34 protein-coding genes (2 of these 34 cut by a window edge) are annotated in these 57,671 nt (G+C 40.7%); 13 read left to right on the forward strand and 21 right to left on the reverse strand.

Features of this window, described 5'->3' with window-relative positions; all coding sequences use genetic code 11:
• The 12 genes from QZL88_RS07725 to QZL88_RS07780 all read right to left on the reverse strand — a co-directional run.
• Positions 1-642, reverse strand: the start of a protein-coding gene (locus QZL88_RS07725; RefSeq protein WP_296939836.1) for a glycoside hydrolase family 97 protein. The gene continues 1,293 nt to the left of window position 1, outside the view; 642 of the gene's 1,935 nt are visible here — the first part of the coding sequence; the start codon lies at positions 640-642; its stop codon lies off the left edge, out of view.
• A gap of 17 nt (positions 643-659) precedes the next feature.
• The gene (locus tag QZL88_RS07730; protein WP_296939840.1) at positions 660-1,214 is read right to left on the reverse strand and encodes a sugar O-acetyltransferase; all 555 of its coding nucleotides are present in this window, start codon (positions 1,212-1,214) and stop codon (positions 660-662) included.
• 214 nt (positions 1,215-1,428) lie between these two features.
• Entirely contained in the window at positions 1,429-3,318 is a 1,890-nt protein-coding gene (locus QZL88_RS07735) for an arabinan endo-1,5-alpha-L-arabinosidase (protein WP_296939842.1), read from the reverse strand.
• Between the two features lie 41 nt (positions 3,319-3,359).
• Positions 3,360-5,153 (reverse strand): RagB/SusD family nutrient uptake outer membrane protein, encoded by a 1,794-nt coding sequence (locus QZL88_RS07740; RefSeq protein WP_296939844.1) that lies wholly within the window; start codon positions 5,151-5,153, stop codon positions 3,360-3,362.
• A gap of 115 nt (positions 5,154-5,268) precedes the next feature.
• Positions 5,269-8,502, reverse strand: coding sequence for a TonB-dependent receptor (locus tag QZL88_RS07745; protein ID WP_296939845.1), 3,234 nt, complete (start codon positions 8,500-8,502; stop codon positions 5,269-5,271).
• Between the two features lie 18 nt (positions 8,503-8,520).
• On the reverse strand, positions 8,521-10,296 hold the full coding sequence (locus tag QZL88_RS07750; protein ID WP_296939847.1) for a RagB/SusD family nutrient uptake outer membrane protein: 1,776 nt from the start codon (positions 10,294-10,296) through the stop codon (positions 8,521-8,523).
• A 6-nt stretch (positions 10,297-10,302) separates the two neighbouring features.
• Positions 10,303-13,374 (reverse strand): TonB-dependent receptor, encoded by a 3,072-nt coding sequence (locus QZL88_RS07755; protein WP_363927919.1) that lies wholly within the window; start codon positions 13,372-13,374, stop codon positions 10,303-10,305.
• A gap of 96 nt (positions 13,375-13,470) precedes the next feature.
• Positions 13,471-15,264: a LamG-like jellyroll fold domain-containing protein gene (locus QZL88_RS07760; protein ID WP_296939849.1), complete on the reverse strand. Its 1,794-nt coding sequence runs from the start codon at positions 15,262-15,264 to the stop codon at positions 13,471-13,473.
• A gap of 190 nt (positions 15,265-15,454) precedes the next feature.
• A complete protein-coding gene (locus QZL88_RS07765) occupies positions 15,455-15,628 on the reverse strand; it encodes a hypothetical protein (RefSeq protein ID WP_296939850.1) in 174 nt (57 codons plus the stop codon).
• A 112-nt stretch (positions 15,629-15,740) separates the two neighbouring features.
• Positions 15,741-17,225 (reverse strand): arabinan endo-1,5-alpha-L-arabinosidase, encoded by a 1,485-nt coding sequence (locus tag QZL88_RS07770; protein ID WP_296939851.1) that lies wholly within the window; start codon positions 17,223-17,225, stop codon positions 15,741-15,743.
• A 27-nt stretch (positions 17,226-17,252) separates the two neighbouring features.
• A complete protein-coding gene (locus tag QZL88_RS07775) occupies positions 17,253-18,797 on the reverse strand; it encodes an alpha-N-arabinofuranosidase (protein ID WP_296939852.1) in 1,545 nt (514 codons plus the stop codon).
• A gap of 91 nt (positions 18,798-18,888) precedes the next feature.
• On the reverse strand, positions 18,889-19,860 hold the full coding sequence (locus tag QZL88_RS07780; RefSeq protein WP_296939853.1) for a glycoside hydrolase family 43 protein: 972 nt from the start codon (positions 19,858-19,860) through the stop codon (positions 18,889-18,891).
• 306 nt (positions 19,861-20,166) lie between these two features.
• Between QZL88_RS07780 and QZL88_RS07785 the strand changes: the two genes are divergently transcribed.
• Positions 20,167-24,396 (forward strand): two-component regulator propeller domain-containing protein, encoded by a 4,230-nt coding sequence (locus QZL88_RS07785; RefSeq protein WP_296939854.1) that lies wholly within the window; start codon positions 20,167-20,169, stop codon positions 24,394-24,396.
• A gap of 424 nt (positions 24,397-24,820) precedes the next feature.
• The gene (glyA, locus tag QZL88_RS07790) at positions 24,821-26,101 is read left to right on the forward strand and encodes a serine hydroxymethyltransferase (RefSeq protein ID WP_296939855.1); all 1,281 of its coding nucleotides are present in this window, start codon (positions 24,821-24,823) and stop codon (positions 26,099-26,101) included.
• Positions 26,102-26,180: 79 nt separating this feature from the next.
• Here glyA and QZL88_RS07795 read toward each other — a convergent pair whose 3' ends face one another.
• A complete protein-coding gene (locus tag QZL88_RS07795) occupies positions 26,181-27,368 on the reverse strand; it encodes a class I SAM-dependent rRNA methyltransferase (protein ID WP_296939856.1) in 1,188 nt (395 codons plus the stop codon).
• Positions 27,369-27,833: 465 nt separating this feature from the next.
• Here QZL88_RS07795 and QZL88_RS07800 point away from each other — a divergent pair, with 465 nt between their 5' ends.
• From QZL88_RS07800 to QZL88_RS07820, 5 genes are all read left to right on the forward strand, one after another.
• Positions 27,834-28,415, forward strand: a complete 582-nt coding sequence (locus tag QZL88_RS07800) for a DUF3575 domain-containing protein (protein WP_296939857.1) — start codon at positions 27,834-27,836, stop codon at positions 28,413-28,415.
• 16 nt (positions 28,416-28,431) lie between these two features.
• Positions 28,432-29,880 carry a DUF3868 domain-containing protein gene (locus QZL88_RS07805; protein WP_296939858.1) on the forward strand — a complete coding sequence of 483 codons (1,449 nt, stop codon included), beginning with the start codon at positions 28,432-28,434 and terminating at the stop codon, positions 29,878-29,880.
• A 72-nt stretch (positions 29,881-29,952) separates the two neighbouring features.
• Positions 29,953-31,065 (forward strand): fimbrial protein, encoded by a 1,113-nt coding sequence (locus QZL88_RS07810; protein WP_296939859.1) that lies wholly within the window; start codon positions 29,953-29,955, stop codon positions 31,063-31,065.
• 92 nt (positions 31,066-31,157) lie between these two features.
• Positions 31,158-32,087 (forward strand): FimB/Mfa2 family fimbrial subunit, encoded by a 930-nt coding sequence (locus tag QZL88_RS07815; protein WP_296939861.1) that lies wholly within the window; start codon positions 31,158-31,160, stop codon positions 32,085-32,087.
• Between the two features lie 36 nt (positions 32,088-32,123).
• Complete coding sequence (locus tag QZL88_RS07820; protein WP_296939863.1) at positions 32,124-34,181, forward strand: hypothetical protein; 2,058 nt, start codon at positions 32,124-32,126, stop codon at positions 34,179-34,181.
• Positions 34,182-34,235: 54 nt separating this feature from the next.
• Here the strand turns inward: QZL88_RS07820 and QZL88_RS07825 are convergent, their stop codons facing one another.
• Positions 34,236-35,204 carry a LuxR C-terminal-related transcriptional regulator gene (locus tag QZL88_RS07825; RefSeq protein WP_296939865.1) on the reverse strand — a complete coding sequence of 323 codons (969 nt, stop codon included), beginning with the start codon at positions 35,202-35,204 and terminating at the stop codon, positions 34,236-34,238.
• 377 nt (positions 35,205-35,581) lie between these two features.
• Here QZL88_RS07825 and QZL88_RS07830 point away from each other — a divergent pair, with 377 nt between their 5' ends.
• Both QZL88_RS07830 and QZL88_RS07835 read left to right on the forward strand, forming a co-directional pair.
• Complete coding sequence (locus QZL88_RS07830) at positions 35,582-37,273, forward strand: response regulator transcription factor (protein ID WP_296939868.1); 1,692 nt, start codon at positions 35,582-35,584, stop codon at positions 37,271-37,273.
• A gap of 61 nt (positions 37,274-37,334) precedes the next feature.
• Positions 37,335-37,808 carry a PaaI family thioesterase gene (locus tag QZL88_RS07835; RefSeq protein WP_296939869.1) on the forward strand — a complete coding sequence of 158 codons (474 nt, stop codon included), beginning with the start codon at positions 37,335-37,337 and terminating at the stop codon, positions 37,806-37,808.
• A 14-nt stretch (positions 37,809-37,822) separates the two neighbouring features.
• Here QZL88_RS07835 and QZL88_RS07840 read toward each other — a convergent pair whose 3' ends face one another.
• Positions 37,823-39,031, reverse strand: a complete 1,209-nt coding sequence (locus QZL88_RS07840) for a hypothetical protein (protein ID WP_296939871.1) — start codon at positions 39,029-39,031, stop codon at positions 37,823-37,825.
• A gap of 1 nt (position 39,032) precedes the next feature.
• The gene (locus QZL88_RS07845) at positions 39,033-40,844 is read right to left on the reverse strand and encodes a carboxypeptidase regulatory-like domain-containing protein (protein WP_296939872.1); all 1,812 of its coding nucleotides are present in this window, start codon (positions 40,842-40,844) and stop codon (positions 39,033-39,035) included.
• A gap of 283 nt (positions 40,845-41,127) precedes the next feature.
• Here QZL88_RS07845 and QZL88_RS07850 point away from each other — a divergent pair, with 283 nt between their 5' ends.
• Entirely contained in the window at positions 41,128-42,975 is a 1,848-nt protein-coding gene (locus QZL88_RS07850) for a 4-hydroxy-3-methylbut-2-en-1-yl diphosphate synthase (protein WP_296939873.1), read from the forward strand.
• A 193-nt stretch (positions 42,976-43,168) separates the two neighbouring features.
• Positions 43,169-46,087 (forward strand): calcium-translocating P-type ATPase, PMCA-type, encoded by a 2,919-nt coding sequence (locus QZL88_RS07855; protein ID WP_296939875.1) that lies wholly within the window; start codon positions 43,169-43,171, stop codon positions 46,085-46,087.
• 628 nt (positions 46,088-46,715) lie between these two features.
• Here the strand turns inward: QZL88_RS07855 and QZL88_RS07860 are convergent.
• From QZL88_RS07860 to QZL88_RS07880, 5 genes are all read right to left on the reverse strand, one after another.
• Positions 46,716-48,461, reverse strand: coding sequence for a sodium:solute symporter (locus QZL88_RS07860; RefSeq protein WP_296939878.1), 1,746 nt, complete (start codon positions 48,459-48,461; stop codon positions 46,716-46,718).
• Positions 48,462-48,563: 102 nt separating this feature from the next.
• Positions 48,564-50,231: a ribulokinase gene (locus QZL88_RS07865; protein ID WP_296939880.1), complete on the reverse strand. Its 1,668-nt coding sequence runs from the start codon at positions 50,229-50,231 to the stop codon at positions 48,564-48,566.
• Positions 50,232-50,400: 169 nt separating this feature from the next.
• The gene (gene araA / locus QZL88_RS07870) at positions 50,401-51,903 is read right to left on the reverse strand and encodes an L-arabinose isomerase (RefSeq protein WP_296939882.1); all 1,503 of its coding nucleotides are present in this window, start codon (positions 51,901-51,903) and stop codon (positions 50,401-50,403) included.
• Between the two features lie 33 nt (positions 51,904-51,936).
• On the reverse strand, positions 51,937-52,620 hold the full coding sequence (araD, locus tag QZL88_RS07875) for an L-ribulose-5-phosphate 4-epimerase (RefSeq protein ID WP_296939883.1): 684 nt from the start codon (positions 52,618-52,620) through the stop codon (positions 51,937-51,939).
• A gap of 276 nt (positions 52,621-52,896) precedes the next feature.
• A complete protein-coding gene (locus QZL88_RS07880; RefSeq protein WP_296939885.1) occupies positions 52,897-53,589 on the reverse strand; it encodes an NUDIX domain-containing protein in 693 nt (230 codons plus the stop codon).
• A 275-nt stretch (positions 53,590-53,864) separates the two neighbouring features.
• On the opposite strand from QZL88_RS07880, the gene QZL88_RS07885 reads away from it, so the two are divergent.
• Together QZL88_RS07885 and QZL88_RS07890 are read left to right on the forward strand one after the other, a co-directional pair.
• Positions 53,865-54,998 carry a glycoside hydrolase family 43 protein gene (locus tag QZL88_RS07885; protein WP_296939887.1) on the forward strand — a complete coding sequence of 378 codons (1,134 nt, stop codon included), beginning with the start codon at positions 53,865-53,867 and terminating at the stop codon, positions 54,996-54,998.
• A 114-nt stretch (positions 54,999-55,112) separates the two neighbouring features.
• On the forward strand, positions 55,113-57,671 hold the 5' portion of the coding sequence (locus QZL88_RS07890) for a two-component regulator propeller domain-containing protein (RefSeq protein ID WP_296939888.1). 1,419 nt of this gene lie beyond the right edge of the window; only the first 2,559 of its 3,978 coding nucleotides appear in the window; the start codon lies at positions 55,113-55,115; its stop codon lies off the right edge, out of view.

Here is a 57,671-nt window from a genome sequence, read left to right on the forward strand (position 1 = left end):
CAATACCCATGTTTCGCCCGTATTATATAAAGCGGGGAAACTCCATCCTGCTTTTTTAGGGGCTTCTGTTCCTACAGGAATATCTGTAATATAATTATCTTCATAGCTTGGACATGTTTGCGCCCAGCAGTTTTTCACATCGTCGTGCGGATGCAACCATGCCTTAGTTGTTGTTGCAAAGCGGAACGATGTATTCTCTTTCTCTATGGTCTTTTCATCGGTAGATGTTTCATCAAAGGCATAGCGGAAAGCAACACCATTGTCTCCGATATGGAAAGTGATAGTCATTTCTTTTCCTTCCGGATTTTTCACTTTCACATCCCATTCATTTGCCTTAAAGCTATTGCTTTGTCTTTTCTCGGCAGGAGTAACATAAGTCTCCTGAACACTACGTTTAGCCCCGACACTTACAATCTCCAGAGAAGAAAAATCTGCATCGCTTCTTACCAATCCTAAGACTGACGGTTCGATTGCAGTTACGCCATCTTTCTTTATGGTATATTTCAACACTTTTGCAGAATCCTGATTCAATTCTACAGTTATCTTTCCATCAGGACTAGTTAATGCATCTTGCGTTGAAGAACATGACACCAACAATCCGATAATAAAGAGAGAAAACAATCCCCCTAATACTTTTTTCATGGTAATTAATTTATTATTTATTGATTCAGCTTTTTTATAACTCTGGCAGGGTTGCCTACAGCCAAACTGTCGGCGGGAATATCTTTAGTCACTACAGCTCCTGCTCCTATCACCGAACGATCACCGATTGTTACACCGGGACAAATAGTAGAATGTCCGCCTATCCAACAATCTTTTCCTATAACTATAGGTTTACATACTTCCCATTGTTTGCGATCTTCAATATCGAGTGGATGACAGGCCGTGTATATATGTACTCCGGGCGCGATTAACGTATTGGCTCCTATCTTCACTGTTCCACCATCAAGAATGACGGCGCCGGTGTTGATGAAAACATTCTCTTCGGCATATATAAATTCACCATAGTCACAGAAGAAAGGAGGTTCAAGATGGAGGTCTTTTGCCGAATTAGGACACAGTTCGTTTATCACCTCCTGAAATTTATCGGTATAATATTCCGTCACATTCAACTTGTGAAGTATCGGCTTTATCTTCGCTCGATGCCCGATCATCTCTTCTCCATGAGCCCAATAAGGCTCTCCGGCAGCCATTTTCTCCTTCTCTGTTTTCATTTATATATCAGCGATTAGTTTAGATCTCCTTGAAACACTATATAAGTGTACCAAATACACTTGCAAGATAGAAAATAAGTGTTATCAAATACACTTATTTAGACATGTTATAAAACATATTATTTCTTACAAATCTGGTTATCAGCTATGCTTAAAAGCCAAAACTGCTTTATTACTAATTAGCAATAAAGCAGTTTTGCCATAAGATTGAGAATTACTTGGTCTTTTTACCCCAGTAAGTTTTAAAATTACCTCCATAAGCAGCATAAACTATAGTATGCGTTCTGGGATTGGCTTCCCAATCCACTTCACGTTGCAGATATAATTCTACACCATTCACTGTCAGTACCTGTTTATCGGCATCGTAGCTCCATGAAGCATCTTTCCATGTACCTTCCGAAACGGTATGTTCTGCCGTCAAGGTCATTACAGACGATTCCTTTTGTTTTCCGTAACTATATGACAAATCGATATGTTCCCAGTTACCGACCAATTCTTCTTCAGTAATAGCGACTTGCGGTACAGCCCCATAACGTTCCGGCATAACTAAAGGCCACCCGTCTTTTGTCCAGCGAATACTGCGGACATGTCCCATCATAATATAATTATCTACACTTTCAGGTAAACGTCCCTGTGAGGAGTAGAACCAGTTGCCACTTCCATCGTTAAATATAGCACAGTGTGCAATACCAACCCAACCGTTGCTGTTAGCAAACTTATACGGATGAGTAACCACAGGAAGCATGTCTCCGCCCGTAGTTACATTCGTACCATCAATGCCTAGATATGGTCCTGTAATACTCTTCGAACGCGCTACGCGGGTATTATAAGGAACGCCTAATGCATCATAGGCTACAAACAGATAATAATAACCTGTTTCGGGATTGTAAACCACTTCCGGGCCTTCACTCGCCTGCCAGCGATTTCCGGCCTGACGTGTAAATATCAATTGTCCGTATTCGGCAGGGGCACTGGTACCTGCCCACGGAACGCCCAAACTTTGTTTTGGCATGCCATCTGCCGCATTCAGTTCCATAGCTACAATACCACTGTGCCACGAACCGTAGATAAGCCAGTGTGCTCCCTCAGGAGTAACTATATATGAAGGGTCGATAGCGTTCCATTTGTAGTAACAGTTAGCCCAGTCGTCTGCCCGCACATTAAAGTTAAGTCCTTTATCCGAAGCATTGGTAACTACATATCCTTTGTCTACCCAGCCATCATTATTCGCCGGATCGGTGTTTTCCATCATACCGATAAAGGCGCGTTCGCCCCAAGTACCTTCGCCGTTAAGCAGCCCCGGGCAAATAATCGAGTAATACATGCGATACAAATCGTCATTCACCTTATGTACACTAGGCGCCCAATATCCGAACTCACTCTCGCTGGTACTGGTAGTTTCTCCCAACCCCATCTCTTTACGGATTTCATTCAATTCAGGAATAACCCACTGCGGTAGTTCTTTCATCGTTCCGCCGAGATATTCCCAATACACAAGGTCTTTGGAACGGCGGGCATGAAAATGTCCATGTCCGGCATGCGCATTTCCGTATGAAGCGTCTGTCTGGTACATATAATAATAACCGTCTTTGGCCAACACCACCGAAGGATCATGTACATTGGCCAGATTCCACTGGCTACGGCTGTCCCAGGCGGCGATACTTGCATAATTATCTGCATAGGCAGGTGCCTTATATTGAGCCAATTGTTCTTCTAAAGAGCCTTCGCCAGTCAACACCTCTATTTCGGACGAATAAGCTACTCCCCCGTTATAAATACTTACAAAGGCGCGTACATAATAGGTAGTATTTCCTTGTAAACCTGTAAGTGTAGCGGTAAAAGATTCATTGCCCGTAGCAACAACCGTTGCATCATAAATATTCGGATTGGCTTTAGTACTATAGCAAAAACCACGCTTAGATAATATTACCCCTTTTGCAGAAGACAATGTAGCCTGCAACTGTGCCGACGAATAGGTTATTTCCGAAACAACAGGTGTTTCTATAATTACGCCTTGTTCTCCAAAATCCTTATCATCGTCGCTGCACGCCCCAAGAAGGAGCGAGCAGATAACTAATAAGCTAAACCATTTATAGTGTTTCATACATTTTTCATTTTTAAAGTTCTTAACCTCAACATATCCTTCTATTCAGATGCCACAGATAGTTCCCAACCCGGATTTTGTCTAAGATTCGGAGCCTTCTTCACTTCTGCATCAGGCAACGGGAAGTAATAATTTTTGGGGCTGTTGAATGCGCGGGTAGGATGTTTCTGAGCTCCTCCGTATGTGTAAACGGTTGAAAGTTCAGGAGTAACTGTTACACCATAAATATTATACACCTGCTTGTAACGAGGTAAACTTTTTTCGCTACTGATAGTCTGATTTGCAAACAACTTCCAGCGACGTTCGTCAAAGAAACGGTGATCTTCGAAACAAAATTCTACACGGCGTTCATTACGGATACGTTCGCGAAGCTGTTCCTTTGTCATGCCCTTATAAGGCGGCATACCTACACGGGCACGCACCTGATTTACATACTGGTAAGCCTGATCGGGACCAGAAGCCTCATTAATCGCTTCGGCTGCATTCAACAAAATTTCAGCATAACGGAAGATAGGACAGGCATGGTTGTATGTAGAAGGGCTTTTGAACGACATATTGTTCAGGAACTTCTTTGTATAATATCCGGTCAGTGTGCCCCCATGCAACTGCTGATAGTCTTTTCCGTCAGGGTATGATACATCTACAGCGCGTTGCTCTTCCTGCAAAGGATCGCCCCAGATGGACCCGTTGTGCAGAATGGTCTGCTCCAGACGCGGGTCACGGTTCGCATACGGATTCTGGTCATTATAAGTAGGGTCCTGGTCGATTGGCAGGCCATTGATGGTTTCATAGCTATCTACCAGATTCTGGGTCGGATTGGTGCGCCCTGTAGAACTTGCTGTACCGCTGAAACCGCAAGGAGCAAGAAACAACTCTATCTGATAGGTATTCCATACCGAACGAGTCAGCATATACTCGTCATTATAGTATGGAGTAGTTACAAAGCACTCATAATAATTCTTATTGGGATTATTATCACTTGTAGTATACAATTTGTAACGATTGCTATGTTTTGCATTTTCTGTAATTAAATCCAATGCCGCTGTCGCAGCTTCCTGCCAGTATTCAGTCTTGTTATCGGGATTGTGGAGTGCAGAAGCCCTGTACAATAAAGCTCTTGATTTTAAAGCATAAGCGGCAGCTCCATTTACACGCCCCCAGTTTTCATCTTCGTTGCTATAACGGTATGGCAACTGATTTTTCACAGCATCACACTCATCGGCAATCCATTTCAAAGCATCAGCACTACTTGTGCGCGGACGGTTCATGGCCTCTGTGTCACTTGGGTCAAATACGATAGGTATTCCATTCTCATCATTACCGATAACCGGCACATCGCCAAACCAGCAGGCGATGTCGAAATGGAAGATAGCACGAAGCAGGCGGGCCTCAGCGATATTACGATCGTACAGATGATTATCGTCTCCTGTTTTTTCCGAATTGCCAATCACTGACGAGCGGGCATTCTTCATAAACTGGTTTGCCGCGCGGATACCTTTAAAATTCTTCGGCCAGAAATCCTTGGCAAACGGGTGATCTGCCGCCGAGTAACTGTCGGTAAGCACACTATGATAATAATGTACATCCCAGAAAGACAACGAATTATCCGTCATGCAGTCACGTGACGCAGCCAGAAATTGTCCATTATTATATCCGGCAAAGGCATCGGGCAAATAAGTATAAATATTTGCCAGGAAACCCCGCGTATTCTCAAAGCTACTGAATACCTGTTCGTCCGATAAGGACAAATCCACTTCTTTGCTCAGATAATCACTACATGAATGATTACTTAATAGCAACAGTACTGTGGTTATATATATTGCAATCTTTTTCATTTTATATTCCTTGTTTATTCTTGAATTAAGGTCTCAGACCTTTTTATTGCTTTTGCATGTATAATAGCAACAATATAGTATGTCTGAAAACAATGCTTTAAATATTTCACCTTACTTAGAAGCCAATGTTTATACCAAATGAGAACGAACGGGTTTTCGGATACCACCAGCAATAGCTCATCGGCTTTTCCGGATCCAGGCCTTTTGGCAAATGGCTCCAGGTATATAGATTGTACCCGCTAAAATAGATACGGCATTTAGTAAGGTTAGCCTTGGCTATAAGCTTCTTAGGGAGGGAATAGCCAACTTCGATATTCCGTAACGATAAGTAGTCTCCATTCACGATCCAGATATCATTCTGATATGTGCCTGTACTACGGTCGCTGTCAATAGCATTGAAACCTCCATAAGTAGGACGCGGGTAAGTAGCATTGATGTTACGGGAATCGGTAGGATCATCGTTATAATACCCCCAAGCCTTGGTTACTTCGTGAGTACCCATGTTACTCCATCCCGAATAGCTGACAGCAGGAGACAGGAATACTGAACGATTCAGGTAAGCAGTGAGTATGGCACGGGCATCGAATCCGGCATATTCAAACCCGAAAGTCATAGATGGGGTCAGTTCGGGAATGATAGTATAAGTATCGGGCACCATATCATTAGAGTCAATCTGACGGTCGCCGTTCAAATCCTTAAACACTGCCGTACCTAATTGTTGAGAACCATTCGAAGCTGTATTGTACGGATATTTATGCGGATTATCTATAGCATCCTGCTGACTGGTTGCAATCAGATTAGGATCGCTAGCCCAACTATCGAATTTATAAATATTCCAACCTCCGACACTTCCGTTGAATGGTATTTCGTAGAGGTCGGCAACCGATGTATAATCACGGATACGGTCACCTGTTTTGCGCTGCCAAGCCACATTCGGTTCTGTTTCATCCATTTCGGTAATCTTATTGGTATTGTAGGACAACATACCTTCGATAAAGTAATTCACCTTACCTATATTACCACGATGACCGAGGGACAATTCCAGACCTTTAGATTCAACTTTTCCGTAAGAATCCTGAGCCACTGCCACTCCCACTATACTAGGAATAGTAGAACGGTCTATCAGTATATTCGAACGCCACTCTTTGAATGCATCAAACGACCCGTAAAGCTTCTTATTCCAGAAGTCGAAGTCTAAACCCACATTTAGCATTTCCGAAAGTTCCCACTTGTTGTTATTGCTACCTGCCAGACTTTCATAAATACCACTGATGCTAGAACTGGAAGTACCAAAGTTATAACCTGTACCTGAACCATAAGTGCTCTGATATGGATAACGATTGGCTCCTGTAGTAGACTGGCCGGATGTACCATATGACGCACGAAGTTTGAGTAAATTAATATTCTTGTTTTTCAGCCATGATTCTTCCGAGGCTACCCAACCGATGGATGTTCCCCAGAAAGTACCCCAACGGTCGTCAGGAGCAAAATTGTCACAACCCATATAGGAAAGGTTACCTGAGAAAATATACCTGCTGTCATACACATAAGTAGCCTGTCCGTTGTACGACATGAAACGATTGGAGGACTGATTGGCATAGTTGGTACTCTCGATCCGGTTCACTGCATTCTGATAGGTACGGAAGAATGCCCGGGCTCCCACATTGTGTTTACCAAAAGTCTTATCGTAAGAGAACCCTGCATTGAAATTGAGATTGTAATAGTTGCCGCGTTCGTTAGCCGTCGGATCTGACAATGCCGAGTAAGAGGTCATTTGAGACAATTTAAATTCAGACGGGTCGGTAACCAAAGGATTTGAATAATCATAATAATAAGAGTTGATACTATTGTGCTGCGTAGATTCAAATACATCGTAAGCATCGAAACTCACCATTGCATTTGCTTTCAGACCGGGAACCAATTCTCCCAGGTCGCCTGTCACATTCACGGTCGAATACAGGTTACGGCGACGGTTCTTTTCCTGACCTGATGAAGCTAATAATCGCGCCGGGTTATTAGCCGTATTAGATGAATATATTTGTCCGCCCGGAGTATATACCGGCTCCATCGGATTGGCTTCCACCGCACCGAAGGTCACCAGGCTGAATACACCTGTTGTCGGTTGCGTAATATTATCGATACGTCCCCCTAAATCCAATGATACGTTCAAATACTTGTTCACATCAATGTCCAGATTCGAACGGAGGTTATAACGGTTCAATGTATGAGACGTATTGTAACCTTCGTTATAATTCGTCCATTTGTCATTCCACATTCCCTCCTGACGAAGGTAAGAGAATGAAACGTAATAACGCGCACGGGCGTTACCGCCACTGATCTGCATATTGGTCTTATACAGCGGGGCTGTTTCACGATATAGTTCTTCAAACCAGTTTGTATTGAAATACTTATACTGGTCGACACCTGTCAGCTTTTCACCTGATGATACACGGCGATACATCTCTACCTGAGCATCTGTATACATAGGGTCAAGACCATCGAGGTATCTCACCTGATTGCGGGTGAGCGCCATATTATAAGAATTCTGAGTTTCAAATTTATTGCTCAGCATCTGAAATCCTATTTCCTGTGTAAAGTCGATCTTTGTCTTTCCGGCAGCACCACGTTTGGTAGTTACCATAATCACACCATTAGCTCCACGCATACCGTAAATGGCTGTCGCTGCCGCATCTTTCAAGACGGTGATATTCTCGATAGGGAATGCATCCAGAAACGAAAGGTCACGTTCCACATTATCTACAATTACCAGCGGACTGCGGGCATTCTTATTCATCGTACGCAAACCACGGACATACATAGTGGTTTCTGTCCATCCCGGCTCACTGGACCATTCGTAGGTTTGCACTCCGGAAAGAGTAGAAGTAAAAGCATTCTGAAGTACTGAAATAGGGTGCTTCTGTAACTCTTCTCCGGTCACTACCGAGGTGGCTTCTGTCATAAATTTCTTCGGTTTACGTCCGAAAGGAACCGGCATGGTATGCAAAAATTCATCTAAATCAGGTTCCATCATGATTTGGAAAGCACCGCTAAATTCGGCTGTACCGGTAGCATTCTTATAACCGACACTGCTAACACACAACTCGTCGTCCAGTTTTACATTCTTCAGACTGAAATACCCATCTTCATCGGAAAGTGCTATGCGGCTCTGCTCCGCCACATTTACCACAGCTCCGGCAATAGGTTTGCCTTCGGAATCCACAATACGGCCTTTCAATACTTGTTCTTCTTGTGCCCAAATGTTGCAGGTTACGAATATGAAGACTCCCATCAACAGGAATTTACTTATCCCTGCCAACTTGTTTTTTATATTATTTATGCTTGTATACATATGTATTCAATTTAAGGATTACCAACCCGGATTATTTTCAATGCCTGTTTTCCAAACTTCCCCTTCCGGTATAGGATAGAGATACATCTTGTTCTCAAACACCCGGCTCTGGGCCACCTTACGCGTAATGGTTCCGTCTGCACTTACATTTACGCCATAGATAGGACGCGATAGTGCTTCTACAGCAACATTCCAGCGACGGACATCCCATGCGCGATGTTCTTCGAAAGCAAGTTCCACAGTACGTTCCTTATGAATGAAGTTACGCATATTATCTTTAGAAGACGTCAAATCGCTACGGTCTGCTATCTTACCGCTGATACCCGCACGGTGACGTATTTTATCAAGCATATTATACACTTCCGTACCGGGGCCTTGCGCCTCGTTCAATGCTTCTGCATAGTTGAGCAGGATTTCCGCGTATCGCATGATAGTCCACAAGCGGTATGCGCTCTGAGAATGTTCTGCACTCAGGATAGTTTCAGGAATATACTTGCGTACATAGTAACCTGTCGGAGTTGCATTGGTATTACCTATAGGGTTGTCCCTCTGACCTAATACTACGTTGATATTGCCATTACCCCATTTCACTCCATTGTAGAGGACGGTTGCAGCCAGACGAGGGTCACGGTTTGTCCAAGGTTTGGCATCATTATATCCGCTGGCGGCATTTACAGCCGGAGCATTGTTACTATATACCGGAGCGCCGGTAAGATCGTACTGGGCAAAAGGTGAAGAACCATCTGCCATATCGTACATATCCACTAAGTTCTGCGACGGACAAAGCCCTCCGTTACCACCTTCGCCTACAGGTGTATCATTCTTGATCGCATCCCACTTTATAACTACATCATTGCGATAAAAAATCACTTCCTTGTTATTTCCGGAATACGCAGTCCTCAACAATGCATTAGTATAAGACTCTACCCCCAAAGCATTCCCATCGGCATCCGTAGTCGTAAACAGACTGAAATTTGCGCTGTAATCATCAATAAAACTTTTTGCTGCATCAGCAGCTTGCTGCCATGTGATACCGGATTCGGCGCTGAAACGCGGACTAGCCATATAAAGCATTATGCGTGAATACAGGGCCCGTGCCATAGGCTGCCCGATACGTCCGGCCTGACTCGAATCCCAAGCTTCGTCATAGGTCAGTAATCCGGCTTCGCATTCTTTCAATTCTTTCAGGATAAAATCTACGACGTACTCCTTCACTGTCGGGCGATTAATATAATTACTCAGCAAATCGCCATTCGGATCGAGCACTTCGGTCACAATCGGAATTGCCCCATAACGCAGGAATAATTCCCAATAAAAATAGGCGCGAAGGAAACGGGCTTCCGATGTATAATGCAATTTATCCTCCTTGTATTTTGTATCGCTCAGAGAAGGCTCTTTTGGTACACTCTCTATACGGGTAATGATCATGTTGCATTTACGGATAGCACGATAATGATGTTCCCATGTAGCCGTAAGTTCCGCTTCACCTGCCGAACCATAATAGTTTCCGATATTGAAAGTAGTTCTCACCCCACCTGTAGAATAACTGGTCTCTGCCAAATCCGTAGCCGAATCTAACCAGGAATCTTTTATACGGCTAGCTCCGTGGCGTAAGAAATTATAAGTATCATAGTGAAATTCCACCATCAGGTTCCAGTCGCTAAACACTTCTTCTTCCGTTAGTTCATTACTGGGCTGTTTGTCCAGAAAACCGCCGAAAGCGTCTTCGCATGAAGTCAGTGTGAAAGTAGCGATGCACACAGCAAATAAGCTATATATAATTGTTTTCTTCATGTTCTATCAGAATTTAATATTTACACCAAAATTCAGAGTCTTCATTATCGGGTAACGGTTAGATCCATTACTTTCAGGATCTGTCAAGCCATCCAGATCATCCCAGGTTATCAGGTTGTTTGCATTAATAAACAGCCGACAGTCACTCATTCCTACTTTACCTGCCCAGTTGGTTGGCAAAGTATAGCTTAATTCTATATTTTTCAAACGGACAAAAGCTCCGTTTTTCAAGAAGAATGAGTTTTGACGCTGATTATGATCGCCATAATTATTATAGTGCAACAATGGATATTTGGCATTTGCCAGATTATAAGCTTCGCTTTGTGACGGATTCCAGCGATCGAGATGATGCTCCTTCACCTTTCCTCCGTTTACAAAAGCAAACATAGCTTCTGCATCGTAATAACGGCTCACATTATCAACCCCCTGGAACATCACACTAAATCCCCAGTTTTTCCAGTTGAGTCCTAATGTCAGTGCATATATATTTTCAGGAATATCGCTTCTGCCGATAAAGGTTTCGTCCCTCTCGTCAATAAAGCCGTCTCCATTCATATCACGGTATTTGAGATCACCCACCTGTACATCGCCGAAAGTAGAAACCGGAAGATTGCCTCTGTCAATATCGGCTTGTGTAACGAATCCATCGCACATCAGCCCAAAGTATTGGTTGATAGGGTGGCCTTCACGCTTACGATATTCGGTTTTCAATTCAGGTTCGTCCATATCCAGAATTTCGTTGCGGGCATGAGAGTATGTCAGGCCGACAGAATAATGAAGGTCTTTACCTATACGGTCATTGTATTTCAACTCTATTTCGTAACCGCTATTTTTTGTCTTACCCAGATTCCCGGCAGCCATGGCAACACCTACCCACTGCGGGCGGGTAAGGTATTCGGTCAATATATCGTTACGTTTTTCATAAAAGACATCGATATTACCGTTGAGTCTGCTACCAAACAAACCGAACTCAAGTCCAAGATTATATTTATGAGCGCGTTCCCATGTAACTCCATAATTAGGATACTGAGCTTCGTAGATACCACTCTTTCCTGTGGTTCCTAAGTAATAGTCATTCGCGATCTGCGACCATTTTTGTTCATATAAGAAACGCTGTCTTACACCGTTGATCTGATATATATCGTTACCTACCTGCCCGTAAGAAGCACGAAGTTTCAGATTATCCAACCAGTTTTCGGTACCCTTCATAAATTCTTCGTTTGCAATACGCCATCCCAATGAGAATGAAGGAAAAAAGCCAAAGCGTTTGCCGCGCATAAAGTTTTCGGAACCATTATATCCGGCATTGAACTCGGCAAGATAACGGTCGTCATACCCATACGTAACACGCCCCACTAAACCTTGGTAACGCTGTGCCAGATCCGACTTATAACGATAGTCATTCTGCATATACAACATCATGGCAGTAACATCATGCTTGCCGAACTTGCGGGCATAATTCACCTGAGCCTCCATATAGAGTTTATAGATAGATTTAAATTTTTGTGAATCCCTCAAACTCGTTTCCTCCGTGAATGCCAATTCGGTATCTTTATTAAACTGATTATAAGCATCGATAGACGTATAGTTATCGCGGTCATTCAATTCGTAAGTAGCAAAACCTGCTGAATAAAGATTGGTATGATAATTTTCATAGTCGAACGAAAGCATTGCTTTGGCACTTAATCCTTCGGTCAGCCATCCCAGTTTATAGTCTACAATAAAATTTGTTTCATTGATGGTATTCACCGCACGGTAGTAACCACCCTCGGCCAGTGCGGCTACTATGTTGTTCTGGTACTGTGAACTCCCTCCATAAAGGGTTTTGGTATCTTCACCGTTCTGTACCGTATATGATACAGGGAAGAGCCAGCCCGGAGTATGATTCAGTTCATAAAATGTTTGACTATAATCATTTCGTTCTTCGGTATTGGAACCTTTACGTTCTTCGAAACGGGTACCGAAGTTTACCGAGAAAGTTAAATCCTTAGTCAGGAAAAAGTCTGTATTGGCCCGGAAAGAGTAACGACGGTAATGAGGGCTTGAACCATTACCATATACATTGTTACTTAAATTCTTAACCAACGATGACTGATCGTAAAATTCACCTGAGGCATAGTAACGCATGCGTTTGGTCCCCCCGCGTACACTTACATTGTAACGCTGCGCGGGAGCTGTACTTTTCAATACTTCATCATACCAATCCACGTTTGGATAAAGCATAGCGTCCAATCCGCTCAATTGGCCGGCACTCGATTTGCGATACATCTCAATATCACTGGCAGAGAACTGGGAAGGTAACCCATCATTCGCTAATGCTTCTTCGAGCAATGTCACCGACTCATAAGAGTTCAGATAAGTATTTTTGCGTGTAGGACTTTGTATCTGCCAGTTAGCCGTCAGACTCACTTCCGGTTTTTGTTCCTTGCCTCTCTTGGTGGTGATCAGCATAACACCATTTGCACCACGCACACCATATACTGCTGTGGCAGAAGCATCTTTCAATACGGAAATAGTTTCGATATCGTCCGGCGCAATCTGAGAGAACGGACGCTCGATACCATCTACAAGGATAAGAGGCTGAGCATCGCCCGCAAAGGTAGCGCGTCCACGGATATAGATCTGTGTATCATCTGCACCCGGTGCACCTGAAGTCTGAGATGTGACAACACCGCTAATCTTACCTGCAATAGCTTGTGATACGTTAGCTGCCGGAGATTGTAGTATGTCTTTAGTATTCAGCTGTGAAATAGCACCTATGACACTCTCCTTTTTCTGTGCGCCATAGCCGACTACGACTACTTCACTCAACAATTCGGAGTCTTCTCTCATTGTCACATTTATTATAGTCTTTCCTTTCACACTTATTTCCTGTGGCTGAAAGCCTATGAATGAAAACAGCAATATAGCGTTGTCATTGCTGACTGTCAATCTGAAGCCACCGTCGTCATCTGTAATAGTGCCGTTGGTAGTCCCTTTTTCAACGACACTGGCACCGATAACGGTCTCTCCGGTAATATCTTTTACGATACCTGTTACCTGCCTGGACTGGGCCCATACGTTTTGTCCAATCAGCATCAAAACAACTATTGGCAGCAGCCGCAGGAGCAAATTGCTCCACGGTGCTTTTCCATTTGTTCGTTTATTTTTCATATATAGCATTTTATTGATTTATTATTCGGCAGCATTCAAGAACGGATAGTATCCTACCGTACGCATATTCAGACTGGCTAATTCTACTGTAAGAAATGCGCCTATGTCAGTCGTTATTCCTTCATAGAAGAATGTGTAGTCGCCCAGTTTCACACCATCGGCTGTTGTTACTTTAGCTGTCATATCCAGACGATTACCGTTGCGTTCCAAGATTATCATACAGTGTGCGCCTTTCATTTGTGTAGCAAAACTGTCCCAATCATAACTTGCGGATATATTTGCTGCATTGTAGTTAGATCCCTCAGGTCCCCATCCGAAAGCATCGGCGCGCACCACGAAATACTCGGCATACCCTGCTTCTCCCCGATCTTTACCATTGGTTACAACTAGCAACCAATTGTTCCAGTTTGCAGTAGCATTAGAGTTATTAATGAAAGTGTAAACGAAAGGGGTTGTATTAACAATCGAGAAATTAGAGAAATACGACCACCAACCTGCACTCATGTCTGCCGGACCGACCAGATAGGTATCCGGAGCATATTGCTGACCTACATATACAGTTTCGGGATCAATTTCAAGATACGATCCTTCGCAAGTAAGGATTGCACCGATAGTTCCGGACAATGTTCCTTCGATAAAATTGTTCATTGTGTATACTGTACCTTCGGCTGTAGTTGTCACGGCAGTAATTTGTATACGGTTACCAGTACGTTTGATAGTCAAATCTACATAAGCACCTTTCATATCGGATGTAAAAGTATCCATGTTGTAATTACTGGTCACATTATCGGCAGAATAGAGTGTACCCCATCCGAAAGCATCGGCGCGCAATGCGAGATATTCTACGCGGCTATCATTAGTTTGGTCTTTTCCATCTGTAAGAATCAATACCCAGTTATTATAAACCGTAGCACCATTAGTATGATTATAGAAACCATAGTGTATAGTCTGGTCGCCCTGCATTGTTACAAGATCGGAGAAAGCCGACCACCAAGGGGTAGACATATCTTCGTTACCAACAATGATGTAATTATTTTCTTCCTCTTCACCACCTGTTCCCGGCACTTTTATCTGACTGTCGGTAATCTGATTACGGTAGATAGTGAGATCGTCAAGCATCCATTCCTGAGTTTCACTGCCAGAACCATAACCCAGATATAAAGAAGGTACGGAAGCCATGAACTGAACAATTTTTGAGAAATCAAACTCGGTAACTTCCTTATCTATTTTTTTCTGTCCATCTACATATACAACATATCCGTTGTCACGGATTGTCATTGCTACATAGTGCCATTCACCGGCTGTAAGCAATCCGGTTTTATAGTCTGAAGGGTTGTTGTCCTCGTATTTTCCGTCAACACCATCATAACTCAGCCAGCCATTAGCTGTGAAAAAGAATTTCTGTGTACCATTCTCGTTTTGGAAAGAGAATAATGCCCCATCCAAATCCTGTTCGGAGTTTTCTCCTGTTTGAACTACTTGTTTCATCCAGAAAGTGAGTGAAACTCCATTTTGAGCTTTCACGCTATTGAGCGGATTATCGATATGTGCATATCCACCATTCAGATGGAGCACACTACTTTTGCGCTCGTCATCATTTACCAGTGTGGGGATATTGCCATCACTATAGGCATAGAGTTGGATAATTGCAGGGTCGATTTCCTCCTCGAAGGAATAAGTAACTATCTTTTCCAGTTTAGGATACACCTGGTTGCCTGAAGGGGAATCTGTTTCTCCCCAGTCCTGACATGAAGCACACAAAAGGATTGTAAATGCTGCCATGATCAATGGCGCCCATTTTTTAACTTTTTGCATATAACTTAGATTAATGATTAATAATTCTTTTTTGTGCAGTGTGCACTGCTCAGAAAAACATTTCGGTTAACACAGTATATTACTGTTCTTCAATAGATTTAGAATTTAGAAAGTATGAGGTAGTTCCTATAGTTTTATACGCTTACTGATTTTTTTTTAAAACAAAAAATCTTTGCTTCAAAAAGGCTTGTTATGCTTTTTTGAAGTAAAGATTAAATTCGATAAAGAAGTTTGTGTTACTTCTCTCTCTCTCTCTCTCTCTCTCTCTCTCTCTCTCTCTCTCTAACAAAATACATATAACATACAAGTTTTCAGCAAAAAAACTTATATTAATCCTGTTATTATTTTGTATTTTATTGAGCATAATTCTATTTTTTCCTTATTAAAATCAGTAAGCGCACAAAATTAGATAAAAATCAACACTACTCTATAAATTCAGCATTTTTGCCTGTAAGTATTTTTATAATTTTCATTTATTATTTTACTCTTTTTCCCCAAATGGAATATCCTTTAGAATTAAGGCCTGTAAACAATATAGTTTGCGTCTGGTTTTCCCAGTCCTGTCCCATAAATACCTGTACATTGCTGACAGTTTCCGAAATATTCAGGCTTAAAATACCACTTTTATCGAAAGCCCACTTGCCTGATAAACCGCCACTAAACGACAAGTCTTTGCTCAGAGTGATTATTTCCGATTTGTTTTCTTCCCCTTCTTTCAGGTGATTTTCGCCCCATAATATCTGTCCGGCAAACAGGTCACGAGCAGGCGCATCACCCTGTACAACAAGCACTTCCCAGTCTCCCATAAGGTCACCTTCCTGTATTTTCTGCTGCGGGGTGGCTGCATATCTTTCCGGAGATACTACTGGCCAACCGTCGGCAGTCCAGTACATGTCTCTTACATGCAGATCCATCATATGATTTTCGGGGCGCAAGCGTGCCTGATGAGCCATATAGTATTTGCCGCCTTTGTCTGCAAATACACAGCAGTGTGCCACTCCTGCCCAACCGATATGGTTGCGGAACTGGTACGGATAAGTCAGTATAGGGAAGTTATCCGTTTCTTCGCGCATATCTGTTCCAAAGAAATCTGTGAAAGGGCCTTCCGGCTTATCGGAACGTCCTACCCTCACATTGTAAGTAGTCATTAGCGGATCGTAAGAAACAAACAGAAAGTATTTCTTCAAATCGGGGTTATAGATTATCTCAGGAGCTTCTATATTGTTTTTCTTTCCGTCGAAACGGCGGGCGGTAAGATGTCCCTGATCCCCGTCGTTAAGCGTAAGTCCTGTTTCGGGATTCAGTTGCACACAATGCAGCCCGCCGAAATAAGAGCCATAATGCATCCATTGCTCCCCATTTTCAGGATTGGTAACAATACTAGGGTCAATGGCATTCATTACATCGCCTGTCTTTGTTTTCACCACACAGCCTTTTAGTTCCCAAGGGCCTTCGGGCGATGCAGACTCTGCCATACCAATATAAGACACCTGTTTGGCAAAAGCCGAGACGCTGTAATACAAGCGGTATTTCCCTTTATATTCTACAATGTATGGCGCCCATATATTCGTCGCACCTTTACCGTTGTTATTATTTAAAACCCAGTCTTTGGCTTCCTGAGGTATTTCCTTAAAGGCCCATCCGATAAATTCCCAGTTGACAAGGTCTTTCGATTTACGGACTTGTATATAGCCAAAAGGCAGATCATCTTTCTTCATTGCCGCGCTGTCTTCTTTATAAATAGCATCGGTAGAATACATATAATATGTATCTCCTATCAGCAGGCACGACGGATCGTGTACATTGTAGGTACCCCATTGCTTATAATCCTTCATTTCGGAAATGCCGGAATAATCGTCAGCCCACGGATTTACGTTGGCTTTGGGTTCAAACGGTTTCTGAGCACAGGATACAATGAAAGTACAGCATCCTAAAAACAGGATATTGATAATCGTTTTCATAGTTAATTTAACCGCAAGTTTGTGAGTTTAATTCAATTCTATCGTTACTACCGATTTAGCCGGAATTTTCGCCGTCAATACATCATTTTTCACTGCTGCATCTTTAAAATCCTTCAATTGCACTTCATTCGGTTTTTCGAATGTATTGTGTGAGTCTGTTTTAGGAGCAGTAATTATATTACCGGATGCGAAACGGCCGTTTTTCAGGTCTTTAATAGTGCATGTTATATCCACCGATTGGCTAGGATCGATATTCACAATTGACACATGTATTTTTCCATTGACGTCTTTCGACGCCGAAGCCGATACCGAATTGATTTCCTTACCCAGACGGCTGTATGAAGGACTTATAATATCGAGCGGCAGCATGGTTGCGTCCTGATGTACTTTGTACATATCAAACACATGATAGGTAGGGGTCAGCAGCATTTTGTCACCTTCTGTAAGAAACAAGGCCTGTAGCACATTGACCAATTGCGCAATATTAGCGATACGGACCCTGTCGGCATGTTTGTGAAAAATATTCAGAATAGTTCCCGCCAGTAAAGCGTCTCTCAGTGTATTTTGCTGATACAGGAATCCCGGATTGGTCCCCGGCTCCACATTGTACCATGCACCCCATTCGTCTACTATCATGGCTATTTTCTTCTCAGGATCGTACTTATCCATTATGGCGGCATGTTTTGTCACTATCTCATCCATACGCATACCATGCTCAAGCAACGAGAAGTACTCATCTTCATTGAAACCCAGCGCATTTCCTTTATCTTCCCATCTGTAAGTAAATGTATAATTGTGAACCGATACACCCGACATCATGTGATGCGGTATGTTTTTCATCATCACTTCCATCCAGCGGTAATCGTCTACATTAGGGCCTCCGGCAACTTTGTACAGTCTGTTTTCGCCATAGTTGCGGCAATAAGTAGCATAACGGCGGTAGTTTTCGGCATAGCCTTCCGGAGTCATGTTTCCTCCACAACCCCAATTCTCATTACCAACGCCCCACAGAGTTACTTTCCATGGTTTCTCGCGTCCGTTCTTCTTACGAAGATTAGACATCGGACTCTCCCCGTCAAAAGTGATATACTCCACCCATTTCGACATTTCTTCTACCGTGCCGCTTCCCATATTCCCACAGATATATGGTTCTGTTCCCAGTGCTTCACACAGATTAAGGAATTCGTGCGTACCAAAACTATTGTCTTCTACTACCCCACCCCAGTGAGTATTCACCATTTTAGGGCGGTCTGCTCTTGCACCTATTCCGTCCATCCAGTGATACTCGTCAGCAAAGCAGCCCCCCGGCCAACGAAGATTCGGTATTTTAATATGTTTTAACGCATCGATAATATCCTTACGCACACCGTTCACATTAGGTATATGAGAATCCTCGCCAACCCAAAGCCCGTCATAGATGCAACGTCCGAGGTGCTCGGAAAAATGACCGTATATATGTTTGTCGATCTTGTATTTTCCGGCATTCGATTTAACGACTATCTCCGCCTTTTGCTGAGAGAATGCCGTTATGCAAACAAAAAAAGATAAATAAAACAGTAGATTTTTTTTCATGATAAGTTATAAGTTGTGAATTATTAGTTATTAAGAAAGGAGAGGTATCCAAAAGTGAGGACAAACCTATACAGGCTTTATCCTCACTACCTTATTTAATGCCTAAAACCCCTTCTGATGTCATTTGTATCCGTTTTATAGTATTGTCTTCATTATAATACAGGCGGTCGATACAGACCGAACGGCGGAAGCTCCCCCCTTGTGTCGGTATTGCACCATTGTGATATATAAAATACCACTGTCCTTTGAATTCGACTATTGCCTGATGATTGGTGTTGGAATTGCCTGCGATCTCATTCAGTATACCTTTGTATTCCCAAGGTCCGTTTATATTCCGGCTCATGGCATATCCCAGTTTTTCGGGAAAATACTGAGCATATGACAGGTAATACCATCCGTTGTATTTGTGTATCCATGGTGCTTCTGTAAAGTTTGGCAAATCGACAGCCATTATCGGGCTATCCAGTTCAATCATATTATCCTTCAGTTTTGCATAGTAGCATTGCGTATTTCCCCAGAACAAGTATGCCTGACCATCATCATCGATCCATACCGTCGGGTCTATATCGTCCCATCCTATCGAGGTGTAGGCTGTAGTCATATCATTAGTTATCAGAGCTGAACCTCTGGCGTCCTTAAATGGCCCTAGCGGATTGTCAGCGACCGCCACACCTATAGACTTGCCGGGTATAGTTCCATGTTCTACAGTTACATACCAATAGAATTTTCCATCACGTTCGATAACCTGCGAAGCCCATGCTTCACCCTTTGCCCATGTAAAATTTTTTGCCCGTAGCGGAACTGCGTGCTCTGCCCAGTTTACCATATCATCCGACGAGAATACAAGCCACTCGTTCAGTGTATAATGATTATGAGGAGGAGGACATTCGTCATGTCCCGCATATATGTATAGCCTGTCGTTGTGTACCAGCGCTGCAGGATCAGCTGTATATTTATATGTAAAAACAGGGTTGCCTGCTATACGGAAAATCGTATCCTGCACCGAACCGTGTAAATTACACACAATAATACAAAAAAGAAAGATAAGTTTCAATATTTTCATGGTTTTTAATACTTTTAAGGTCATATACCTTTGTTATTTTAGTAAGCAATACAACGTTATTAAGTCATGATGCGAAAACAATCATTAAAATCGGTCTATTACTTAGTTATTTAAAAGCAAGATTCTTTGGTTGGAATCAGGTTAACTTTTGATTGTTCTTTTTTTATTTCTTTGACAAATATATACATATGAAAGCCTTAGGATGGTGGACAATTAAATATAAAAGGTGGACAAAATAGTATTTAAGTGTAAAAAATACATTTTTAATTTTTTATTACTAACTTTACTCAACCAAAATCATTTTACATGAAAAATACACTTATAATAATAAGCAGTATCATTATATCTCTATTGTCCATATCGAAGGCTACAGGACAAAATAATATTTCATCAAAATATATATTCAGTACCATCAGCATAGATGAAGGACTTCCTGTAAATTTTGTAGATGACATATTCAAGGACAGTCACGGATTTATCTGGGTGGCTACTCAGGGAGGAGGCTTGTCTCGATATGATGGTTATGAATTTATAAATTTCAATGTAAACAGTTCACCTCTCTTTCTTAAGAGTAATTTTATACGGAAGGTCGTGGAAGACAATTTCAACCGATTGTGGACAACATCGAATAATGGTATAGACATCATAGATCTCAAGACCATGCAGAAATCGACCATATCGTATAAAGATAATTTACTTAATACAGTATTAAACACTCCGGCTATTACAATATTCAAAGACAGGAAAGGCTGTATATGGGTGGTTTCGACGGAAAACATGTACAAACTGGAATTCGATGCCAAAGGAAATATACAGCGCATATACACAACCGTGCAAAAAGGCTCTCCTTATAGATTTACCTGCATCAGTGAAATAGACAATGAAATATGGGCCGGAAACGACGGTGCTGTCTATAAAATAACGGAAGGACAAAGTGGAAAGCTGAATTTACAACTCGTCTCAACACATTTCAGCATATCATCCAATCTCTTTATCTCAAGTATTCTGAAAAAAGATAACACAATATGGATGGCTACAGAAGACGGGCTGTTCAGATACAATGATATAAATCAGCCTCCTTCACATTACCTACACAATCCTCTGAACCCATATTCCATTTCCCAGAATATGGTTACAGATCTAAACATTGTAAACGGGTCTATCATAGCAGGAACACTTCGGGGATTAAACATTTACAATCCCGTTACCGATGGATTCGAACATATCACTCATAATAGTGCTGCAGAATCGCTAAACAGTGACTTTATAAATTGTTTGCTGGCTGATGGCGATAATCTCTGGATAGGAACAGAATCGGGAGGTATCAATAAAATGACTTTACGCAAATTGGCCGTAAAAAATTATATCCATAGCAATTCCGACAAGGGCAGTATATCGCCTAACCCTGTCAATGCTATTCTGGAAACACGTAATGGCAACTTATGGGTAGGAAGTGTGGAAGGCGGACTGAACCTGATGAAAAAAGGGGAGTCTTCCTTTACTCATTATATGGCCGGTCCGGGATTACTCAGTCATAATAGCGTAAGTGTACTGGAAGAAGATTATGACGGAAATTTATGGATAGGCACATGGGGTGGAGCAATAAGCATACTGAATGAAAGTAAACTCCCTGCCATTTCCTATAAATATATAAATCCCAATTCCAGTTTTATTGGAATCCTCAAATATGACCCTGTGAATAATGGTATGTGGATAGGGACCAACAGGGCGGTTTACTGGTATGATATACAGAATAACAGCCTCGAAATTCCTTTACCCGAAAATATGAACCAAAACATATGGGGTACACTGGGCAGTGCCATAGATACAAAAAACAGGCTTTGGCTGGGCTGCTCTGAAGGTTTGATACAGATAGACCTCAATGCATATGATGAGCCTGCAAAAAAATTCGCAGCCCGATTTGTTTCCCTGAACGAACAGGAAGTCAATAAACTGTTTCTGAAAAATATCACATGTATCTTTCAGGCGCACGACAATACAATATGGGTAGGCAGTAACGGATATGGAATATGCAAGATAGAGGAAATAAACGGGAAGTATGTCTCACGTACATATACGATGGTACAAGGCTTGGTAAACAATGCCGTATTCGGGATACTGGAAGACGAGCAGGGACTACTCTGGATAAGTACAGGACGGGGCATGTCATCGTTCAACCCCCAGACAGACAGGTTTGTAAACTATACTAAAGATGACGGGCTTGCCAATCATCAGTTTTACTGGAATGCTTCTTTCAAGTCGCCTGTCAGCAAGAACCTGTATTTCGGGAGTATGACAGGGCTTACAGAACTACAAGGCAATTCCCGGTATGCATCGAAAGAGCAGAGAGGGGTAACATTTACCAAACTTCAAATACTAAATCAGACTGTGTGGCACAATAGCGGCAATTACATAAAAGAGGATATCAGCTACGCAAAAAAACTTGACCTGCATGAACAGGATAAATCTTTTTCTATTGAATTTTCGGCTCTCGATTATGACAATCCATCGACAGTTGCCTATTCATACAGGCTTTTAGGGTTTGACGATAAATGGATAGACGTACCTTCTAACCGCCGCTTTGTAAGTTATACAAATCTCAGCCCCGGCACTTACCGGCTTCAGGTAAGGTGCATGACCAAGGCCTCGGACTGGTCCGAAAACATAACAGAGCTGGAAATAGAAATACATCCGTTTTTCTATAAGACTGTATGGTTTATCAGTTTATGTATTATATTACTACTGGTATTGGGTATCCAATTATATAAATGGCGGATAAATTCGTTGAAAAAACAACGCGAAATATTGCATAAAAAGGTAGAGGAACGGACACATGCACTCGAAGAGCAGAAAAAACTGCTGGAAGAACAGGCGGTAGAGCTAAAACTGCAAAATACCATTCTTGTAGACCAGAATGAAAAGATTTCTTATCAACGGAAACAATTGATAGGAATGTCGAAAAAAGTGCAGGAAGCCATGGCCGACAGAATGTCTTTCTTTACGAATATCACCCATGAATTCCGCACGCCGATCACCCTCATTATAGGGCCTATAGAAAGGGCTTTAAAGTTAAGCACCAACCCTAAAGTGGTGGAACAATTACAATATGTGTCCCGCAATTCAAAACATCTCCTGTCACTGGTCAATCAACTGATGGACTTCAGGAAAGTAGAATCGGACAGTATGAGTGTAAATCCGACGGCGGGGAATCTCATCAATTTCCTGGATGAACTTCTGATACCGTTCGAATCATTTGCAAATGAGCGAAGTATAAAAATAAGAAGGATATACAGGATGTCACATCCCCGCATAATGTTTGATGAAGAAGCTATACGAAAGCTGATAACCAACCTGCTGGCCAATTCCATCAAGTTTACACCCGATGGAGGAAGTGTAACTCTGTATGTAAGTACCATCACAGGAAGTGACGGAGAGGATAAATTGTATATCTGCGTACGAGATTCGGGCATAGGTATCAAGGATGAAGACCTCAACCGTATTTTCAACCGCTTCTACCAGTCGGACACACGCACTAAATACCCTGTTTACGGACAAAGTGGTACAGGCATCGGGCTCTATCTGTGCAAAAACATCGTCAACTTGCTCGAAGGCAGTATTACAGCCAAAAACAACCATACAAAGGGAGCTTCGTTCCGTATATTGTTACCTCTCATTGCCGCATCTGCGTCTGAGCAACAGTCATTCACGGAAAACTATATCCCTCCCGTAGCCGGCAACAGAGAATATATTCCTGCAACAGAGCAAAAAGAACAACGATTAACAATACTTGTTGTAGAGGATAATATGGATATGCGTAAATATATCTGTTCTATATTATCCGATTATTATAAAGTGGTGGAGGCCGAAAACGGAGAAGAAGCATTAAAGGTATTGAAAGCAACATCTATAGATTTCATCATCAGCGACCTGATGATGCCTGTTATGGATGGGCTCGAATTATCTCAGAAGGTTAAGTCCGACCTGTCTACTTCCCATATACCATTTTTGATGTTAACAGCAAAGACGTCGATCGAAACGCAGATCGGCAGTTATAAAATGGGCGCAGACGAGTTCCTTACCAAACCCTTCGATGAAGAACTGCTACTTACGAGAATCAATAATATCCTGGAAATCCGCAAACTATATCAACGCAAATTTAGTCTGTATATGAATGTAGAGGAACTGAACATCACGGAAGACTCGAACGATGAAAAATTCCTCAAAAAAGCAATGGAAATCATAAAAGAGAATTATACAAATACAGAGTATGATGTGAGCAACTTTGTTAATGATATGGGTGTAAGCCAGAGCCTGCTTAACAAAAAGATGCAAATACTTACGGGGCAACCCCCGAGCCACTTTATCCGTGATTTCCGGCTATCCATAGCCAGAGAACTGATACTGAAAAGTAAAGGCAATAAGACCATTTCGGAAATAGCTTATGAAGTAGGCTTTAATGATCCGAAATATTTTACCCGTTGTTTTACCAAACACTTTGGTATTGCTCCCAGCGCCATGTCGAAAGATACGGACTAGGATGTGATTATCTATTAATAAGTTTATCTATATCAAAATAGTATATAAATGTTAGCTCTTTGAAAGATTGATGGCTCCTCCATTGACTACACTTCGTTCCGCCGAACGTTGTTTCTCCCCGAGGGGAGGCTACAGAGAGGGTAAAAGCTAATTATTAATTTTTCATTCTTAATTATTAATTGCTCTTTGTGTTACCTTTGTTACTTTTTAACAAGTTGTAAGTAATAAGTAATAAGACATGGTCTCTGTTAATTGATAAAAGCTAATTATTAATTTTTCATTCTTAATTATTAATTGTTTTTTGTGTTACCTTTGTGGTCGTAAAAAACTATAAACAATAATTGCAGGTGTAATTCCCGCATTTACAAAATATAAACAGGTCTGCGACCTTAATTTTTTCACCTCATAAAAATTTCATTTGCTTATGAAAAGAGACACAGCCATTTTTGATATTATCGAAAGAGAGTATCAACGACAACTGAAAGGAATCGAATTGATCGCATCGGAAAACTTTGTCAGCCAACAGGTAATGGAGGCAATGGGTTCATGCCTAACCAACAAATATGCAGAAGGCTATCCGGGGAAAAGATATTATGGGGGATGTGAAATAGTAGACCTTAGTGAACAACTGGCCATCGACCGTTTGAAAGAAATATTCGGCGCGGAATGGGCTAATGTACAGCCTCATTCGGGTGCACAGGCTAACGCTGCTGTTTTCCTCGCCTGTATGCAGGCCGGAGATAAGTTCCTGGGTTTAAACCTGTCACATGGAGGTCACCTTTCACATGGTTCACCCGTAAACTTCTCAGGACTTATGTTTCACGCTCTTGAATACAATGTGCGTCAGGATACGGAACAAGTGGACTACGAACAAATGGAGCAGGTTGCACGTACAGAAAAACCAAAAGTAATCATCGCCGGAGCTTCGGCTTATTCCCGCGACTGGGACTATGCACGAATCCGTAAGATAGCTGACGAAATAGGTGCGATCTTTATGGTAGATATGGCACATCCTGCCGGGCTTGTTGCTGCCGGATTACTAAACAACCCGCTACCTCATGCGCATATAGTAACGACTACCACACACAAGACTCTTCGTGGGCCTCGTGGTGGCGCAATTCTACTGGGTAAAGATTTTGAAAATCCATGGGGTAAGAAAACGCCTAAAGGCGAAGTGCGTATGATGTCTGCATTGCTCGACTCGGCTGTATTCCCGGGAATACAGGGAGGTCCACTGGAGCATGTGATTGCTGCTAAAGCCGTTTCGTTTGCAGAAGCACTCGACCCTTCATATAAAGTATATCAGACACAGGTAAAGAAAAATGCAGCAGCTATGGCTCAGGCATTTATAGATAAAGGTTATAAGGTAGTTTCGGGCGGTACGGACAATCACTCTATGCTAATAGACCTTCGTCCTAAATTCCCCGAGCTGACCGGTAAGCTGGCTGAAAAAGCGCTTGTAGAAGCGGATATCACAACGAATAAGAACATGGTTCCATTCGATAGCCGTAGTCCTTTCCTTACTTCAGGGCTTCGTTTCGGAACACCTGCCATCACTACACGTGGGGCGAAAGAACCGCTGATGGCTGAGATCGTGGAAATGATAGATACCGTTCTTTCAAATCCTGAAAATGAGCAGACAGTAAAGGCTGTTCGTGAGAAAGTAAATTCAATTATGAAAGAATATCCATTATTCGCCTGGTAATCAAAAAACCACCTCATACAAAAAGGAGCCTGCTATAATAACAGGCTCCTTTATATTTCTCATATCGTGTCGTCATCATTTATTCCACGTACAATACTAACCCTTTGAGATATTCCCCTTCCGGATGATATATATTGATAGGATGGTCGGCCGGTTGACTCAACTGGTGTAGTATCCGCACTTTCCTGCCGGACATGGCAGCCGCACTGAATACAGCCAGACGGAATGCCTCTTTGCTTATTACCTGCGAGCAGGAAAAGGTAAAGACAATTCCCCCCCGGGCAATTTTATCAAAGGCTACAGCATTCAATCGTTTATATCCCTGCAATGCGTTCTTGATCGCTCCACGGTGTTTTGCAAAGGCTGGAGGATCGAGTATTATCAGGTCGTAATCGCCTTTATTTATGCTGCCGAGATATTTGAATGCATCTTCGGCAAAAGCCTCGTGCCGCTTATCATCAGGGAAGTTAATCTCTACATTCTTATTCGTCAGCATCACCGCTTTTGACGAACTATCGACTGAATGTACCAGTTTTGCACCTCCACGCATGGCATAGAATGAAAATCCACCAGTATAACAAAACATATTCAGTACCGAACGGTCTTTGGCATAGCACTCCAGTAATGACCTGTTATCACGCTGATCGACGAAGAAGCCGGTCTTTTGTCCCTTTACCCAGTCGGGATAGAACTTCAGACCGTTTTCAGAAGCAATCTCATTGACATCCTTTCCTCCGAACAGATATTCATTTTCCGCTCCCAGATTGGCTTTATATGGCAATGTCGTTTCAGACTTATAGTATATGTTCTTCAGCGTAGCTCCCATTACAACCTTTAGCGCGTCACAGATCATCATCCGCGATTCGTGCATACCCACAGAGTGCGATTGTATGACAGCAGTTTCGGCATATACATCGATAATCAGTCCGGGAAGGCCATCACCCTCGCCATGAACAAGACGATACGAATCATTATCAGCAGACAGCAATCCTATCGACTTCCTCAGTTCTAAAGCAGACTTCAAACGCTTTTGCCAAAAATCAGGATCGATCTCCTCTTCTTCGAAAGACAGGACGCGAACCTCAATGCTTCCGATCTGATAATGCCCTACGGCAATGAATTCGTTACTGGCTGTATAGACGGAAACCACCTCTCCTTCGGTGAGATCATTATCTTTTTGCTGTACTGCTCCCGAAAATATCCATGGGTGAAAGCGTCTCAGAGATTCTTCTTTCTTAGGTTTTAGCTTTATTATCTTATAATTCATATTATGATGCTTCAGCGATGAGTTGAAGTGGCACAAAATTACAACTTTATTTTCAAAGACAATGTTTATCTGTATTGCATATATCAAAAGACAAATATACTATAGAGTACGGCAGTATTTCCAATATTGGCAAAAAGCAGCATTTCTCAGCATCATTTTTTATCCGGATTTCTTGCATGGGACATTTCTCAGTATATACATTCAGAATAAGAAACTGAATTTCAGTATAAATAAGCATCAGATTAATCTTAATTTACTTTAAAACATATATATGATCCTTTAATTTTGACATCTGAATATTATCATAGCAGCACGACGATAATATCTCTGCTTCTCTATCCGAATACTCTCAAATCTACAAAATCTTGCCCGGAACATAATTTAATTCCTTGATATGAGAATTAAATACAACAGCATGTAGAGGTCGAAAAGAAACTATATAATGAATATACAATGAAGTGCAAGATGAGTAGAATGTTAGTGGTATTTACATTTATGGCTCTGTCCATTACTCCGGCTTACGCCCAAAAGCTGGCCATCAAGTCAAACTTATTTTCGGATATAACGACAACTATCAATCTGGGCGTGGAAGGAGGTATAGCCGACAAATGGTCTTTAGAACTTTCAGGAAATTATAATCCTTGGACCTTCTCTGATAATATGAAGTGGAAACACTGGATTATACAACCAGAGGCGAAATACTGGTTTTGTGAAAAATTTAATGGTCATTTCCTCGGACTTCATTTTCATGGTGGAGAATATAATGTGGGAAATATAGATACATCTCTGAAATTTCTGGGAAGTGATTTATCTATATTTAAAGACAACCGTTATGAAGGATGGCTTCTGGGAGGAGGTCTTTCTTACGGTTATTCGTGGATACTCAGCAACCACTGGAATCTGGAAGCCAATATCGGAGTAGGATATGCCCATATCAAATATGATGAGTATGATTGTGAAACCTGTGGAAAATGGAAAAAATCAGGCTCGCATAACTATTTCGGTGTCACAAAATTTGCATTAAGCATTGTCTATATAATCAAATAAAGCAAGGATAACGATTATGGAAAAGAAATATCTATATATGCTTGTACTTCTTCTTATCGCATCCGTTACAACAGCCCAAACGGAGTATGGGAAACAAATTACAGTACATGAAGTTGCTGAAAAAAGAGATAACAGGTTATACATCAATCTGGAACTTATATTGGATAAACTCCAATTAAAATCGGAACATATGTTAATCCTTAGCCCTGTGATAGAATCGGCAAGCAAGGATATAACAAAAAAACTAGCTCCGATAGTCGTATCCGGAAATAACAGATATAAATCCTTAAGCCGGACATTAGCCTTAAAAGACAAACATATCTTCGAAACTAAACCAGATACCGTTGTCAGGAGAAATAACGGAGAACCTCAGAAAATAACATATAACATGAGTACCCCTTTCGAAAAATGGATGGAGAAAGGAACCCTGACATTACAGGAAGAAGTTCAGGGTTGTGCATTTTGCGATCTGAACAAAGTTGAACGTTTATTAATTTCATCTATCACAGAGAACCCTTTGGAACCTATATATCAAACCAACTATGTAGAACCTAAAGCTGAACCGATTAAAAACAGGAAGGAAGTAATAGAGCTTTATCTCAGCCATAAGGCAGATTGTTCTATTATCCATCCCGACTTTGAAAATAATTCTTCCGAACTCGAAAAATTCACATCCATATTCCGAAAAGTTGTTAACAGTGACGACTTCAGCTTTACAGGTATAAACATTACCGGTTATGCTTCGCCTGAAGGCACTTACCAATATAATAAGGAGCTCTCCGAAGCCAGGACAAAGTCTCTGATCGAATATCTACGGAAAAATTATATACTGGATGAAAACCTATTCACGCTGGACTGGAAAGGTGAAGATTGGGATGGCTTAGTGAAAATACTGGAGACATATCAGATAGAAAATAAAGATAAAATATTAGATATTATACGCACTGTAGATGTTCACCAAGGCCGCGAAGGACAAATAATGAAGATAAACAGCGGAACAATTTATAACACATTATTAAAAGAAATATTCCCCCAGTTGAGAAGAAATGTATGTACTGTAGAATATACAGTTAGCCCATTCGATATAAATAAAGCACAACAGATAATAAAAACAAATCCGAAGGCATTGAGTATCGAAGAGATGTATTTGGTAGCAAATACATTCCCGAAAGGATCGGAAGCCTATAATGAGATATTCATCATAGCAGCCAGCACATTCCCCGATAATGTAGAAGCCGTAACCAATGCCGCTGCAATAAACATAAGCCGGGGAAATATAACAAAAGCATCCCAAATGCTTGAAAAGGTGAAGCATCATCCAACCGCATGGAACAATATGGGCATAGTAAAGAGCCTTCAAACGAAATATAACGAAGCAAAAGAATATTTTATAAAAGCGGCAAACAACGGTGTTAAGCAGTCTGCCAATAACTTGGTACAGCTTAATGAGTTTCTCGAACATTAAACCAGATACAAAATTAATAGATAACCTATTGATTTGAACAAATAAACTATTTCTAACTAATTTTTTATGATTATGAAAGTATTTAATTATTTATTCATCGCCATGCTAAGTATGGGATTTATTGCTTGTAGCAGCGAAGACGACACTTCCGGAGGTGTAGAAGAAGGTGTAAAAACCAAAGTACAGCTTAAAATTGTTCCGGCAGCCAGTTCAAAATCCATAACCGGCGATTTTGATGCTCTGGCATTGGAAGAATCAACAATTAATGACGTCACTGTACTCGTTTTTAAAACAAGTGACGGTACAATGGACGGCCAAGTGATTAAAGGTGATTTGACCGATACGGAAGGTGTAAAATCAATCACAATTGATAATACCACTTCCGGAGAGAGGGATTTCCTTGTTATAGCAAATGCCCCTGAAGGAGTTTTCTATAAAGGGATGAGCCGGGCAGAAGCTCTGGCAAAAGTGATGACATTATCACCAACTGAGGCTAGCGATAATCTTGTGATGGCTAATCAGACAGTTGTTACACAAACATTATCTGCTACAAATAATGCCAGTAAAAATCCGGTTAGTGTAACAATAAGGCGTTTGGCAGCGAGAGTTAACCTAGCAAAAGTGGATATTAAATTTACAGAAGGCTCTACTCCTAATGCAGACTTTACTATACAGGAAGTATTTTTGATGAATGTAAACACAAACTATAATATTCCGGGTACCGCTACTCCCGAATATAAAAATCCATTTGAAGTTGGACAGGGAGATTATACATTTACAGACGGATGGGGACATAAGTTTACCGCAGAAGAACCTTATCCGACAGATGAGAAACTATACTTCTATGCTGGGCCAAATGTGATTGCAGAAGAAACAGAAGGTACAGAGACCTTACTTGTAATCAAAGGCTTATTTGTATCGAACAAAATAACTCTTGCCCCAGCAGAAGAAACTGTTTATTATACAGTTAAAGTAAACCGTAAAGGCTTGGGCATTAGCTTCACTGATCCTGAAGGGTCTCCATCCATCGGCACAGGTATAAATTCCAATACGATATATAATCTTACTGTAACAATAACACGAAAGGGTGGAACAGATCCCGGAGATATGCCGGAACCTGCCCCATGTGAGGTAACAGTTACAGCAGAAGACTGGAAATACGTAAATCAGAATGTAGAATTCTAAATTATCCTGTAATAATATATCAATCCGGATAACTGTTTTGTCCGGATTGATATTCCTTAGTGAAAAGTATCAGAATAGAAAAATAAATACAGATGAACACATTATTCAAATACAAATCAATCATATGCATGATTTCCCTGCTGATATTGACTGCCGGATGCGTTAGGGATGATGACGCGGATTGTAATAATAGGGGTGAAATCATAATCAGGGTACTGGATGGTCAAAATAACGACATTACAGAAACAGATGCTATAAAAGATGTCATTCTGTATTTATTCGGCAGTAAAAATACATTTATCGACAGCATCCCTATTCCTATAAGCATTGTAAAATCGCGTAAGCCCATCATACTCGAATATCCCAGACAAAGCCATCTTACAGCCGTAGTATGGTGTAATACGATAGCATGCGAAAGCACAGAAGTAGATGATCTGGATGAAAATAAGCATAACATAGAGTCTCCATTAAAGGTATGGCTAAAACCCAATGGAGGCAAAACCAAAACAACAAACTTATATAATAGCCCTGAAGAATTGTTTCATGGCAAAGGAAAAATAGGACTCGACTCCAGTACCGGAGTACAAAGCATCACCTTCCCCGTAAAGCGCAAGGTATCGAGTATCATAGTAATAGCCAAACGCCTTAGACAATGGGCCGGAGGAGGTACCGATGAAGATTTCTCCATACAGGTACGTGGTACAAGCGACACATATTCACTTGTAGATGGTGAGCTAGAAGGTGGCGATGCAACTTATGCGCCGGATATATCTTTCGACGAAAATGACTATTTGGTATCACCATTATTCAATACATTTCCGTCTGACAGAACTCAACGGGTAGAAGTCGAAATTTATAAAGGAGAAAACTGCATATATCGTGCATCATTAGATAATGAGGGAAATCCTCTCGTCGCAGAAGAAGGGCGCACTCTTCAGGTAGTAATTGATTTTCAGGCATCTATTTCCGTAGATGTATCTATTAACCCGTGGCATGTAGTTAATCAGTATACAGACCTGTAATAAAACAAGAATATATTAATTAAGAATATAGCTATCATGGTAACGATTAATAGGATAATATTATTTTCACTTACTATTTTAATGTTTGCATCATGTAGGAATGATGAGTTTGAAAATGAGCCTGTAAAAGCTGGAGATGCTAAAGTCCGTGTAAGTTTCTACATACGAAACCCCGAAAGGATAGAGACCAAAACAGCACCCAGCCAACCTGGCTCTGATGATGAAAACGAAGTCGACAACTTCCATGTTTTTTTGTTTGAGAACAACGAAAGCGGCAAGCTTGCTGCACATGGAGGCAATGATGGTAAGGATTTTGTAGAAATGAATCCGTCGTCAGGAACATATAAAATATGTATCATAACAAACTTTTCATATAATTGGAATCTGATATCTCAATATAGTGACCTGAAACAGATTGTTTTAGGAAAGGATTATCTTCCTGTATCCGGTGATGAGGAAGGAGAATTAACTGAAAATAGCCCAAAGGTAGTAATGTATAAAGAGGACATAATAAAACTTGAGGCATCGGAAATAGCTCAGCCAATAGAATTGGGCGTAGAGCGGATTGTTGCTAAGTTGAAATTTGAAATCTACAATAGTCTCCCTGAGGGACAAACTTATGAGATAAAGAAAGTCTCCGTGTGTAATACATTCGATAAATCGGCTTTACTTCCGACAGAAAGGAATAAAGCAACAGAACCTCAGGAAGAAATTATAATATTTCAGGAAGTAAACGGAATACAACCATCCGAAGGACAACGATTAATACCCAAAATACAATATATATATGATAATCTGGCCGGAGAAGTAAGTAAAGGAGGTAGCGATCAAAAGAATAAAGGAGAAAAGACCTTCCAGTTGGAACGAAAACCTGCCTACTTATCTATTGAAGGAACTTATAGTTATCCGAACGGAGACAGGAAAGCCGTAAAGCAAAAAGTATATCTAGGAAGCGACAACCATAGCGATTTTAATGTCGGGCGTAACGAATTCCATAAATACACAATAAAAATAACCAAAGAAGATGAAAATGACACCCGCGTAGAATCACGATTACTATCAGACCTGTCTTTCACATCGGCGACAGAAAAACAAGATGCGCACTTTGTAATATATCCGATCAAAATAAAAGCACGGAATGTATCAAACTGGACTGTGTCTGTTCCTGATGACTGTGACTGGCTCTGGCTAAAAACCGACCTGTCGGAACATCAGCAATTAGGGTATTGGATAGAATCGGAAGCCGGCACTAAATCCATCAGCAGCAGTGAAACAGGCGAAGATATAACCATCTACGCATGCCTTTATGAAAATGCGCAACAAGCACAAGAACGTGATATCTGGCTGACTTTGCAGGAAACAGGAAACGACGAAGAAAAAGTACAATTTCAAGTAAAACAGCTTCCTGTAAACTGGAATGGAAGTATTGGTAATGAAAGACTGGAAGAATATGGGGCTGATAGCCCTAATGGATACCAATGGGGGTTTGACTGGAACAGAAAAATAACATATTATACATGGGGACTTTTTAATCCTACTTTTTATGCATTCGTAGGTTGGCTTTATGAAGATGAATACGATGCTGTTAAAACAGTTTATTGGGTTGTATATACAGATATAACTATAGACTATTCTAAAATTACCGGTACAAAAGGAGCTGAAAGCCAAAGTGACGGACTGGCTAATACATGGAACCTCTATAATAACAGTGGAGGTACAGTATCCGATCTGGAGGCGTATCTACGTTCGCGACTAAAAAGTAAAGATGAGTCCGGCACATGGAACAGCGTCAAAGACTATGCGGCCCGAATATGCCTGTTAAAGAATAAGTTCTATCTGAAAGGTGCCTACGACCCCGAAAGTGGAGAAACATACTTTGTTCCTACAATTGATCAGAAAGATATTAAATGGTATCTGCCCGCCATAGGGGAAATAGACGATATTAACGACTCGGATTATCCGATGGCTGATGATTCTTATTGGTCCTCCACTGCAGTAGTAAATAAAAATCATTCTTATTTTTACAGACAAGGTCGTACACACGAGGATAGCAGAGAAAAAGTTTATAAGGTACGTGCTGTACGCCAGCGCTAGGCAATTCATAGTTTATCCTGTGCAAGTGCCTGTATACTTATATATGGGCACTTACTAATTACCCCCAACTAGGCTTCTCAGATAACGTTTGAGATTATCTTTTTTCGCTAATCCCATCTTTGTTCTTAGCCGACTGCGTACAGATGTTACAGTAGAAGGACTTACATTGCGAATGTTACAGATTTCATTTACTGTTTTTCCGTTTACTATATGGCAGCAGATTTCAAGTTCCGAGGCAGTTAAATCATCATGTACCCTAGTTATAGCTTCTATTATAGCTTCATCGTTATATACCAATACTTTTGCTTCGTTGATAATCTTTTCTCTCATTTGCTTACCCATGTTCTCCAACAATTCATGAGTATCTTCACTACTCATTTTTGTGTTTTTCAAAATCTGCCATTGTTCTGGTTCCAGTTCAAAATAGCTCAGGATTTCTTCTTGTTGGTTCTTTACTTTTTTCCTTTCCAGTTCGGATCGATATGTACGTTCCGTATACCAGAAAAAAACAGATATCCCAACCATTATAATAAACAACAGTATGACATAGCCACAAATTACAAAGTTGTCAAACAAAACACATGCAATCAGGCAGGAACAGATAGAACCCGTTGACACAAAAAGCGATACATAGTTATAATGGGTAATACCACAAAGAATAACAGGAACAATGCATAAAGTGACATAAAACAATATTACCCGCTCCGATTCACGATCAGGGTTCATACTCTCATAAATAATAGTTACATAGAAATTAATAGATATTGTAAGCAAAAGCATTAGCAAGCCAAAAGAGACCTTGATCTTTTTCATCAAAAGAAGCGAGGCTATACATCCTATTGTCATTAGATTGACAATCTTAAGCAAAGCACCTGTATAATTGCATTCATCCAAATATAAATAGCTGCTGATCAAGGTTGCAACCGAAAATAATATGGCAAAACCTTTAAAGGTTAAAATCAAATATCCATCGTCTTCTCTGTCATGTTCCGTAGAACATATAAACTCCATTAGGGCACTCATATAAAATGTCATTAAAAGAAATTACCCGATTGAAACATGCAGGCAAATCTTATATGTTAAAGTTCTGTTACAATTAATTTATTGCTCTCATTGATCAATGAAAGCAATAAATCATTAGGCAAGTCAAATGTAGTTTGAAAAGTATGTCAAGCTTGGGGCGTCTACTGCTTGTCAATAGTTATAAATTACATTTACAACTATTGCAAATGTAGAAAAAAGTATTTCAGCCTTACTCCCAAATAGTCAGAAATAAGTCTCAAATTGTCACCAATTCGCCATTTTCAAGAAAAAAAGCGATGGACATCAGTACAAAAGGGCGGGCTAAAGTAAAGAGAAAAATAATTATTTGTATATATTTGTTTTTAGAAAAATATCTCATGAAAAACCTTATCACAGTTATCTTTAGCTTATTTCTACTTTGTTTACATCCTCAATTGTATGGGCAAGATATATTACCCGATAGCCTCTTAACAAAAGACCATGTATATAAACTTACATATACTGACACCCAAAAAGCAAAACAAATATTGGATTTAATGCGGCAGAAAGAGACTATCCCTCAGTTTTTAGCCGACATTGTAGAAGGTGATCTGTATTTTAATACAGGCAAATACAGGCAAGCCTTGATATACTATAAAAAAGCTATGGATAGTGATTCTGTACGAAATAACAGTCTTCATTATATGGACCAACTTCAACGGTTGATATCATGCTACGATGTACTCAATAATGTTCAAGAGAAAACAGTTTGCATCAATCTGCTGATGGAGAAGGCCAATGAGTGCAACGATGAAGGCATGGAATCTATCGCAAATTTCAATATGGGAAAAACTCTTTATTACCAAGAAGATAAAGAGCGGGCATATGAATATATAAATAAAGCAATTGCATCGATGAAACGATCAACCTATAAAAACAAGTACGATCACATCCGCTATGAATACAATTCATTGCTCATTATGCAAAAGCGGGATAAGTTATATGAACAGGCCTTGCAAACAATAGATTCATTACAGGCTTATTTATTATCGGAAGGAGATGTACCCTTTATAGAGGGGCTCAACAAACTGGAAGAAAAAAACCTCTATGCACACAAAGCTGTAGTTCTTTTCAGATTGAAAAGGGAAAGTGAAGCTGCTCAATATTATCGAAAATGGAAATCTATGGGCGTAGAATCCGATAAAGATAATTACCTCATAATGCCATATTTGTTCGGGAATGAGATGTATGACGATATTATAGAGCTTAATTCCAAACAAGAACAATTTATAACTCAATATCAGGATACCATCAGCTACTATATGGTTGCTGTAAAAAGGCAACTAGCCAAAGCCTATTGGGAGAAAGGTAATTTTAAGAAGTCAGCTTTTTACTTTGAACAATTGGCAACCCTTGGAGATAGTATAAATGTACGCAAACAACGTAATGCCGCCATTGAGTATGCTACAATATATGAAACACAGGAAAAAGAGAATCAAATACAAATACAAAAGAGCACTCTCCAAAGACGAAACATCCTATTACTCAGCACCACATTTATCGTTATCTTATTATTATTTATTGTATTTGCAACATACAGCAATATGCAAAAGGCAAGGAAACAGAATCAGGCAATGATCCGTCAGATAAAAGAAATGCAGTCAATCAAAAATGAATGTATATATACAGAAAATAATTCCGAAAACATAAATAAGAAGTTAGAGGAACAGAGTGTGATAAAACCAATAACCAGAGATTTGCATATGGAACTTTGCCGGTTGATGAATGAAGAAAAAATATATCTGAACCCCAAACTTACCCGTGACGAACTGGTTTTGCGCCTCAACACGAATAAAAATACACTAACCGACCTTTTGAAAAAGAATACAGGATTAGGTTTTTCTGAGTACATAAATTCTTTACGGCTTAACGATTCGCTCCGGCTACTCGATAATATGTCTCCTAATGATAATATAGAATATATCGCTGAGCAAGTGGGATTCAGTAAAAGTACGTTTTATCGGTTGTTCAAGGACAGATACGGCATGACACCATCCGAATACCGGAATCTATCACAAAACAACAAATAAGCCCTTGATTATATGCATCATTTTCTTGTTATATAAATCATGAATTATTTTCTTTGCATCTATGAAAAAGATAATAAACCCTTGGGTAGGGCTGGATGGCTATATGTGTTTTGCCTGTTCGCCCGCTAATCCGTCGGGGCTCCACATGGAGTTCTACGAAGACGGTGATGATATAGTTGCATACTGGAAGCCAAACGAGTACATGCAAGGATGGTTAAAAACTCTGCATGGGGGAATACAAAGTACCTTGATGGATGAAATCGGAGGATGGATCATTATCCGCAAATTACAAACTACAGGTGTAACCTCACGGCTCGAAGCAAAGTTTATTAAGAGTATTTCTACAGACGAACCCTTACTGACAATCCGGGGACGGATAAAAGACCGGAAACGAAACGCAGTCTTTCTCGAAGCTGAAATATACAATTCACAAGACAAACTATGTGCACGTGCCGATATGGTTTATTTTGTCGTGAGCAAGGAACGTGCAACAGAAGAATTCCATTTCTGCGGTTGCAAGACAGAGGATGAGTAATAAGGTGCTACTTACTAAAATGTATATCCTATTTTGATCTGGAATACTTTAATATTACCTCTTCCATTATTCTCTTCGCACTGCTCATATTGTATCCGCCCGAAAAAATATTTTTCATTTCCAGTTAGATAGTTTAGTCCTACAGCCGCATTAAAACCCAGATACGAGGACTGTGGCAGTATATAATCTTCTTGTATCTGAGTATAAACAATATCTCCTGATACTCTGTCCTCAGTATAGAGAGTACTTGAAGTATTAAACAATTTGATACAACTCACACCTCCTTCTATAGTGGTTCTGAATTTATTATTCACGGGGATAGTATATTTTAATCCCAGCCGTCCGGTAGCCATCATCGCGTCAAATTCATATTTACCATAACGATAAGTACCTACTATATAGTCATTTTTCCCTTTCAACCCGGATAGAGACAAATCCACTTGCAGGCTGAACCATCTTGACCATCGTGGATTAGAAACATTAATCTGCCCTCCTATTACAGGATATAGTGACTTCATAGACTCTGACAGATTTTTCTCTTCTTGGAAAGAATAGCTGGAGTACTGCATTCCGGCATATGCAGAGAATTCGAATTTTATAAATTGCTTTCTGTAGTCATTTTCAAATATGATACAAGACTCCCCTGATGTACAAACCTGATCGTGATATTCTTTTGTTATTTCTATCATGTATTTTCGGTCAAATGATATTTTATTCACATCCTTTATTACACCCGGATAAGCTCCGAAAAGATATGAAATAACCCCTTTATACTTTTGATCCGATTTAATTTTCAGATCTTCTATCCTATCCGGTTTCTTAGTTATTGCAATCATTCTGCCATCGGTATTCTGAAAAAAATAGTAATCCTGATCTGTAGCCGGATCTATATAATAGTACAAATTCATCATGCCCTGAAGCAGATATTCCAGAAATACATTTCTGAAAATACCATTAATCTCTATCTCATGAGAGATATAGTACTTTCCTTCATTTACAAACTTATACCTTTTAATGTCTCCCGGATAGAATAATTCTTCTTCTGCCTTTTCAGCCTTTTTGAAACGGCAGAATTCATGATTCATTTTATCAGTTCTGAAATCAATCAGTCCATGTATGCTATCATTATCATTTGTAATAATATACCCTTGGCTATAATTTCGTTGAGCATTGAGTGCAGTACTCACTATAAAGAGAAAAATGATGATATATATCGTTTTCATATTATTTTATTTTGGAAGTATATTTCAAAAATAAATCAGAATTGAAGAGATATACTTTATAATCCTTCTCTATTATTACTGATTTCCCGTCGTTAGATGAATGGATCGAGGATATATTTGATACATCGGCCGTCTTTATCTCTTCTCCCGACTTCATATCTATTCTTGACAATTCAGATGTTAACATTATGGGCAGATTATTTTCGGAATGTAGAAATACAGCGCTATTCCCCAGGCTATTCGCCGACTGTTTGGTTATATTGCCTGAGGAACTGTCGATATAGGAGGCATTCCTGTTATAAGTCCCTCCCAGAAATACCCCCGGGAAATAATAATTCGCAGAAAAGTATTGTCCGTACAGGCTATAATGTACAATATTCTTTGATGTTATATCTACAGTAAATATGTCATTGATCTCTGAACCTTTCGATAAAACGAGTGTTTTCCCATTATCACAGGCTTCAATCCGGTTTACAATTAACGTATTGGTATGATGGGGGTCATAAAACATATCATCTTCAGAGAATACGCCACATTTGTGGTTATTAGCTGAGTCTATATACAATATTTTAGGTTTGCCATTGCTCCATGCTATACAAAGCCCGTAGCCATTGTTACCGAAGGCCACATCTGTTATATATTCGGGATCTATTACCGATGACAAGTCGATCTGTTTTATAAATTTTCCTGAAGAAGCATCATATATATCGAGCTTATTTTTAATAAAAACATACAATGAGTTATTGTAAGCATTATAATAGAACTCCGTATATCCATACCCTTCCTTATCCCAACCAATACTTGCGGTTTTGGTCAGGTCGCCCAACGAATATTGATCCAGGACTACCCCATCATAGCCGGACATTCGCATCCAGAAGTGCTTATTATCCTTGATGAACCTGATCCTATGCTCCCAATAGCCGGATGTTGAAATAGATTTTTCATATGGTTGTAATTCAATATAGCCCTTTACCGTTGCTTTATCGGTTGATTCCACCACATACGATACTTTCATAGCCGAAAATGGAGATAACTTTATATTGGGAAAATATATTGTTTTTCTATCAGCCGAATATTGAGGCGATAAGTCAACACCTTGGGGTGATGCTATTGACGAAATCAGATTTACTTCCCTATTGAATGAGATAAATGGGATAGAGGTCAAATAGTTTGTTGCATTATCTTTTCCTAAATAATCCGTTAATTCGAGTACAGGGCCTTCGTCTTGTTCTATTTTTATTGTTCTTGTAAAATTATATTCCGCACTAAAATTAATAATTGCCGTACGTTTCTCCAATGTTTCATTTTCTGAATAATCGAAGGTTATAGAACCATTCGTTTTCTTTATATCCAACCAATCTGCATCACATTCGACCTCGAAATTTATATTTGTTTTCACCAAAATACTATAGTGCCCACTTCCATTTTTGAGTTGAACATCATCCTTTGATTCCACTACAAAAAAAGCATCTTCCGACAGTGCATTTAAAGTAATATCAACTGTCAGATTATCTCCAGCCCGGAAAGTGGCAGCCTGCGACAACGGGGTATATCCCTCCTTGCTGAAGGCGATATAAGCTGTAGCACCTCCCGATGGAATATTAAGTACATAATGCCCTGTTGAGGAGGTCTCTGTGGCTGGGCTTACAGAAAGGGATTCCAATTTCACTTTTACCCCTGCAATTCCTTTTCCGGACGAATCTTTTACAACCCCTGAAATCGATGCCGGATCTTCTGTTTTATCTATCAGACATGATTGACAAAGAGCACATAGTAGAGTGAATACGACTAAGTTTTGAATGATATTACGCATAGAAATAAGGCTAGGTTAATTGCCAATATTGAAAATTTAAGCAAAAATAGAATAAAATAAACACTTTTTATCATAGAGTTTTAATTATTATAAATTCCATATCCGAAATCTCATATTTCTGAGGAGTATATACATATCAAAACAATAATATTTATAGCCTACACAGCCATCCGGACATTGTACCCCACCAAAATAAAAAAGCTATTTCCCATCCTGGGATTTAACACAACAAAAAAACTCTATCTTTGTTATACTTTTTGATTACAACTAAAAAAATTCAGATATGAATTATTTCAATTATAAAAGGCGTTTGTCTTCCGAAACCAGAATTGGCGACACTCCGCTCGGAGGCAGCAATCCTGTACGGATACAATCGATGACAAATACTAACACCAACGATACCGAAGCCAGTACCGAACAAGTTATCAGAATAGTAAAGGCCGGAGCTGACTATGTACGCCTCACTGCACAGGGAGTACGCGAAGCCGAGAATCTCAGAAATATAAAAGATGCGGTAAGGGCGCAGGGATACATCACCCCTCTGATTGCCGACATACACTTTAATCCGCGTGCGGCAGAAGCGGCTGCAAGAATAGTAGAGAAAGTGCGAATCAATCCGGGTAATTTTGTTGACAGGGTGAAGACTTTCGAAACATTCGAATACACAGATGAAGAATATGCACAGGAAATAGAGAAAATCAGGGCTAAACTCATTCCTTTGCTCAATATATGTAAAGAACATAAAACAGCTATCCGCATCGGGGTAAATCACGGTTCATTATCCGACCGTATTATGAGCCGTTATGGCGACACTCCCGAAGGTATGGTGGAGTCATGTATGGAGTTCCTCCATATTTGCATTGCTGAAGAATTCAGGGATATTGTAATTTCCATGAAAACTTCGAATACTGTTGTAATGTCGAAAGCTGTTCGCCTGCTTATTGCCCGTATGGAAAAAGAAGGTCTCAATTTCCCGTTGCACCTCGGAGTCACTGAGGCGGGAGATGGTGAAGACGGGCGTATAAAATCAGCTGTAGGTATCGGTTCGCTTCTTTCCGATGGTATCGGCGACACCATCCGTGTATCCCTGAGCGAAGATCCGGAATATGAAGTACCTGTGGCTCAAAAACTTGTTGCATATATCAAACAGAAAGAAAATCATCCGGAAATAATAGCTAAGGCCTGTGATAAATTCTCTCCGTTCTCTACCGACCGCAGGGAAACATATACGGTGGGGAATATCGGAGGAGACAATCTACCTGTGGTGATTTCGGATCGTTCGGAAGGTAATTTCGAATTCAATGTTCATTTCCTTCCAGATTATCTATATGTCGGGAAAGAGTTACCACTTGGCGCACCACGTGCAATACCTTCTATTATAGATTTAGACGGATGGAAAGGGGAAAAGAATACATACCCCCTGTTCGGTAAATCGAATTGGGAAAAGATAAGGGGTAATGATGCGGCGATCAAATTCCTGCGTCTCTCATATCCTGAATTAGATGACAATATTATCACCCTGCTGAAAGCAGACAAATCAATAGCCATTATTCTTTCGACCAATCACATCAACGGTGTAGGAGAGCAGCGCGCATTTATACACACCCTGATGAATAATGATTGTGATACACCCGTAATACCTAACCGCAGATATGAAGAGAATGAAACGGAAGACCTGCAGATAAAAGCGGCGGCTGATTTCGGAACTCTTTATCTCGACGGCTTCGGCAATGGTATTATGCTTGAGAACCAAGGAAGTATTTCATTGAAAAATATAGATGCATACATGTTCGGAATTTTACAGGCATCGCGCATCCGTACAAGTAAAACCGAATATATATCCTGCCCTAGTTGCGGACGTACATTATTTGACCTGCAAACAACCGTCGCATTAGTAAAAGGTGCCACCTCACACCTTAAACACCTTAAGATAGGAGTTATGGGCTGCATCGTTAATGGCCCGGGAGAGATGGCGGATGCCGATTATGGTTATGTAGGTGCTGAGAAAGGAAAGATATCCCTTTATAAAAAGAAGCACCTGATAGAAAAAAATATTGCTTCGGAAGAGGCTGTGGAAAGGCTTGTCCAACTTATTAAAGACAATGGCGACTGGATGGAGCCGGAGAATTAATCGTTATAAAATATTTAAAGGAGCAGGATTTTTTGAAAAAACCTGCTCCTTTACTATCTTAATAATACCTTCACAATCGTAACAATTAATTAACAAGCCTATATTATATTTGTAGTCAGATAACATTAACTTTATCCCTTTTTAAACAAGCATAAGCTACTTATTGTTAAAGAAATATACTTATATTAAAATAATGGAAGGAAAAAAGAATTACACAGGGCTAACAGACAGTCAGGTAAAAGAAAGCAGGCAAAAGCACGGAGCGAATATACTCACCCCGCCTAAGAAAGAACCTTTATGGAAGCTCTTTCTACAAAAGTTTGAAGACCCTATTATCCGCATCCTGCTTATAGCAGCATTTCTCTCTTTGGGAATATCCATCATACACAACGAATACATTGAAACCATCGGTATATTCTGCGCTATTCTACTGGCTACGGGAGTATCTTTCTGGTTTGAGATGGATGCTAATAAAAAGTTCGATGTCCTCAACCAGGTAAACGATGAGGATATGATCACCGTTATGCGTAACGGCAATATCCGTCAGGTGCCTAAAAAAGATATAGTAGTAGGTGATATCGTGTTTCTGGAAATGGGAAATGAAGTTCCTGCCGACGGAGAACTGTTCGATGCCGTATCCATGCAGATAGATGAATCCTGCCTTACAGGGGAGCTTAGCATAGACAAAACAATAGATCCCGATCACTTCGAAGAGGGTGTGACTTATCCATCCAACTGGGTACTTCGGGGCACGAAAGTAATAAACGGACACGGAGTTTTTGAAGTAGCCCGTGTAGGAGATGCCACAGAATTCGGTAAGGTTGCAGAAAAATCTACTGAAAAGGTAGAAGGGGAAACTCCTCTGAACCGGCAACTGGACTCTCTTGCCAAGTTTATCGGGGTAATCGGGCTTGTATTGGCAATGCTTACTTTTGCCGTCCTCTTTATAAAAAATATATTTAATGACCCTACAGTACATGTTTCCTTGGGCGAACTCGGCCTTCTCGGAGCAGTTATGATAGGTGTAGCCATAGCGATGATAAAAGTATGGCTGCCAATCATATACGATGGACTTGAACTTGCAGGGAAAGATATTAAACTACCGAAAGCTGTAGCCAAAGGCAGTTGGCTGAGATGGCTGCTTACAGGAGCATTGGTAACTATCATTTTAGCTTTTTCGGGATATATATTCGGGGTAAATCCTTTGGACGACGATTCGTGGATCAGTATAGATGTGGCTGCGAATATACTTCAGGCCTTTATGGTAGCTGTTACTCTCGTTGTAGTGGCAGTGCCGGAAGGACTGCCGATGAGTGTTACGCTCAGTCTGGCACTGAGTATGCGCCGCATGTTGAAGATGAACAACCTTGTGCGTAAAATGCATGCCGTGGAAACGATGGGAGCCACCACTGTTATCTGTACAGATAAAACAGGTACGCTCACTCAGAACCAGATGCAGGTAGCAAGTACAAATTTCTACGGAGTGCCAGATCAAAACCTGACAGATAGTGAAGTGAGCAGGCTGGTGATTGGAAATATATCGGTAAATTCGACAGCATTCCTCGATTTTTCAAATAAAGAAAAAGTTTCGGCATTGGGTAACCCCACCGAGGGAGCACTCTTATTATGGCTGAACAAAAGCAAGATATTGTATAGCAATATCCGTAATAAAGAAGAGGTACTGGACCAGTTGCCATTCTCTACCGAACGTAAATATATGGCAACCCTTGTAGATTCGCCTAAACTTAAACGAAAAGTATTATACGTAAAAGGTGCACCTGAAGTCGTTTTTGCAAAGAGTATCCTTGTAGCAGGCGTAAACGGAGAAGCTCCTGTCAGCGAATTCAAAGATATTGTAGACGAACAATTACTCCAGTATCAGAATCAGGCAATGCGTACTCTCGGGTTTGCATATAAATATATCGATGAAGCAAACAACCAATCCGTAGAAGAACTAGCCTCTGGCGATTTGATATTCTTAGGTATCGCTGGTATTTCCGATCCTGTACGTACAGATGTACCGGAAGCTGTAGAACGTTGTTTGAATGCGGGTATCGGAGTTAAGATAGTAACCGGAGACACATATGGCACCGCGAAAGAAATAGGTCGCCAGATCGGTATCTGGAAAGATGAGGAAGACACTGACCAGAATATAATAGGCGGTGTAGATTTCGAGAATCTCTCCGATGATGAAGCATTTGATAGAGTAAAAGATCTGAAAATAATGTGTCGTGCACGCCCTACCGATAAACAACGCCTTGTTCATTTACTGAAACAGCGTGGCGAGATTGTCGCCGTTACCGGTGACGGAACAAACGATGCTCCCGCCCTCAACTATGCCGATGTAGGTTTATCTATGGGTTCGGGAACATCGGTAGCTAAGGAGGCCAGCGACATTACACTTCTCGACGACTCATTCAGTAGCATTGCTACAGCAGTAATGTGGGGACGTTCGCTATATAAGAATATCCAACGGTTTATATTCTTCCAGCTGACAATCAACGTGGCAGCTCTGCTGATTGTATTCTTAGGTTCCATATTTGGCCAGGAACTGCCACTAACAGTAACACAGATGTTGTGGGTGAATCTGATAATGGATACATTTGCTGCCGGAGCTCTGGCTTCTCTCCCGCCCGATCCGAATGTAATGAATAGCAAACCAAGAAAGAACAGCGATTTTATCATAACCAGTTCTATCGGAAAACATATTCTGACTACAGGTATATTGTTTGTCATACTATTGTTGGGAATGATGTATTATTTCTCTTCCCCCGAACATCTTAATTCATTCTTTAGCTATATCCCTGAAGCAGACCGAAACGGATATTTCCTATCCTACTTCTTTACGGTATTTGTGTTGTTGCAATTCTGGAATATGTTTAATGCAAAGGCCTACGGTACAGGCAAATCTGCTTTTGCAGGCTTAAGTAAAAGCGCCGGATTTGAGGTAGTAGCCCTCATTATACTTATCGGACAGATACTGATAGTGACTTTCGGTGGTGAGGTATTCCGTACTATGCCGTTGACTATACAAGACTGGGGTATTATAATCGGAGGAACTTCATTCGTATTATGGATAGGGGAATTGATCCGCTTATTCAAAAAAAAGTAAGAAGTAAAAATATAAAAAAGAACTTTATCTATACCCTGTAAGCTGATTGTAATATATCAGTTTGCAGGGTTCTTTGATGTATTGAACAGGCTCACTCAATTCCTCAGAAGGGGAAAAATAAATGAAGAGTGAAAAATAAAAAAGCTGAAAAGACTGTTACTTTTGTTACCTTTTGAGAAAGTTACAAGTTACAGGTGGACAAAGAAACGAGATATAAGTTGTTAACTGATGACTGTTTACTGCTAACTGATACATGTGTTACCTTTTGGGCGAAGCTATAGGAGGATGTGTCTATAGCCAATGGACTATCAAATCATTTTCCTCTTTGTCTTTCTGAATGCAATGAAGAATCTCGACTCTCCAGATATGAGATGTTTCACTCCGTTCAACATGACAACCAACGGTCACAGGAGCGTAGCGTATGTAAATAGAAAGTAAAAATTGCTGCTGGCATACCGTCGTTATCGATCGGACGAATGGTTATTCGCCACGACAAAAGACTGAAAAGGTTGTTACTTTTGTTACCTTTTAATACTCTCATAAAAGGACGAAAAAGGCAAAACAAAAAAAGCAAGTGTATTTTTCAATACACCCGCCTTTATCTAAGTATTTATTATAAACTGTCTTTTTACCAGAAATACATATAGAACGCCGCACAAAGAGCAACAACTCCGAGCGATGCGATAACATCCCATTTGTTCCAGCTCTTTCCGATAACTTTCTTGTAGTCGTCGGTGAAAGTGATGGCCTCTATTTGTTGTGCTGTTGGTTTCGCAGTGAAAAGCGATACTACAACCATCAGCAACATAATGAAGACAAGTAGCCATATCTCAAAGATAAGCCAGTTTGTTTGCCAGAACCAGGAAGTATATTCCCAAAGTCCACCTTCCATTACAGCCTTACCTGTATCGGTGAAGATATTGGTCACCAAGCGCACCATACCGATAATAAAGCCCACTATCATACCTACTTCACCTGCCTTAGGCGTAATTCTTTTAGAGAATATACCCAGAGCAAACACGGCTACCATTGCAGGGGCTAGTAGAGACTGAATACCTTGCAGGTAATCGTAAAGACTACCAAGGCTCATCATGACAGGTATCCACACGATACCGAGTACTACCACGACAACTGTGGCAATACGACCTACCAGAACGTAAGTATCTTCGCTCTTTCCTTTAAACATCGGTTTATAGAAGTCTTCTGTAAAGAGCGTAGCACAAGAGTTGAAGAATGCAGCCAAAGAAGCAACCAATGCAGATATAAAGCCGATAGTAACAATACCTTTTACGCCGGCCGGCAATACAAATTTGACCATCGAGCCAAAGGCTGTATCGGGATCATCTAATGTAAAACCACTGTCGGGACGTGCTGCCAATGCAGCAGCTACCATACCTGGTATCAGGAACATAAACACAGGCAGCAATTTGAAATAACCCGCTGCGATAGTACCTCTGCGTGCACGTTTCATTACTACATCGTTATCTTCACCTTTGCGTTGTCCCAGTACGCGCTGAACTATATGCTGGTCGGTACACCAATACCAAAAACCGATAATTGATGCTCCGATAAACACCCAAAATCCGGGATAGTCGTCATACAGCGGGTCGCCTGTACTGAAGTGGAACATATGGTTTGTTCCGTACGCAACACCATCTTCTCCTACATTCAATGTTTTAGCATAGTCCATCATTGCTGTCCACCCCTCAGGTATACTGCCACCTCCAAGTGCCGACAACCCCAAGAAAAGAACAAGGAATGAACCGATGATAAGTATAGGGGTTTGAATTGCCGACAGTGTCATCACACCTTTCATCCCTCCAAGCACTGTAAAGATACCCGTTAAGACTATCAAGCCGATTGCCCCATACCAAAACGGCAAGCCGAGAAGGCTCTGCATAAAGATACCACCGGTGAATGCTGTTACGCTCACTTTAGTCAGTACATAAGCTATAAGAGTGATGATAGACAGCCACGAGCCCGTAGCTTGTGTATAACGATATTTGAGGAAGTCGGGCATGGTGATGATTTTACCCATCTTATTGTTCATAAGTTGATAGAAAGGCACAAATAGCCAACCCAGAATAAGTATCATCCAACCTTGCATCTCCCAGTGCGCCATACCTACACCCGCCTTTGCTCCTGTTCCGGCAAGCCCTACAAGGTGTTCCGAACCGATATTTGCAGCAAAGATAGCTGCACCGATAATGTACCATGGCTCTCCTTTACCAAACAGATAATCTTCACTGCTGGCACCCTGTTGCAAACGTTTGTCCTTTTGTACCGAACGCCAGACGGCCCACGTTACGGCTAATATCCCAACTGCGAGAACTGCCCAGTCGAGCCATATAAATTCATGTGAATTCCAATTCATAGTATATTTAAATAATTAAAAATTAAGAGTTAAGAATTAAAAATTAAAAATGAGTAGCTATCGCCTTGAACGATTCTTCATTCTTAATTCCTCATTCTTAATTTATTGAAATAATTCTGTTTCAGTGAATTTACCCAGCTTCTGATATTTAGCATATAGTTTCATATACACCTTATGTTTAGCCATATCAGGTTTATATTCAAAAGCAAACCCTTGCCCCATTGCTTTTTGTGCGGCCTTAATATCAGGATGAATACCAGCAGCTACCGATGCAAACATAGCAGCACCGAATGCACACGCTTGTTCCGATTTAGCAACTTTAATAGGCATACCCAGCACATCTGCCAAAGTCTGCATAACCAACGGCGACTTCAATGATATACCACCAATACCTATTACACTGTTTATTTCGATGCCATTTTCGAGGAAGCGGTCTATAATCGCTTTGGAACCGAAAGCTGTGGCTTCTACCAACGCTTTAAATATAAGCGGAGCAGAGCTGGCCAGATTCAATCCTGTAATCGTACCTTTAACCAATTGATTAGCATCAGGTGTACGACGGCCATTCATCCAGTCGATAGCCAATGCTGAACTTTCTGTTGTAGGAATTTTCTCAGCTTCTTTTGATAAAACAGGAATCATCTTATCGAGGGCTTCCTCTATCAGTTTATCTTTAGTGGCCTGATCGACCAATGTAGATTCTTTCAGTATCTTTTCTAAAGGCCAAGCCAATACAGACTTGAACCAAGCATAGATATCTCCGAATCCGGATTGTCCTGCTTCAAGGCCAACCAGCCCCGGAATAACAGAACCGTCTACCTGCCCGCAAATACCCGGTACAAGTTTACCATGCATATCTTCATACGAAGCCACCATAATATCGCAAGTAGAAGTTCCGATAACACGAACGAACGTTTTAGGCTCAATCTCCGCGCCTACAGCTCCCATATGACAGTCGAAGGCTCCTACACCTACCGCTACATTTGTAGTCAGACCTAATCTTTCAGCCCACTCCGGCGTAAGATTGCCAACCTTCACGTCACTTGTATATGTTTCGTGGAACAGCCTGTCTCTGAAACCTTTCAGTTCGGATGCCACCTCTACAAGGAATTCTTCGGTAGGAAGCCCGTCCCATTCTTTCAGCCACATGGCTTTATGACCGGCAGCGCAACGTCCTCTTACTATATCGGCAGGCTTTGTAGTTCCTGTAATCAGTGCAGGCATCCAGTCGCAATGTTCTACCCAGCTATATGCATCCTCTACGATAGATTTATCAGCTTTCAGCACATGAGCAATCTTTGCCCAAACCCATTCGCTGGAATAAATACCACCTTCATATGCTGTATAATCGATAGGCCATCGTTTAGCCACTTCATTGATTTTTGCAGCTTCTTTGATAGCAGTGTGGTCTTTCCATAAAATAAACATTGCGTTCGGATTTTCTGCAAATTCGGGACGCAATGCCAATACCTTACCATCTTTGTCGATCAGCGCAGGAGTGGAACCGGTAGTATCAAACGACATGCCGACAATTGCTTCAGCAGTTCCGGCAGGTGATTTACTCAAGGCTTCTTTCACCGATTCTTCCAAAGCCTCAACATAGTCGAGCGGATGTTGCCTGTATTGATTGGCCTGAGGGTCACAATACTGACCTTTCATCCATCTCTTATAATATTTTACCGACGAAGCAATTTCTTTTCCGGATTGAGCTTCGATGATTACTGCCCGACAAGAATCTGAGCCATAATCAAGTCCGATTGTATATTTCATATTTATATTAGTTTAGGCCCCCTCAATCCCCCAAAGGGGGAAGCCGGATAGGCTATAGTTTAATTTTTTCTCTTGTTATTTTTCCCCTTTTCTTGACTCCCCCTCCGGGGGACAGGGGACTAAAAAATAGGGTACCGAGAATAATCACTACTCACGGTACCCCAGAACCTTAATTTAACGATTTATTTAATAAGTAGTACACTTCATTTACTTTCAACTCAAACTTGAAGTTGTTTATAGTTGTATTTTCATCGATAGTCACCAGTTCGATACCTGCGATATCTGCATAGTCTTCCAACATCTCGGTAGTTACAGAGAACGAGAAACTTGAATGGTGAGTACCTCCTGCCAGAATCCATGCTCCTGCCCCTACTTCGAGGTTAGGCATTGGTTTCCATAATGCACAAGCTACCGGTAGTTTTGGTAACGGCTTAGGTTCTACCACCTTCACTTCATTTACAATCATACGGAAACGATTTCCCATATCTACGATTGTAGCTGCCACACCTTCACCTTTGTGAGCCTGGAATACCAGACGGGCGCAAGTGCGGGCATCGCCTATACCAAGAAAATGAACTTCGATACGTGGTTTTGTACCTGTTATATCCGGATTGATTTCCAACATGTGAGATTGCAGAATAGTACTGTTCTCACCGTCGAAATTCAATGTATAATCTTCGAGGAATGATTGTCCGCCCGGCAAGCCTTGTCCCATCACCCACATGGTACGAACCAATGCAGCCGATTTCCAGTCCCCTTCGGCTCCGAATCCGTAACCTTCTGCCATCAGACGTTGCGAAGCAAATCCCATCAATTGTTTCATGCCTGCCAGCTCGTTGAAGCTTGTAGTAAATCCTTTTGCTCCTTTGTCCTGAAGGAAACGGCGAAGACCTATTTCCTGAGCTGCTGCATCGCGTACAAACTGGTGTTTTTCAGCACCTTTTTTACAATCGGCAGCAAAGTCATATACTTTTTCATATTCAGCAACCAATGCATCTATTTCAGCGTCTGTAACCGCTTCTACGTATGGAACCAAAGTAGCAATAGGCGCATTATCGACATGATAACCCAGACGCATTTCTGCCTCTACTTTATCTCCGTCTGTCACAGCCACATTATTCATATTGTCTCCGAAGCGGATGATAAGCATATCCTGAGAATCTGCCCATCCTGCGCAAACACGCATCCAGTTTGCTATCTTAGCCTGAACGCCTTCTTCGCTCCAGTGGCCGACAACTACCTTGCGGTTTTTGCGCATACGGCTTACCATGTGGCCAAATTCACGGTCTCCATGAGCCGATTGATTCAGATTCATGAAGTCCATATCTATTTCATTCCAAGGAATTTCTTTATTGAATTGAGTATGCAGGTGCATCAATGGTTTTCTCAGATTCTGAAGTCCTTTGATCCACATTTTAGCCGGAGAGAACGTATGCATCCAAGTGATAACACCTACACATTTAGAATCGTTATTTGCGTCTTTGAATACTTTCTCCACTTCCGGAGAAGAGTTAGCAGTACCTTTGTAAACAATCTTTACAGGAAGTTTGCCTGAATCATTCAGGGCTTTTACCATTTGTGTAGAATGAGAGTCTACTGCAACTACTGCGTCTCCGCCATATAACAATTGTGCGCCGGTTACAAACCAAACTTCTAAATCTTTGAAATTCATGATATTATTTTTTATAGTTAATGATAAATATTTTTACTGTCCGTAATATGCTCCCGGACCATGTTTCCTAAAAAAATGCTTTTTAATAAGCTCCTCGTTCATTTTTAGTTGAGGATTAATTGAATAGGCGATGTATGCCATTTTTGCCACCTGCTCCAATACTACGGCATTGTGTACCGCATTGTGAGCATCTTTTCCCCAAGAGAAAGGGCCGTGATTATTTACCAGTACTCCCGGTGTATAATCGGCATTCAGTTCGGCAAAACGTTCTACAATCACATTACCAGTCTCCAATTCGTACTTGCCTTCAATCTCCGCTTTTGTCATCTGGCGTGTACAGGGAATCTCATCTTTGAAGTAGTCGGCATGAGTAGTCCCTATATTTGGAATATCACAGCCTGCCTGCGCCCACGATGTTGCATATGTGGAATGAGTATGTACTATACCTCCGATATTCGGAAAGGCTTTATATAATATCAAATGAGTAGCGGTATCCGATGACGGCTTTAATTTGCCATCCACAATGTTCCCGTCCAAATCGAGAACAACCATATCCTCAGCTTTCATTGTATCATATGATACACCTGACGGTTTTATAACAACCAAACCTTTTTCACGGTCGATGGCACTAACATTTCCCCAAGTGAAAATTACCAATCCGTGTTTTACTAAATCGAGATTAGCGTCAAATACTTCTTTTTTGAGTGATTCCAACATAATGGTATATATGGTTCATTTACATTAGGTGTTTTTCGCGACTCGGCATAACCCCCATAAATAGTGTTTCTGCACTCGCTACTTAAAACGTTCTATACTATAAGGCTCTCTTTAAATAAGTGTAACGTTTACACTTGCAATATTAGCAATAAGTGTCGAATTGTACACTTATTTTTTATATGTTGTAAAACATATTTAGAAGAAAAGTATTCTCAAAAGCAAAAAAAGAGAGTAAGCAACTCACTTATATATATATAACAAAATATGATTTTGTTTTTACAGCGAAAAGTAATATCCTTTTTGAAGAAGCTGATCATACTTTTCTTTGTTGAAAGTATAATAAAACGCACCTCTCTTCGAGCTCGATTTATCTTTATCATCCTGTTTTTCGAGGATTTCCATCTCCAGTATCTTTTTCCGGAAATTACGTTTATCCAAAGTAGTCTGATAAATGGCTTCGTAAAGCGCCTGCAATTGTGGCAAGGTAAATTTCTCCGGCAGCAGGTTAAAACCAATGGGCTGCGTTGCTGTCTTCTTCCTTAATATTTCGATAGTATCGCGCAACATCTGGTTGTGGTCAAATACGAGCTTACCAACCTTTTCCACTTCTTCCCACCTTGCATTGTGAATCTCACATACACTTTCGTCAAACATCTCCAAATCTATCAATGCATAATAGGCAATCGATACAACGCGCTCACCCTCGTCACGGCCAATTTCGCCATAAGTACCCACCTGTTCCATATATACATCTTGTATGCCTGTATATTCAAGTACCACACGGGATACAGTCTCCGACAGACTTTCATCGGATCGTAGAAATCCTCCCATTAATGTATCTTGTCCTTCCTGCGGCTCAAATTTACGCTTTGAAATAAGTAAATATAATTTACCTTCTTTAAAGCCAAGGATTATACAATCGACTGAGACATAAAACCTTTCCTGTTCTCTGTAAAATAATGGAGTCATGTATGCGTTTTTATATTTATGCAAATATATGCATAATTTCAGTTTATTAAGTGTATTAAATACGTTTTATTTTCACAACCAGCAAATATAGCATATTTTTTCTTTTTGCAACATTTTAAATAATTTAATTATAGTAGAGATTCGGACTGCAACACGAAAAAGTTCGATAAAAACTCTTATGAATTCGTTTCACAATCAGGTTTATCCAGCAAAAAAGTTTAACTTTAAGCCTGTTTTCCAAAAACACTTATAGCTTAGTTAAGTATATTTGTTTAATGCATAATATTATCATGAACCTGACATTGAAGTTTTCGGCCATCCTCTTTGTATTACTCTCTTTAGTATCTTCATGTAAGAAGAAAGAAGCAAGTACCCAGCAATCCGGAGACGCCCCCACCGAAACATATACGAACCCATTATTACAAACCGGGGCACGTCCATGGGCCACATATCATAATGGGAACTATTATTATCTTCAGGATAGTGATAATAAAATCATACTATGGCAGACGCAGGATATTACCGACCTAAAAAATGCGCCAAACAAAGAAGTATGGATACCCAAAGATAAGGACAATTCATTTCATATCTGGGGCCCCGAACTGCACCGGATAGATAATAAGTGGTATATTTATTTTGCCGCAGATGACGGCAATACGGATAACCACCAGATTTATGTTATAGAAAACACATCGGAAAATCCTTTCGATGGTGAATTTGCAATGAAAGGATCTATAAAGACGGATAAGGAAAACAATTGGGCTATTCTTCCCAGTGTATTCTCCCATAATAATGAACTGTATATGATTTGGTCCGGCTGGCAAAAGCGCAGAATAGAGGCCGAAACCCAATGTATTTATATTGCCAGAATGGAGAATCCGTGGACATTGGCTTCGGACAGAATACTAATCTCCAAACCTGAATATGAATGGGAACGGCAATGGATAAATCCCGACGGAAGCAAAACCGGTTACCCGATCTATGTAAATGAAGACCCGCATTACTTCCATACAAAGAATAAGGACAAAGTACTCATCTATTACTCGGCCAGCGGCACATGGACACCATACTATTCGGTAGGAATGTTGTATGCCGATGCAAATAGTGACTTACTAAATCCTTCGTCATGGACAAAATCGGAAAAACCTGTTTTTACCCAGAACCCCGAAAATCAGGTATTCGCCACAGGTAGTCCTTGTTTTATACCATCCCCTGACCAGCAGGAAATATATTTTCTATATCAGGCGCGTGCCATAGATAAAGAGCCTTACGGTTCTCTTCCTTCGGGAGATATGGATACCCGATCACCTCGATTGCAGAAGATGGAATGGGGAGAGGATGGTTTTCCTGTATTAGGAGAGGCTTTGTCCGAAATAGATAAAATTAAAAAACCATCCGGAACAAAGTGAGGTCGCAGACCTATTTATTACTTTTGTATATATAATAGCAAAAATCGGTTACTATTGAATGATGTAGCATCAATATCTTCTTTCACTTGCAATCCTCACCATCAAAAAAACATAATGAAGAGACTTTGGTTATTTTTTCTGTTGATATGTCTTTTACCTGACTCACTGCCTGCACAGCAGTTCTTTTTCAAAAAGTATCAGGTAGAGGACGGATTGTCTCACAATTCGTCATGGTGCATATTACAGGATAGCTATGGTTTTATGTGGTTTGGAACAAGCGACGGGCTTAACCGGTTCGACGGAAGAAAATTTAAAGTCTATAGAAATGACATACAGGATAACTTTTCATTAGGAAACAATTCGGTACAGGCATTGTTAGAAGATAAAAACAGGGATATCTGGATAGGTACAAGTAGCGGGATGTATGTGTATGACAGAAAAGGTGACAGATTCAGGCATTTCGATAAAAAAACGCAATATGGTGTTTCTATCAGCGGAGAGGTTAGGAAAATTATCAGAACAAGTAAAGGACTTATCTGGATAGCCACTCTTGGACAAGGCCTTTTTATATACAACCCCGAAACGGATGATCTAATCCAGAATAGCCAACAGACTTCGTTTGCATGGGATATATGCGAAGACAACTCTTCCCGCGTCTATTCTTCTTCGTTGCAGGAAGGACTGATATGCTATGATAAAGATGGTAAATATATAGAATCGTTAGCATTGTTCCCTGATAAAAAAGATCAGGGAAACCTGAAAATAAACTGTATACAAACTATTGGTGACAAAGTTTGGTTCAGTGTAGGAACAAATAATCTGGGAGTTCTGAACAGTACCACAATGCAGATATCTTATTACAGTAGCAACCAGAATATAGGCACAATAAGAGCTATTTCTCAGTTTTCGGAATGGGAACTTCTCGTTGGATCGGATAATGGCTTGTATATATTCAATATACAACACAATGAATTTATACGCATCGACAATCCTCTGGATGCGCGCAGCCTGAGCGACCAGTCTATCTACAGTATACTTAAGGATGTGGAGGGCGGCTTCTGGATTTCCACGTATCTGGGTGGAGTAAATTACCTGCCGCAACAAACAAAGGTATTCGAATATTATAGCCCCACCTATATACCTTTATTGAGTACGGGTAAAGTAATCAGTCGCGTCTGTGAGGATAAGGACAGGAATATCTGGGTGGGCGCGCAGGATGGCTTGAAATTCCTTAATCACAGGACACAGCAGCTGGAAACGCACACGATACCCGGAAAAATACAAAAGCTAGATGTCCGTTCCTTATTGTTCGATGATGAAAACTTATGGATAGGAACCTATGCCGAAGGGCTGAAAGTATACAATCCCGAAACGAGGAAAATGACCGAGTATTATCACGCCAGAGAATCGTCTGTTACAATCTGCAGTAATGATGTCCTGTCCCTTTACAAAGACAGCAGGAACGATATTTATATCGGTACTAGTTGGGGACTTTGCAAGTATAACCGGACAAAAGATAATTTCGAAACCCTCAATTTTGTCGGCACTATGACTTCCGTTTCGGACATATTGGAAGATAATGAAAACCAATTATGGATAGCAACCTCCAACTCCGGTGCATTCCGATATAACCCTGAAAACAATCAGTGGAAGCATTATACACATGGCGAAAAAATATCCAATTCAATAACAAGCAATGCTATAATTACCCTCTTCAAAGATACAGGAGGCAGAATGTGGTTCGGTACAAATGGCGGTGGCTTATGTTATTTTAATGCGGATAGCGAGTCGTTTACCGATTTCGATCCCCATAATCAGACTTTACCCAACAATGTAATCTACTCGATGGAAGAAGATAATCAGGGTGATTTCTGGATATCGAGCAATGCCGGGTTACTGAGAGTAAATCCCCAAAATAAGGCGATCAGAAAACTTTTCACACAAGAAGACGGGCTGCAAAGTAATCAGTTCAATTATAAAGCTTCCCTGAAAGCCAGTACCGGAAAACTTTACTTTGGAGGCATTAACGGGTTTAATGCCTTTTACCCGAACGAGTTTAAAGAAAACAACTATATACCACCCGTTTACATTGTGGATATCAGATTATACAACACCGATGAGAGTAAGAGCAAAGAATTGCTGAACTTGTCCGAACCGATATACATGGCAAAACAAATAGCCCTACCCTATGACAATAACAGCATTGTTCTTGAGTTTGGCGCACTCAGCTACGAAGAACCGAACAGAAACAGATACATGTATATGCTGGAAGGGTTTGACAAAGACTGGGTAAATAGCGAGAACTCAAATATAGCATCTTACACGAACCTGCCTCCGGGACAATATACCTTCAAAGTAAAGGGCGCCAACAACGACAATAAATGGAATGAGCAGGGAGCAAACATCAAAGTGAGAATCCTTCCCCCTTGGTGGAGGTCTGTACCTGCATATATTATCTACGCATTATGTATCATCACTTCTCTTTTCTTTATTATCAGATATTTCATCACCCGGTCGGACAGAAAACTAAGCCGACAGATGGAGGAATACCGTATAGAAAAAGAGAAAGAGGTGTATCAATCCAAGATAAGTTTCTTCGTGAATCTGATACATGAAATCAGAACCCCATTGAGTCTGATAAAGCTGCCTTTGGATAAGTTGACAGAGAAACGG

This window comes from uncultured Dysgonomonas sp., assembly GCF_900079725.1.
Classification (GTDB): Bacteria; Bacteroidota; Bacteroidia; order Bacteroidales; family Dysgonomonadaceae; genus Dysgonomonas.

What these genes read in the sequence shown, in the direction of transcription:
- QZL88_RS07730 (WP_296939840.1), bottom strand. Translation starts at nt 1,214, where the DNA reads ATGAAAACAGAGAAGGAGAAAATGGCTGCCGGAGAGCCTTATTGGGCT.
- QZL88_RS07735 (WP_296939842.1), bottom strand. Translation starts at nt 3,318, where the DNA reads ATGAAACACTATAAATGGTTTAGCTTATTAGTTATCTGCTCGCTCCTT.
- QZL88_RS07740 (WP_296939844.1), bottom strand. Translation starts at nt 5,153, where the DNA reads ATGAAAAAGATTGCAATATATATAACCACAGTACTGTTGCTATTAAGT.
- QZL88_RS07745 (WP_296939845.1), bottom strand. Translation starts at nt 8,502, where the DNA reads ATGTATACAAGCATAAATAATATAAAAAACAAGTTGGCAGGGATAAGT.
- QZL88_RS07750 (WP_296939847.1), bottom strand. Translation starts at nt 10,296, where the DNA reads ATGAAGAAAACAATTATATATAGCTTATTTGCTGTGTGCATCGCTACT.
- QZL88_RS07755 (WP_363927919.1), bottom strand. Translation starts at nt 13,374, where the DNA reads ATGCTGATTGGACAAAACGTATGGGCCCAGTCCAGGCAGGTAACAGGT.
- QZL88_RS07760 (WP_296939849.1), bottom strand. Translation starts at nt 15,264, where the DNA reads ATGCAAAAAGTTAAAAAATGGGCGCCATTGATCATGGCAGCATTTACA.
- QZL88_RS07765 (WP_296939850.1), bottom strand. Translation starts at nt 15,628, where the DNA reads ATGCTCAATAAAATACAAAATAATAACAGGATTAATATAAGTTTTTTT.
- QZL88_RS07770 (WP_296939851.1), bottom strand. Translation starts at nt 17,225, where the DNA reads ATGAAAACGATTATCAATATCCTGTTTTTAGGATGCTGTACTTTCATT.
- QZL88_RS07775 (WP_296939852.1), bottom strand. Translation starts at nt 18,797, where the DNA reads ATGAAAAAAAATCTACTGTTTTATTTATCTTTTTTTGTTTGCATAACG.
- QZL88_RS07780 (WP_296939853.1), bottom strand. Translation starts at nt 19,860, where the DNA reads ATGAAAATATTGAAACTTATCTTTCTTTTTTGTATTATTGTGTGTAAT.
- QZL88_RS07785 (WP_296939854.1), top strand. Translation starts at nt 20,167, where the DNA reads ATGAAAAATACACTTATAATAATAAGCAGTATCATTATATCTCTATTG.
- glyA (WP_296939855.1), top strand. Translation starts at nt 24,821, where the DNA reads ATGAAAAGAGACACAGCCATTTTTGATATTATCGAAAGAGAGTATCAA.
- QZL88_RS07795 (WP_296939856.1), bottom strand. Translation starts at nt 27,368, where the DNA reads ATGAATTATAAGATAATAAAGCTAAAACCTAAGAAAGAAGAATCTCTG.
- QZL88_RS07800 (WP_296939857.1), top strand. Translation starts at nt 27,834, where the DNA reads ATGAGTAGAATGTTAGTGGTATTTACATTTATGGCTCTGTCCATTACT.
- QZL88_RS07805 (WP_296939858.1), top strand. Translation starts at nt 28,432, where the DNA reads ATGGAAAAGAAATATCTATATATGCTTGTACTTCTTCTTATCGCATCC.
- QZL88_RS07810 (WP_296939859.1), top strand. Translation starts at nt 29,953, where the DNA reads ATGAAAGTATTTAATTATTTATTCATCGCCATGCTAAGTATGGGATTT.
- QZL88_RS07815 (WP_296939861.1), top strand. Translation starts at nt 31,158, where the DNA reads ATGAACACATTATTCAAATACAAATCAATCATATGCATGATTTCCCTG.
- QZL88_RS07820 (WP_296939863.1), top strand. Translation starts at nt 32,124, where the DNA reads ATGGTAACGATTAATAGGATAATATTATTTTCACTTACTATTTTAATG.
- QZL88_RS07825 (WP_296939865.1), bottom strand. Translation starts at nt 35,204, where the DNA reads ATGAGTGCCCTAATGGAGTTTATATGTTCTACGGAACATGACAGAGAA.
- QZL88_RS07830 (WP_296939868.1), top strand. Translation starts at nt 35,582, where the DNA reads ATGAAAAACCTTATCACAGTTATCTTTAGCTTATTTCTACTTTGTTTA.
- QZL88_RS07835 (WP_296939869.1), top strand. Translation starts at nt 37,335, where the DNA reads ATGAAAAAGATAATAAACCCTTGGGTAGGGCTGGATGGCTATATGTGT.
- QZL88_RS07840 (WP_296939871.1), bottom strand. Translation starts at nt 39,031, where the DNA reads ATGAAAACGATATATATCATCATTTTTCTCTTTATAGTGAGTACTGCA.
- QZL88_RS07845 (WP_296939872.1), bottom strand. Translation starts at nt 40,844, where the DNA reads ATGCGTAATATCATTCAAAACTTAGTCGTATTCACTCTACTATGTGCT.
- QZL88_RS07850 (WP_296939873.1), top strand. Translation starts at nt 41,128, where the DNA reads ATGAATTATTTCAATTATAAAAGGCGTTTGTCTTCCGAAACCAGAATT.
- QZL88_RS07855 (WP_296939875.1), top strand. Translation starts at nt 43,169, where the DNA reads ATGGAAGGAAAAAAGAATTACACAGGGCTAACAGACAGTCAGGTAAAA.
- QZL88_RS07860 (WP_296939878.1), bottom strand. Translation starts at nt 48,461, where the DNA reads ATGAATTGGAATTCACATGAATTTATATGGCTCGACTGGGCAGTTCTC.
- QZL88_RS07865 (WP_296939880.1), bottom strand. Translation starts at nt 50,231, where the DNA reads ATGAAATATACAATCGGACTTGATTATGGCTCAGATTCTTGTCGGGCA.
- araA (WP_296939882.1), bottom strand. Translation starts at nt 51,903, where the DNA reads ATGAATTTCAAAGATTTAGAAGTTTGGTTTGTAACCGGCGCACAATTG.
- araD (WP_296939883.1), bottom strand. Translation starts at nt 52,620, where the DNA reads ATGTTGGAATCACTCAAAAAAGAAGTATTTGACGCTAATCTCGATTTA.
- QZL88_RS07880 (WP_296939885.1), bottom strand. Translation starts at nt 53,589, where the DNA reads ATGACTCCATTATTTTACAGAGAACAGGAAAGGTTTTATGTCTCAGTC.
- QZL88_RS07885 (WP_296939887.1), top strand. Translation starts at nt 53,865, where the DNA reads ATGCATAATATTATCATGAACCTGACATTGAAGTTTTCGGCCATCCTC.